General features: G+C 39.1%; 61 protein-coding genes, 1 other RNA gene and 1 riboswitch (1 of these 63 running past the window's edge). Of the genes, 17 read left to right on the top strand and 45 right to left on the bottom strand.

What is annotated here, in order from left to right:
* The 4 genes from ACE1CA_RS11165 to ACE1CA_RS11150 all read right to left on the bottom strand — a co-directional run.
* Window positions 1-636, bottom strand: the 5' portion of a protein-coding gene (locus ACE1CA_RS11165; protein ID WP_413281889.1) for a Cof-type HAD-IIB family hydrolase. It extends 225 nt beyond the left edge of the window; only the first 636 of its 861 coding nucleotides appear in the window; its start codon is at window positions 634-636; its stop codon lies beyond the left edge, outside the window.
* Window positions 637-1,239: 603 nt separating this feature from the next.
* Complete coding sequence (locus ACE1CA_RS11160) at window positions 1,240-1,884, bottom strand: Uma2 family endonuclease (RefSeq protein ID WP_413279052.1); 645 nt, start codon at window positions 1,882-1,884, stop codon at window positions 1,240-1,242.
* 54 nt (window positions 1,885-1,938) lie between these two features.
* On the bottom strand, window positions 1,939-2,595 hold the full coding sequence (locus ACE1CA_RS11155; protein WP_486517761.1) for a Uma2 family endonuclease: 657 nt from the start codon (window positions 2,593-2,595) through the stop codon (window positions 1,939-1,941).
* 71 nt (window positions 2,596-2,666) lie between these two features.
* Entirely contained in the window at window positions 2,667-3,323 is a 657-nt protein-coding gene (locus tag ACE1CA_RS11150; RefSeq protein ID WP_486517760.1) for a Uma2 family endonuclease, read from the bottom strand.
* Between the two features lie 85 nt (window positions 3,324-3,408).
* Between ACE1CA_RS11150 and ACE1CA_RS11145 the strand changes: the two genes are divergently transcribed.
* Window positions 3,409-4,062: a GNAT family N-acetyltransferase gene (locus tag ACE1CA_RS11145; protein ID WP_413278187.1), complete on the top strand. Its 654-nt coding sequence runs from the start codon at window positions 3,409-3,411 to the stop codon at window positions 4,060-4,062.
* A gap of 30 nt (window positions 4,063-4,092) precedes the next feature.
* Window positions 4,093-6,462 carry a single-stranded-DNA-specific exonuclease RecJ gene (recJ, locus tag ACE1CA_RS11140; protein WP_413278188.1) on the top strand — a complete coding sequence of 790 codons (2,370 nt, stop codon included), beginning with the start codon at window positions 4,093-4,095 and terminating at the stop codon, window positions 6,460-6,462.
* A gap of 15 nt (window positions 6,463-6,477) precedes the next feature.
* On the opposite strand, the gene ACE1CA_RS11135 is transcribed toward recJ, so the two are convergent.
* The 5 genes from ACE1CA_RS11135 to psb28 all read right to left on the bottom strand — a co-directional run bounded on the left by ACE1CA_RS11135 (window position 6,478) and on the right by psb28 (window position 10,231).
* Entirely contained in the window at window positions 6,478-7,539 is a 1,062-nt protein-coding gene (locus tag ACE1CA_RS11135) for a hypothetical protein (RefSeq protein ID WP_413278189.1), read from the bottom strand.
* A 30-nt stretch (window positions 7,540-7,569) separates the two neighbouring features.
* A complete protein-coding gene (locus ACE1CA_RS11130; RefSeq protein WP_413278190.1) occupies window positions 7,570-8,517 on the bottom strand; it encodes a glycosyltransferase family A protein in 948 nt (315 codons plus the stop codon).
* An 85-nt stretch (window positions 8,518-8,602) separates the two neighbouring features.
* Window positions 8,603-9,301: a YdcF family protein gene (locus ACE1CA_RS11125; protein WP_413278191.1), complete on the bottom strand. Its 699-nt coding sequence runs from the start codon at window positions 9,299-9,301 to the stop codon at window positions 8,603-8,605.
* Window positions 9,273-9,824 carry a MogA/MoaB family molybdenum cofactor biosynthesis protein gene (locus ACE1CA_RS11120; RefSeq protein WP_413278192.1) on the bottom strand — a complete coding sequence of 184 codons (552 nt, stop codon included), beginning with the start codon at window positions 9,822-9,824 and terminating at the stop codon, window positions 9,273-9,275. The genes ACE1CA_RS11125 and ACE1CA_RS11120 overlap by 29 nt, the downstream gene beginning before the upstream one ends.
* A gap of 65 nt (window positions 9,825-9,889) precedes the next feature.
* Entirely contained in the window at window positions 9,890-10,231 is a 342-nt protein-coding gene (gene psb28, locus ACE1CA_RS11115; RefSeq protein WP_413278193.1) for a photosystem II reaction center protein Psb28, read from the bottom strand.
* 666 nt (window positions 10,232-10,897) lie between these two features.
* Between psb28 and ACE1CA_RS11110 the strand changes: the two genes are divergently transcribed.
* Together ACE1CA_RS11110 and ACE1CA_RS11105 are read left to right on the top strand one after the other, a co-directional pair.
* A complete protein-coding gene (locus ACE1CA_RS11110) occupies window positions 10,898-12,007 on the top strand; it encodes a GmrSD restriction endonuclease domain-containing protein (RefSeq protein WP_413278194.1) in 1,110 nt (369 codons plus the stop codon).
* Between the two features lie 3 nt (window positions 12,008-12,010).
* A complete protein-coding gene (locus ACE1CA_RS11105; RefSeq protein WP_413278195.1) occupies window positions 12,011-12,484 on the top strand; it encodes an MAE_28990/MAE_18760 family HEPN-like nuclease in 474 nt (157 codons plus the stop codon).
* Window positions 12,485-12,721: 237 nt separating this feature from the next.
* Here ACE1CA_RS11105 and ACE1CA_RS11100 read toward each other — a convergent pair whose 3' ends face one another.
* Window positions 12,722-14,413: an NAD(P)H-quinone oxidoreductase subunit 4 gene (locus ACE1CA_RS11100; RefSeq protein WP_413278196.1), complete on the bottom strand. Its 1,692-nt coding sequence runs from the start codon at window positions 14,411-14,413 to the stop codon at window positions 12,722-12,724.
* Between the two features lie 225 nt (window positions 14,414-14,638).
* Between ACE1CA_RS11100 and ACE1CA_RS11095 the strand changes: the two genes are divergently transcribed.
* Both ACE1CA_RS11095 and psb32 read left to right on the top strand, forming a co-directional pair.
* Complete coding sequence (locus ACE1CA_RS11095; protein ID WP_413278197.1) at window positions 14,639-15,217, top strand: Uma2 family endonuclease; 579 nt, start codon at window positions 14,639-14,641, stop codon at window positions 15,215-15,217.
* 68 nt (window positions 15,218-15,285) lie between these two features.
* Entirely contained in the window at window positions 15,286-16,011 is a 726-nt protein-coding gene (psb32, locus tag ACE1CA_RS11090) for a photosystem II repair protein Psb32 (RefSeq protein ID WP_413278198.1), read from the top strand.
* Here the strand turns inward: psb32 and ACE1CA_RS11085 are convergent.
* From ACE1CA_RS11085 to ACE1CA_RS11075, 3 genes are all read right to left on the bottom strand, one after another.
* On the bottom strand, window positions 16,008-16,391 hold the full coding sequence (locus ACE1CA_RS11085) for a DUF4346 domain-containing protein (protein ID WP_413278199.1): 384 nt from the start codon (window positions 16,389-16,391) through the stop codon (window positions 16,008-16,010). The two genes, psb32 and ACE1CA_RS11085, sit on opposite strands and share 4 nt — an antisense overlap.
* Before the next feature lie 180 nt (window positions 16,392-16,571).
* A complete protein-coding gene (locus tag ACE1CA_RS11080) occupies window positions 16,572-17,780 on the bottom strand; it encodes a GNAT family N-acetyltransferase (protein WP_413278200.1) in 1,209 nt (402 codons plus the stop codon).
* Between the two features lie 53 nt (window positions 17,781-17,833).
* Window positions 17,834-18,517 carry a RibD family protein gene (locus ACE1CA_RS11075; protein WP_459563620.1) on the bottom strand — a complete coding sequence of 228 codons (684 nt, stop codon included), beginning with the start codon at window positions 18,515-18,517 and terminating at the stop codon, window positions 17,834-17,836.
* Window positions 18,518-18,766: 249 nt separating this feature from the next.
* Between ACE1CA_RS11075 and ACE1CA_RS11070 the strand changes: the two genes are divergently transcribed.
* Window positions 18,767-20,743 (top strand): sensor histidine kinase, encoded by a 1,977-nt coding sequence (locus tag ACE1CA_RS11070; protein WP_413278201.1) that lies wholly within the window; start codon window positions 18,767-18,769, stop codon window positions 20,741-20,743.
* 7 nt (window positions 20,744-20,750) lie between these two features.
* Here the strand turns inward: ACE1CA_RS11070 and ACE1CA_RS11065 are convergent, their stop codons facing one another.
* The 3 genes from ACE1CA_RS11065 to rnpB form a co-directional block, all read right to left on the bottom strand.
* Window positions 20,751-21,773: a Gfo/Idh/MocA family protein gene (locus ACE1CA_RS11065; protein WP_413278202.1), complete on the bottom strand. Its 1,023-nt coding sequence runs from the start codon at window positions 21,771-21,773 to the stop codon at window positions 20,751-20,753.
* On the bottom strand, window positions 21,770-22,483 hold the full coding sequence (rnc, locus tag ACE1CA_RS11060; protein WP_413278203.1) for a ribonuclease III: 714 nt from the start codon (window positions 22,481-22,483) through the stop codon (window positions 21,770-21,772). The genes ACE1CA_RS11065 and rnc overlap by 4 nt, the downstream gene beginning before the upstream one ends.
* Window positions 22,484-22,518: 35 nt before the next feature.
* Window positions 22,519-22,952: RNase P RNA component class A (gene rnpB, locus ACE1CA_RS11055), an RNA gene on the bottom strand.
* Between the two features lie 46 nt (window positions 22,953-22,998).
* Between rnpB and ACE1CA_RS11050 the strand changes: the two genes are divergently transcribed.
* Complete coding sequence (locus tag ACE1CA_RS11050) at window positions 22,999-23,136, top strand: hypothetical protein (protein WP_486517758.1); 138 nt, start codon at window positions 22,999-23,001, stop codon at window positions 23,134-23,136.
* Window positions 23,137-23,234: 98 nt separating this feature from the next.
* Here ACE1CA_RS11050 and corA read toward each other — a convergent pair whose 3' ends face one another.
* Together corA and groL are read right to left on the bottom strand one after the other, a co-directional pair.
* Entirely contained in the window at window positions 23,235-24,446 is a 1,212-nt protein-coding gene (gene corA, locus ACE1CA_RS11045; protein ID WP_413280316.1) for a magnesium/cobalt transporter CorA, read from the bottom strand.
* A 112-nt stretch (window positions 24,447-24,558) separates the two neighbouring features.
* Window positions 24,559-26,229, bottom strand: coding sequence for a chaperonin GroEL (gene groL, locus ACE1CA_RS11040; RefSeq protein WP_413280315.1), 1,671 nt, complete (start codon window positions 26,227-26,229; stop codon window positions 24,559-24,561).
* A gap of 268 nt (window positions 26,230-26,497) precedes the next feature.
* Between groL and ACE1CA_RS11035 the strand changes: the two genes are divergently transcribed.
* Window positions 26,498-27,205 (top strand): Uma2 family endonuclease, encoded by a 708-nt coding sequence (locus ACE1CA_RS11035; RefSeq protein WP_413280314.1) that lies wholly within the window; start codon window positions 26,498-26,500, stop codon window positions 27,203-27,205.
* Here ACE1CA_RS11035 and ACE1CA_RS11030 read toward each other — a convergent pair.
* The 7 genes from ACE1CA_RS11030 to ACE1CA_RS11000 form a co-directional block, all read right to left on the bottom strand.
* Complete coding sequence (locus tag ACE1CA_RS11030; protein ID WP_413280313.1) at window positions 27,189-27,710, bottom strand: DUF29 family protein; 522 nt, start codon at window positions 27,708-27,710, stop codon at window positions 27,189-27,191. The two genes, ACE1CA_RS11035 and ACE1CA_RS11030, sit on opposite strands and share 17 nt — an antisense overlap.
* A gap of 62 nt (window positions 27,711-27,772) precedes the next feature.
* Window positions 27,773-28,231 carry a type II toxin-antitoxin system VapC family toxin gene (locus ACE1CA_RS11025; RefSeq protein ID WP_413280312.1) on the bottom strand — a complete coding sequence of 153 codons (459 nt, stop codon included), beginning with the start codon at window positions 28,229-28,231 and terminating at the stop codon, window positions 27,773-27,775.
* A complete protein-coding gene (locus ACE1CA_RS11020) occupies window positions 28,221-28,448 on the bottom strand; it encodes a ribbon-helix-helix domain-containing protein (protein WP_413280311.1) in 228 nt (75 codons plus the stop codon). The genes ACE1CA_RS11025 and ACE1CA_RS11020 overlap by 11 nt, the downstream gene beginning before the upstream one ends.
* A 35-nt stretch (window positions 28,449-28,483) precedes the next feature.
* Window positions 28,484-28,639 (bottom strand): helix-turn-helix domain-containing protein, encoded by a 156-nt coding sequence (locus tag ACE1CA_RS11015; RefSeq protein ID WP_413280310.1) that lies wholly within the window; start codon window positions 28,637-28,639, stop codon window positions 28,484-28,486.
* A gap of 159 nt (window positions 28,640-28,798) precedes the next feature.
* On the bottom strand, window positions 28,799-29,026 hold the full coding sequence (locus ACE1CA_RS11010) for a type II toxin-antitoxin system HicA family toxin (protein WP_413280309.1): 228 nt from the start codon (window positions 29,024-29,026) through the stop codon (window positions 28,799-28,801).
* Entirely contained in the window at window positions 29,023-29,226 is a 204-nt protein-coding gene (locus ACE1CA_RS11005) for a type II toxin-antitoxin system HicB family antitoxin (protein WP_413280308.1), read from the bottom strand. The genes ACE1CA_RS11010 and ACE1CA_RS11005 overlap by 4 nt, the downstream gene beginning before the upstream one ends.
* A complete protein-coding gene (locus tag ACE1CA_RS11000; protein WP_486517756.1) occupies window positions 29,223-29,372 on the bottom strand; it encodes a hypothetical protein in 150 nt (49 codons plus the stop codon). Before ACE1CA_RS11000 ends, ACE1CA_RS11005 begins: the two co-directional genes overlap by 4 nt.
* A 29-nt stretch (window positions 29,373-29,401) precedes the next feature.
* Between ACE1CA_RS11000 and ACE1CA_RS10995 the strand changes: the two genes are divergently transcribed.
* Together ACE1CA_RS10995 and ACE1CA_RS10990 are read left to right on the top strand one after the other, a co-directional pair.
* Window positions 29,402-29,692 (top strand): hypothetical protein, encoded by a 291-nt coding sequence (locus ACE1CA_RS10995; protein ID WP_413280306.1) that lies wholly within the window; start codon window positions 29,402-29,404, stop codon window positions 29,690-29,692.
* Entirely contained in the window at window positions 29,692-29,979 is a 288-nt protein-coding gene (locus ACE1CA_RS10990) for a type II toxin-antitoxin system RelE/ParE family toxin (protein WP_413280305.1), read from the top strand. The genes ACE1CA_RS10995 and ACE1CA_RS10990 overlap by 1 nt, the downstream gene beginning before the upstream one ends.
* Before the next feature lie 49 nt (window positions 29,980-30,028).
* Here the strand turns inward: ACE1CA_RS10990 and ACE1CA_RS10985 are convergent, their stop codons facing one another.
* Together ACE1CA_RS10985 and ACE1CA_RS10980 are read right to left on the bottom strand one after the other, a co-directional pair.
* Window positions 30,029-30,379 carry a DUF5615 family PIN-like protein gene (locus tag ACE1CA_RS10985; protein WP_413280304.1) on the bottom strand — a complete coding sequence of 117 codons (351 nt, stop codon included), beginning with the start codon at window positions 30,377-30,379 and terminating at the stop codon, window positions 30,029-30,031.
* A 10-nt stretch (window positions 30,380-30,389) separates the two neighbouring features.
* The gene (locus ACE1CA_RS10980) at window positions 30,390-30,719 is read right to left on the bottom strand and encodes a DUF433 domain-containing protein (protein WP_413280303.1); all 330 of its coding nucleotides are present in this window, start codon (window positions 30,717-30,719) and stop codon (window positions 30,390-30,392) included.
* Window positions 30,720-30,826: 107 nt separating this feature from the next.
* Between ACE1CA_RS10980 and ACE1CA_RS10975 the strand changes: the two genes are divergently transcribed.
* Window positions 30,827-31,189, top strand: a complete 363-nt coding sequence (locus tag ACE1CA_RS10975) for a hypothetical protein (protein ID WP_413280302.1) — start codon at window positions 30,827-30,829, stop codon at window positions 31,187-31,189.
* A gap of 113 nt (window positions 31,190-31,302) precedes the next feature.
* Here ACE1CA_RS10975 and ACE1CA_RS10970 read toward each other — a convergent pair whose 3' ends face one another.
* Window positions 31,303-33,894 carry a bifunctional metallophosphatase/5'-nucleotidase gene (locus ACE1CA_RS10970; protein ID WP_413280301.1) on the bottom strand — a complete coding sequence of 864 codons (2,592 nt, stop codon included), beginning with the start codon at window positions 33,892-33,894 and terminating at the stop codon, window positions 31,303-31,305.
* Window positions 33,895-34,022: 128 nt separating this feature from the next.
* Complete coding sequence (locus ACE1CA_RS10965; RefSeq protein ID WP_413280300.1) at window positions 34,023-36,944, bottom strand: PAS domain-containing sensor histidine kinase; 2,922 nt, start codon at window positions 36,942-36,944, stop codon at window positions 34,023-34,025.
* 533 nt (window positions 36,945-37,477) lie between these two features.
* Here ACE1CA_RS10965 and ACE1CA_RS10960 point away from each other — a divergent pair.
* A complete protein-coding gene (locus ACE1CA_RS10960) occupies window positions 37,478-37,678 on the top strand; it encodes a hypothetical protein (protein WP_413280299.1) in 201 nt (66 codons plus the stop codon).
* Window positions 37,679-38,103: 425 nt separating this feature from the next.
* On the opposite strand, the gene ACE1CA_RS10955 is transcribed toward ACE1CA_RS10960, so the two are convergent.
* The 10 genes from ACE1CA_RS10955 to ACE1CA_RS10910 all read right to left on the bottom strand — a co-directional run bounded on the left by ACE1CA_RS10955 (window position 38,104) and on the right by ACE1CA_RS10910 (window position 48,090).
* Entirely contained in the window at window positions 38,104-39,090 is a 987-nt protein-coding gene (locus ACE1CA_RS10955) for an endonuclease/exonuclease/phosphatase family protein (RefSeq protein ID WP_486517755.1), read from the bottom strand.
* Window positions 39,091-39,252: 162 nt separating this feature from the next.
* Complete coding sequence (locus tag ACE1CA_RS10950) at window positions 39,253-40,161, bottom strand: alpha/beta fold hydrolase (protein ID WP_413280297.1); 909 nt, start codon at window positions 40,159-40,161, stop codon at window positions 39,253-39,255.
* Window positions 40,162-40,314: 153 nt separating this feature from the next.
* Entirely contained in the window at window positions 40,315-41,091 is a 777-nt protein-coding gene (locus tag ACE1CA_RS10945) for an ABC transporter ATP-binding protein (RefSeq protein ID WP_413280296.1), read from the bottom strand.
* A gap of 203 nt (window positions 41,092-41,294) precedes the next feature.
* Window positions 41,295-42,140 (bottom strand): ABC transporter permease, encoded by an 846-nt coding sequence (locus ACE1CA_RS10940; protein ID WP_413280295.1) that lies wholly within the window; start codon window positions 42,138-42,140, stop codon window positions 41,295-41,297.
* Between the two features lie 17 nt (window positions 42,141-42,157).
* Entirely contained in the window at window positions 42,158-43,210 is a 1,053-nt protein-coding gene (locus ACE1CA_RS10935) for an ABC transporter substrate-binding protein (RefSeq protein WP_413280320.1), read from the bottom strand.
* A 161-nt stretch (window positions 43,211-43,371) separates the two neighbouring features.
* Complete coding sequence (gene hypB / locus ACE1CA_RS10930; protein ID WP_413280294.1) at window positions 43,372-44,073, bottom strand: hydrogenase nickel incorporation protein HypB; 702 nt, start codon at window positions 44,071-44,073, stop codon at window positions 43,372-43,374.
* The gene (hypA, locus tag ACE1CA_RS10925) at window positions 44,057-44,440 is read right to left on the bottom strand and encodes a hydrogenase maturation nickel metallochaperone HypA (protein ID WP_413280293.1); all 384 of its coding nucleotides are present in this window, start codon (window positions 44,438-44,440) and stop codon (window positions 44,057-44,059) included. The genes hypB and hypA overlap by 17 nt, the downstream gene beginning before the upstream one ends.
* 166 nt (window positions 44,441-44,606) lie before the next feature.
* Window positions 44,607-45,812 (bottom strand): agmatinase family protein, encoded by a 1,206-nt coding sequence (locus ACE1CA_RS10920; protein WP_413280292.1) that lies wholly within the window; start codon window positions 45,810-45,812, stop codon window positions 44,607-44,609.
* A gap of 107 nt (window positions 45,813-45,919) precedes the next feature.
* Window positions 45,920-46,064, bottom strand: a riboswitch (guanidine-I (ykkC/yxkD leader).
* A 321-nt stretch (window positions 46,065-46,385) separates the two neighbouring features.
* The gene (locus ACE1CA_RS10915; protein WP_413280291.1) at window positions 46,386-47,663 is read right to left on the bottom strand and encodes an esterase-like activity of phytase family protein; all 1,278 of its coding nucleotides are present in this window, start codon (window positions 47,661-47,663) and stop codon (window positions 46,386-46,388) included.
* Window position 47,664: 1 nt separating this feature from the next.
* A complete protein-coding gene (locus ACE1CA_RS10910; RefSeq protein ID WP_459563686.1) occupies window positions 47,665-48,090 on the bottom strand; it encodes a nucleoside deaminase in 426 nt (141 codons plus the stop codon).
* 137 nt (window positions 48,091-48,227) lie between these two features.
* Between ACE1CA_RS10910 and ACE1CA_RS10905 the strand changes: the two genes are divergently transcribed.
* On the top strand, window positions 48,228-48,446 hold the full coding sequence (locus ACE1CA_RS10905) for a hypothetical protein (protein WP_413280289.1): 219 nt from the start codon (window positions 48,228-48,230) through the stop codon (window positions 48,444-48,446).
* 179 nt (window positions 48,447-48,625) lie between these two features.
* The gene (locus ACE1CA_RS10900; RefSeq protein WP_413280288.1) at window positions 48,626-48,820 is read left to right on the top strand and encodes a hypothetical protein; all 195 of its coding nucleotides are present in this window, start codon (window positions 48,626-48,628) and stop codon (window positions 48,818-48,820) included.
* Between the two features lie 180 nt (window positions 48,821-49,000).
* On the opposite strand, the gene ACE1CA_RS10895 is transcribed toward ACE1CA_RS10900, so the two are convergent.
* Both ACE1CA_RS10895 and msrA read right to left on the bottom strand, forming a co-directional pair.
* A complete protein-coding gene (locus tag ACE1CA_RS10895; RefSeq protein WP_486517752.1) occupies window positions 49,001-49,501 on the bottom strand; it encodes a YbaY family lipoprotein in 501 nt (166 codons plus the stop codon).
* A gap of 125 nt (window positions 49,502-49,626) precedes the next feature.
* Window positions 49,627-50,280, bottom strand: coding sequence for a peptide-methionine (S)-S-oxide reductase MsrA (msrA, locus tag ACE1CA_RS10890; protein WP_413280286.1), 654 nt, complete (start codon window positions 50,278-50,280; stop codon window positions 49,627-49,629).
* A gap of 134 nt (window positions 50,281-50,414) precedes the next feature.
* Between msrA and ACE1CA_RS10885 the strand changes: the two genes are divergently transcribed.
* The gene (locus ACE1CA_RS10885; protein ID WP_413280285.1) at window positions 50,415-50,918 is read left to right on the top strand and encodes a hypothetical protein; all 504 of its coding nucleotides are present in this window, start codon (window positions 50,415-50,417) and stop codon (window positions 50,916-50,918) included.
* Window positions 50,919-50,923: 5 nt separating this feature from the next.
* On the opposite strand, the gene ACE1CA_RS10880 is transcribed toward ACE1CA_RS10885, so the two are convergent.
* A complete protein-coding gene (locus ACE1CA_RS10880; RefSeq protein WP_413280284.1) occupies window positions 50,924-52,354 on the bottom strand; it encodes a DUF5009 domain-containing protein in 1,431 nt (476 codons plus the stop codon).
* Between the two features lie 3 nt (window positions 52,355-52,357).
* Window positions 52,358-52,888 carry a hypothetical protein gene (locus ACE1CA_RS10875; RefSeq protein ID WP_413280283.1) on the bottom strand — a complete coding sequence of 177 codons (531 nt, stop codon included), beginning with the start codon at window positions 52,886-52,888 and terminating at the stop codon, window positions 52,358-52,360.
* Between the two features lie 147 nt (window positions 52,889-53,035).
* Here ACE1CA_RS10875 and pgsA point away from each other — a divergent pair, with 147 nt between their 5' ends.
* Window positions 53,036-53,563 (top strand): CDP-diacylglycerol--glycerol-3-phosphate 3-phosphatidyltransferase, encoded by a 528-nt coding sequence (pgsA, locus tag ACE1CA_RS10870; RefSeq protein WP_413280282.1) that lies wholly within the window; start codon window positions 53,036-53,038, stop codon window positions 53,561-53,563.
* A 106-nt stretch (window positions 53,564-53,669) separates the two neighbouring features.
* On the opposite strand, the gene ACE1CA_RS10865 is transcribed toward pgsA, so the two are convergent.
* Together ACE1CA_RS10865 and ACE1CA_RS10860 are read right to left on the bottom strand one after the other, a co-directional pair.
* Window positions 53,670-54,089: a hypothetical protein gene (locus ACE1CA_RS10865; RefSeq protein WP_413280281.1), complete on the bottom strand. Its 420-nt coding sequence runs from the start codon at window positions 54,087-54,089 to the stop codon at window positions 53,670-53,672.
* Window positions 54,090-54,309: 220 nt separating this feature from the next.
* On the bottom strand, window positions 54,310-55,242 hold the full coding sequence (locus tag ACE1CA_RS10860) for an NAD-dependent epimerase/dehydratase family protein (RefSeq protein WP_413280280.1): 933 nt from the start codon (window positions 55,240-55,242) through the stop codon (window positions 54,310-54,312).
* Window positions 55,243-55,718 lie beyond the last annotated feature (476 nt).

The following is a 55,718-nucleotide window of genomic DNA, read 5'->3' as shown; positions in this document are numbered from 1 at the left end:
ATTTACCCAAGGGTTAGTGGCTTCAAAAAAGGTGGCTACAGATGTGGTGAGATAAAGTTCTGCTGGGGTATATTGTTTTCTGAGCGTGCCTAAAAGACGTTCGATTACGTCGGTATCGTCACTTAATGCTAATATTTTTGTCGGTTCATTGTTGCTGTCTAAAACTGTTCGCAAGTCACCAACAGTTATTGGTTGAATGTTGGAACGTACAGCGTAAATTTCGGTTTCTGGGGTGATTTCTCGGACATAAAGTTGATCGTTGATATAAAAGTGAACGGAAAGTAGCGATCGCAGTTCTGGCTGTTCAAAATAATCTAATAACCGCAATGCCATATCTTTAGATACAGGCCAATGACGTAAAATTTTATCTGTGGCAGGATCTTTGATTAGTGCGCCTTGGTAAGCCATGAGTGGCAGATCGGAATTGATATCTTGATGAAAGCGTAAGGCGGAACAGTACATTCTACCTGTGGCGATCGCCACTTTTACACCTTTAGCTTGCACTGCTTTTATTGCTTGTTTGACAGCTTCAGTAACTTGGTTAGATTCTCCAGCGATCGTACCATCAATGTCGAGAACTAAGAGTTTAATTTCCGAGTTTTCTGCTGTTAATGGCTGGTTAATTTCTCTATTCATGATTTAACTGTTGGTTGAGCTTTATTGTGGGGTGCGTTAATAACGCACCATCCGCTAAATTTAACGCAAATTGGATTAGATAGATAGTATAGTTTTTTTCTATTAGTTGATTTTGGGGGGTTAAGTGCGATCGATCTTTCCCCTATCTTCCATTCCTTAAAATCATTAGAGAAGCAGAGCATTTTAAATAAGAATAAAAACCTATGCTCTTGGTTTGGATTTGTCAGATGTGCCATAATCAGAATTACAAGATTTACAAAATATGCAATGAGGCGAACATGGAAAAAACAATTACTATCACCTTAACACCCGAAGGAAACTTAGAACTTCCTCCAGAAATTTGAGAGCAATTTTCTAACGGTGAACAATACTCAGTTGTGACGACAGAAGACACAATTACATTTAAAAAAGTCCCTAAATTTGATTGGGAGGAATGGGAAAAACGCAAATTTTTTGTAAATACGATCGCCCTCTCATCTCCCATCCCAAAAGCGATCGCCCCAAAAAACTCTGATCGATAGTTGCTACAATATCCTTAATAAATAAGTCAATAAGCAGATGAAAATTAGAGCAATCATTGACACTAACCAAAGACTTTCAACGCTACGATCGCAAAACTTCTTCAAATTCTCGCAGTGCTATGCTAGAACCAATTTGCCAACCTCGATCGATGTATTGGGGAATTAGATTTTTGAGATTGTAATTAGGAAACCAGTGGCTAATTTGAGACTCTTGATACTGTTGTGAATCAAAATGATAAATTAATAGTTGATTTTGGCGATAAATCCAAAGTTCCACAGGTGCGATCGTTTGATAATCTTCTGGTTTAGCAGTACAAGTTAAATCAATTTCAATAGCTAAATCTGGAGGAGGATCTGTTTCTAAGTCGATGTATTCTTTGCCTAAAATGCGATCGCGATTGTCTATATAAAAACAGTAATCCGGTTCAATTCCCTGTCGGTTAATTCGCTTTAGGGTAATGGGGGTAAAAGATTGCCAGTATTTCCCAATATGTCGGAGTAAAGCTTTCACTAAATCCGCTAATAAATCGGCTTGATTTCCATGTTTGGGTAATGGTGACATAATTCTAATTTCTTGAGTTTTACTGTTGTAACGAATTCTCAAACCAGCTTTATCTTCTCGACACTTTAACAATGTCTCATAATCTTGCCAAGTTCTAAATCTGAGGATTAGTTCATCCCCTGGTGCTAAAGAAATGTTATCTTCAGTAATTGTGGGTAATACCATAATTTCATTACCTGCAAAGCTTACATTTTTCTAATTATAGCAAAGCTATATTCATTACAAAGCAGCAATTTGTTGAGCAAACCACATCGCCGCCATTCCATTTCCTTGCACTAACATTTTCAATGTTTCTGATAATAGAGAAATTGGTAGTCCTTCAAGAATTCCTGAAAATTCACATTCTTGATATTTGCCATTTTCTTGTAATTGAAAGGCTAATACTCTTTCACCTTTAATATCTACCACCCAGTATTCGGGAATTTTTAAAGCTGCATATAGCCGTTTTTTATCGTCTAAATCATTGGCTAAGGTTGTATCGGCAATTTCGCAAACTAAATCGGGTACTCGCCATTTATCTAGGTTAATTTTTCGCGGTTCTCCTGTTTGCCATTGGGGAAAATCTTTACCAACGTATAAAACGCGATCGGGCGCACCTCCACCTACATTTGGCTTCTCAATTACGCACCCTCCTAAGTCGTCAAAAGCACCCCCTTTGCTACTAAACCAAAAGCCAAACACCAGTGTTAAGAGATTGTTAAATCTAGCGTGATTAATTCCTTCGTTACCCATCTCAATTAAAAGATAACCGTCATAAAAAAATATTCTAGCTGATTCCCAACTGGGATCTTCGCAAGCAGCTAAATAATCTTCCCAAGTGGCTGTTTGCCATTGGTAAATAGGTGAATTATCTAATAAGTAAGTTACGTTATTCATCGTTCAATTCTGACTATTACAATACTATATCAAAATACAGGAATAAAACAAAGCAATTAGTAACAAATTCACTACAAACTAAAAATTTGTTGAGCAAACCACATCGCTGCTATCCCATTTCCTTGCACTAACCTTTTCAAAGTTTCTGATAATAGAGAAATTGGTAGTCCTTCGAGAATTCCTGAAAATTTACATTCTTGATATTTACCATTTTCTTGTAATCGGAATGCTAATACTCTTTCACCTTTAATATCTACCACCCAGTATTCGGGAATTTTTAAAGCTGCATATAACCGTTTTTTATCGTCTAAATCATTGGCTAATGTTGTATCGGCAATTTCGCAAACTAAATCGGGTACTCGCCATTTATCTAGGTTAATTTTTCGCGGTTCTCCTGTTTGCCATTGGGGAAAATCTTTACCAACGTATAAAACGCGATCGGGCGCACCTCCACCTACATTTGGCTTCTCAATTACGCATCCTCCTAAGTCGTCAAAAGCACCCCCTTTGCTACTAAACCACAGGACAAATATCATTGTTAGCAAAGAGTTAAATCTAGCGTGGTTAATTCCTTCGTTACCCATCTCAATTAAAAGATAACCGTCATAAAAAAATATTTTAGCTGATTCCCAATTGGGATCTTCGCAAGCAGCTAAATAATTTTCCCATGTAGCTGTTTGCCATTGGGAAATAGGGGAATTATCTAATAAGTAAGTTACGTTATTCATAATTAAGCGGGAGTATATGATATATTGCATGAATTAAATATATTATAGATTTAAGCCAAGTAATAGAAAAGATAATCATTGATTTATGAGTCAATCGGAAAACTATAACTCAATCTATATCCGCAATATGGAAATAGATGACATTGCACCTGTGTATCATTTGGGTGAAGATATTTTTACCAGCGATTTGTACCCGTATTTATATCGCACTTGGGATGAATGGGAAGTAATCGGACTATACAATACCGATCCAGAATATTGTTTAGTTGCAGAAATAGACGAACAATTAGCAGGTTTCGTTTTGGGTACAATTATTAACAAAGCAACCTGGACTTATGGTTACATTATCTGGTTGGGAGTTAATCCTAATTTTCAACGTCGAGGTGTGGGTGACAAATTAGTTGATAAACTGGTGGAAAGAATGATTGAAGATGGGGTGCGTTTTATGTTGGTAGATACCGATCCAGCTAATACGCCAGCGGTGAAATTTTTTACTCGCAAAGGTTTTGGTAATACCCGTCAGCACGTTTTTTTGTCTATGAACTTGAGTAAACATGAATATTATGGCAGATTAATTGCTTATGAACGGGAAAAAGCGGAGAGGTCTGCATATAAGCGATCGCGCCGTCGTCCATCTACCAAAACATCGGAAGCTGTGAGTGAAGCTGCTACTAAAGTAATGGTAACAGATTCAGAATTGCCAGATGTAAGTAATCCTGATATTTCGCCTATTTCTTAACAAATGAAATGCTAGTTTAAGGAAATAAAAATGCCTCAGCAGCAACCTAAATGGCAAGTACAGCCAATAATTCAACCGCCAGAATGGTTGATTAACGCAATTAAACAACAAGCACCTGAATTATCTGGGAATTATGCTGCTCAATTGCTATGGCAAAGAGGAATTCGTAATGCCGAAGAATTAGCGGAATATTTAAATACTGACCTTTACAAACCTGCTAATCCCTTTGCTTTTGGTCAGGAAATGAATTGGCTAATTGAAAGATTGCTTCAAGCAAGAAATGAGCGAAAAATGATTGCTATTTGGGGAGATTTTGATGCTGATGGCATCACTTCTACTACTGTTTTATGGGAAGGTTTAGGACAGTTTTTTCCCCAAAATACACAATTAATTTATTACATTCCTAATCGCTTTACTGAATCTCATGGCTTGAACTGTCAGGGAATTGAAAAACTCGCTAAACAAGGAGTTAAATTAATTATTACTTGTGATACTGGTAGCACTAATTTAACTGAGATTGAATTTGCTCAAAAATTAGGAATTGATGTAATTATTACCGACCATCATACTCTATTGCCAGCAAGACCCCCAGTAGTAGCAATTATTAATCCCCGTAATTTACCTCCAGATCATCAATTATTTAATCTTTCGGGTGTTGCTGTTGCTTACAAAGTAGTAGAAGCACTTTATCAAACTTTGCCTAACATTCCTGAAGAACCATTAGAAGATTTATTAGATTTAGTGGCGATCGGGTTAATTGCTGATTTGGTACAATTAAGTGGTGATTGTCGATATTTAGCTAAATTAGGTATTGAAAAACTGCAAACAGATTTACAAAAACCACCTAAATTAAGGCGACATCCGGGAATAGGTAGATTGCTGGAATTTTGTAAGAAAAGTGGCGATCGACCAACAGATATTTCCTTTGGTATTGGCCCTCGAATTAACGCCGTTAGTCGCATTCAAGGAGATGCTACTTTTTGTGTAGAATTGCTCACTAGTCGCGACTTAAAACTGGTAGAAAAACTAGCTTCGGAAACCGAATTAGCTAACTCTCGCCGCAAAGCATTACAGAAAGATGTCGAAAAACAAGTATGGCAAAAATTAGCTCAATTAGACTTATCAACTACTAGTATAATTGTTTTAACAGAAGTAGGTTGGCCTGTTGGAGTTTTAGGTTTAGTTGCTGGTCAAGTTGCCCAAGAAACAGGTCGTCCAACAATTTTACTAAGCGTAGAAACACCAGAAGAATCATCAGAAAATATCTATTTTGCTAGAGGTTCGGCGCGTTCTGTTAATCAAATTGACCTTTATCAATTAGTTAAAGATCAAGCGCATTTGTTACATCGATTTGGTGGACATCCTTTCGCCGCAGGTTTGAGTCTTCCAGTGGAAAATATTCCCTTATTTACGGAAGCAATTAATCATCAATTACGGCAACAAATTGGCGCAGATCCTACTAAGTTGAACCAAGTAATAACAGCAGATTTAGTGGTAAAAGTGGCTGAATTAGGTCAAGAGTTATTTCGAGAAATGAAGGTTTTAGAACCTTGTGGTATGGGCAACCCTGTCCCACAATTAATGATTAAAAATTGTTGGTTTGAAAATTTAGAAAATTACAATATAAAAGATGCTATTGGTAATAAAGTTACCTACATTAAAACTAACTTTTTGATTAAAGATACATCAACTAAAGTTGGCTTTCCGGGGATATGGTGGGGACATTACAAAGAGGAAATTCCGCAAGGGCGTTGTGATGCGATCGCAGAACTAGATTTTAATACCTACCAAAAACGCTATGAAGTGCGATTAGTTGCTGTGCGTTCTTGTGAGGAAAATCTTACTTTATACAATAGCTTTAATCAAATAGATTGGATAATAGATTGGCGAGAAAAAATAGAAAAACAATTATCAATTACCAATGACGAACTTTTAGTAGCTTCCGAGTGTCCCACAAATTGGGATGATTTACAATTGTGGTTTCGACGTGCTTGGCAAACAAAACAGAAATTAGCGATCGCCTATCCACCCCCACAGCAAACACCACCAGAAGAAATCTGGCAACGACTGATAGGAATTGCTAAATTTCTTAGTCGTACTGGTAAAACAGCTACAATAATTCAATTCCAGCAAAAATTAGGTATTAGCGATACTTGTTTGCATTTAGGATTACAAACATTAACTAAATTAGGTTTTACGATAAAAAATGGCGATGGCTATGTTAAAATAACTGGAAATACCCAATTTGAATCAGTAATATTAGATGAAAAAGTTCTCTCTAGCATTGAGCAATTTTTAGCAACTGTGAAAGAAGAACAATTCCGCCGTCAGTATTTCTCTGAAGTTCCCATTGCCACTATTCGCTCAGTAGCTTATCAAACCACTTTTTTTCCCAGTTAAATAGGCAATTAACTATTAATCACACACTGCCAAAAAACTCAATATTTTTAGCATTATAATCACCTTATTATTTGCAAATAATAAGGATTGTATACGATTTTTTATTCGGTGACTTTTGAATTTAGAATATCTACGAATCAGAGAGATTTTCTGTGTAAAATTTGAGGTTTTACACCAACTTTCATAAGCAGGAACTATCTTATTTGTTATCAAATCACGCCATTTCAAAACGCTCGCTTCAGGCCGAATTTCTTCAGCACGAAATCGCGCATTTTCCATCATGGCATAACGCAACTCTTTGTCATCCCGGAGTCGCTTAAGAGCCGAAATTAGTTCGGGAAAAGAAGACACTTCCAGATAGTCTAATTCGCTTTTGCGCTCAGCTTGAAATGCGGATTCACAACCTAAAATAGCCGGAACACCAGCATACCAGGAATTATATAGTTTCTGGGGAGGTTTGTTCTCTGGGTGGAATTGAAAACTGCGGACAGCGACGATCGCATCAACCTGACTGAAATCGTGCCAGCGATCGCGAGTCACTCTATCCCAACGCAAACCTAAAGCTTTGAGTTCTTCCTCCCAAGAAGATTCCCGCAATTCTGGTGCCAAATTTCTTTCCAAACCGAAGTAAGCCACGTTTTCAAACTTATCGCCCCGCGTGCGATCGCGAGGAATTAAACCAGGCTGAGGCCAATGGGGTAAATAATAACTATTCCACAACTCTCCCTGACGATTAAACTTTTCCGCTTGCGGAGTTGGTACTACATGAAGTTGTGCGTAAGGGTGCATTTCTTTGTCCGCTTGCAAACATACAATCAGCAATTTTGGCCTCGGTTGCAAGTTGGCTGGCAGAGAACTTTGATGTGCAAAAACGATTCCTTCTGTTGGAACAGTTCCCACTAATTGGCAGGGAAAACCATCATTTTTCAGACGAAGATAAGTTTGTAATGTCCAGGCATATACACCATCAGTTAACTTACGATCTAACAAGTAGGTATCGGCACTTTCTGGAATGTCTTTAGCAGACCATTGATTTTGCGGTATATAAAAATAAATCGGTGGTAATTTATCTGTCATCCTAGTTTCCTCAAATTGAAAAGTTATTTTTTATTTCTTCTTCATCAACTTCCATTTTGCCACCTTGCCTAATACCCTTGGTACACCATATAACTTATTAAAGAAAAGGTTCCAAAAGTATCCATACTGGGGAAAAGATTTAACCAAAAGTACATCGGCAATAACGTGAATCCTGGGTGGTTTCAAAGCCGGAGGTTTATCAATATATCTAATTTGTTCTGGATCTGGCATCCAATGACCGATTATTGCATCCTTCTTGTAGAATTTAGCCTGCACAAATAAGCCTAATAACCGATCGATTCCCCAAAAGGGTATCCAGGTTAAAACACTGCCAATTTTCATCGCTTGTGAAAGGTCTTGCAACGCTTCTTTAACTAACTTGTTTTTCCAAACAATATTATTAAAATTTTCAAAGTGATACCCATTATTATCTGTTCTCTGCATTAAAGGCCATACTGCATATCGAACATCAAAATTTTTGTCTAGAGGCGCAATGGGAACTTCCAACAACCCTTGATATTTTCCCTGTTGATAGGGATAGGGATTCTCTGGTGTCTTTTTGCATATCTCTAGTTGATTAACATCAGGAATACTCTCCCAATTTTGTTTGATCCGCTCTTGGTTTTGAAAATCTATTTCCGCTTTTTTTAACCGCAAAATCCAACTATTGGGAAATCTCTTAAAATATTCGCTGACCAAATTTATTAAATCAGGATGCACAAAATCATCATCATCTAACGACAGGACATATTCTCCTGATGCGTTTAACAATCCAATAATTCTTTGAATTGTTTCACCCTTGTAAGGACTGGTTAAGTTTTTCACCCTATAATCATTTATCCGTTTTATTTCTACACCAGGAGGATAAACTAAAATAAACTGAATATCTCCTTTTATTTTCAATAGTTGTTCTTCCCAATATTCTGAATAATTTCCTTTGGTGGGTGTGACTATAGATAAAATTGGTTTCTCGTTCATGGCATTTCAATGTTAATTAGATAATTTTACAAAGGTTTTAATGATATTTTCCCACTAGTCATGCAATAAATCACTCTTTTTCCATTCAGTAAGGCAGATTGGCTTGTCTTTCACATTTAAACCCTTTCATTTTCCAAACAGTTAAATCAACTTGGGAAAGCGGGATTAAGTCATTACATTTCGGTTCATAAAATTGGCTGACAACAGCCCAAATTAACCCGCGAGTTACATCTGCTGTAGTCACCAGAAGTGATTCGCGATTGGCGGGAACGCCTTTAGTTTCTGCTGCTATTTCTAATTCTACCCAAATTCCGTGCGAACCTAACATAATTTGCGCTAACCAAATTGCTCTTGGTAAATGGGTCGCTGAAGTAACAACTTTAACTTTGTTTACTTGCCATTGTTTAAGGATTGGTAAACTAAAATAAAAGTTTCCAAAGGTTGAGTTAGCGCACTTTTCTAGCCAAACTTTATCAATGGAAGCAGCAACTTTTTGAAATATTAGTAAAATGCAAGGTTCTGAAGAACCGTGAGAAATTAAAATAGGAATTTCGGGTGATTCTTTAGCTAATTCAGCAGCATGAATTTCTCTGGTAATACTTCCTCCTAATACTAAAATAGCGCCTACTGGTTTTTGAGATGCTGTATATAAAATAACGCTGTTATATAGTAAACAAATTCCTACGATTAAGCAGAATCCAGTTAAAACGATGAGTAGCGATCGCCTACCCAAAAAAGGCAACCAAAACCTAAATTCATTTTTCTGCTTTTTCTTGGGTTTCATTGCTACTGTTTTTGGCGAAGTTAGGGTTAAGTTGAGTTATTAAATGTACCAGTTCTGGCACGATCAATTTTTCCATTGCGAGTTTTACAGCATTACTAGAACCAGGAACAGAAAAGATTAGTTTACTTTGGTAAATCCCCGCTACTGCTCTAGATGCGATCGCCCTCGATCCAATTTCCTGATAACTCAAAAAGCGAAACAACTCCCCGAAACCAGGCAAAGTTTTTTCGAGTAACTGTTCGATCGCATCATAAGTTGTATCCCTTGGCGCAATCCCAGTACCACCATTAAAAATCAAAGCTTGCAAATCTGAGCGTTTACTCAAAACCTGCATTTGCTGTTGAATTTGCACTGGTTCATCTTTGACAATAGCGTAAGCTCCTACAGTATGACCAGCATTTTTTAATAAATTTTTAATTAAATTTCCGCTGCGATCGGTTTCCTCAGTTCTTGTATCGCTGACTGTAATTACTGCACAATTTATGATGATTTCTGAACTGTCTGGATGTGGTAAGTTACTCATATATTTTACTGAACTACAAGAAGGATGAAGTAGTAAAATTAACTTCATCCCCAATTTTATTTATTTCATTGTTTTGATTGGTTCAAACCTAAACCATGTTGTTTTGCATAGCGCTCCATAAATCGAATAAATCGATCCCAGTCATCAGCTGATCTCATGACATAAACTGCTTCTATTGCTTCAGGTTGACCGTTAACAAACTTACCTTTTACTTCCCTTGTCACTAATACGCCTTCTTCATCAATTAAATACATTCCCGTAATTTCTTCCTGATTCTGGTTGCTAAGAGCTTTTGGTTTTTCAAAATAAAATGTTGCTGTGCCATTACTACCATCCCGTGATCGGGTAATCCGTACATTGGGAACAACTTCTTCATTGATGTCTCTAGAAAACTGAATTTCAGCCATGATACCTTAATAGACAAATTTTACGATCGGTCATCCTAGTATTTTCTCATTATTTAGAACCTAAAATTCTAGATCTTTTCAAAACAGAGGTTATTTGTATAAAATCAGACATTTATCTTTATGATTTTTCGTAAAATTGCTTACATAACTTTATGTAATTAACACAGTTTTCTTTCCAGTATAAAAAGTTGATAAAGACAGCCTTCTTTTTGTGCTTGGTTTGTTATCAATTCGTATAATTTATACTTGGTACGCATAACTACGCATAACCTTTGCTTGTTGGAGCATCGCTCAGCGAGATTATATAGGTAGCGTTTGAAGTGTCAATTTGCGTTTGTTCTGTTACCAAGTTGCATTTTGCGACTTGGTACAGATTCTTTATTCTATTAAATCATCCGTTGCAGGTTCACCCCGATAAAAGTCATCCTGAACCAAGTACAGGTTACACTGCTAGAAAATGAGACAGATTTAGAGGCAAAGGCACGCGATCGTAAAATGGCTGAAATCTTAGAAAATCTCTCTATGATTCAATCAATGTCCGATCTAGATCCAGTTTTATGGCAGAGAAAAATCCGTCAAGACCGTTCATTACCAGGACGGTGAAAAGTGCTTCTTGATAGCAATATTATCAGATATGAATAGAGAATTACTTACAAATTTTGGATCTTGCAAGCAATCCATAAGCTAGGATCTAAGGATATTGACCATTTAGCGATGAGCTTAAAAGCTACAGCACACAAGAGTACAAAGGCAATGACAAATAACGAGCTTGCAGAAGCTGAAAATACTAGACTCAACGTAGAGTACTACGGCGCAGATTTCCCTGTCGATGTACTAGTCAAAAGAATGGAGGAGGGGGATTTCATCATTCCTGGTTTCCAGAGACAATACGTTTGGAGAGAGGAAGAAGCATCGCGCTTTATTGAATCTTTGTTAATTGGGCTTCCAACTCCTGCACTTTTTATTGCAAAGGACAAATTTTCACATCAATACATTATCATTGATGGGCAACAAAGACTTAAAACATTACAGTACTTTTATAAAGGATCTTTTCCTGATGGAAAAATTTTTAAACTAAAAGGAGTTATACCCGCTTTCGATGGACTCACTTATTCTAGTTTGCCTATTACTCAGCGGCGGATTTTAAATAATACAATTATTCATTGCATAATAATATCTGACAACTACGATCCACGAGGAATCTATTATTTATTTGAGAGATTAAATACAACAGGCACTCCATTGAAGTCACAAGAGATTAGAAATGCAATTTATCATGGTGCATTCAGTGCATTGCTTCAAGAATTATCAAATCATCAAACTTGGAAACTACTCTATTCAAAAGATGACAACCGAGTAATCGAGCAAGAATTAATATTAAGATTTATAGCTTTATACTATGACTTAGATGAGTATAAAGGAAATATGGTTGATTTCCTTAATAGGTTTATGCTGAAAAATCAGAATTTAGAACGAATTTCAGAAATTGAGATAAGAGAGATTTTTATAGATACAGTTCAATTCCTCAAGGATTGTATTGGTGAAAAAGTATTCTTTCATAATAAACTTTTTAATAAAAGCCTTTTTGAGAGTATTATGCTTGTTACTGCTAAAGAACTAAGAAGCGGTAATCTAGAATGTAACCATTTTAAGAAATTCTATGACACTCTCATTAATGACAAAAATTTTTGGTCGCTCTCTCGCTCTTCTACAACTAGTAAAAAGAACCTTATGGACAGACTTGATATAACGAGAAAAATTTACAAAAACACTTAATAGATGAATCGATTGATCTTGTCCCATCGCCAAAAGCTAGATAATCTTTTTGCAAGAATCTCCTCGATTACAACTCCTGCCGATCAAAGTGAATGGTCAAAGTATCTTTGTGTTTTAGTCTCAGGATTTATAGAGGAATCTTTAAGAGTATTGTTGGAGGAATATACGAAAAAACGTGCTTCATCTAATATCCAAAACTTTGTTGAGAAACAGATAAGCAATATTACAAATTGCAAGACTAGTAGAATTATAGAAATACTAGGGAAATTCAGCCAAGATTGGGCAGATGAATTTGTTGATCAAATTCAAACAAAAAGTTCTATGAAAGACGAGATAAAAAATTCAATTGACAGTGTAATCAGTAATCGACATGACATAGCTCATGGTAGAAATGTGGGTATTACTTACGCAAGAATTTCTGCCTACTATAGCAATGTTAAAAAGACTATAGAAATCTTAGAAGACATAATTCAATAAGGAATAATTTTGTCTGAACTAGGACTTACGCACTGAGTACTAAATTCCGCCATTCTGGACACTTATAAAGAAGCTGAAATCCTTGTAAAGAAGCTGAAATCCTTGTGCTTCTGTTACAGTGCGTAAGCCCTATGTATATACAACATAGGTATATCAAAAAAACGATCGCCCTCTCCCCAACTAGAAAGAACGATCGCTAATTTTCAACCCAATTCAACACAAGTAGAAAATGAAAACTTACTTCACCAATCCCGAAACAGTAGCAATTTCTGTTTCAACAATTTTTGGTGCAGCGAACGAAGCTTTAGCATAAACTTGCCGATTACTTTGGGCAATTTGCGTGTAAGATTGACGGACTTCAGCGTTTACTGCCACAGTTTTTACATCATACAATTTGGTAGCCAATTTCGGATAAAAACCAATTCCAATTATTAGCACCAAAAAGCTGGCAGCGATGAAGATTTCGCGGGGATTTGCATCTCTAAAGTGAGCATTTGCAGGGAGAACGCAGCTAGTACCAAAACAGACAGCTTCTTGATCTCCCGAAGCTTTAACAGTTTCATTACCCAAGTTGCAATTAGGTGCTGCACCAGAATTAAAGAAGATTTGACGCAACATCGAGAGCAAGTAAATTGGAGTGAGAATCACACCGACTGCGGCGAGGAAAACTGTCACGGTACGGAAAGTAGAACTGTAGATATCGCCTGTAGTTATACCGACGAAAACTGAGAGTTCGCTGGCAAAACCGCTCATTCCAGGGAGTGCTAAAGATGCCATTGCGCCTGCGGTGAATAGAGCAAAAACTTTCGGCATTGCTCGACCAATTCCGCCCATTTCGTCTAATGCTAGGGTATGGGTGCGATCGTAAGTCACACCAGCCAAAAAGAACAATACCGAAGCAATTAAACCGTGAGAAATCATTTGCAGCATTGCGCCACTCACACCTAAATCAGTGTAAGAAGCAATACCCAACAGCACAAAACCCATGTGAGAAACGGAAGAGTAAGCGAGGCGGCGCTTCATATTAGTTTGACCAAAAGAAGTCAACGCACCGTAAATAATGTTAACTACACCTAAGATTGCTAAAACCGGAGCAAAGTAAACATGAGCATCATTGAGCATTTCCATGTTCAAGCGAATTAACCCATATCCGCCCATTTTCAGCAATACACCTGCCAAAATCATCGACACAGGAGCCGAAGCTTCACCATGAGCGTCAGGTAGCCAGGTGTGCATCGGGAAAATCGCCAGTTTCACACCAAAGGCAATCAGTAAACCCGCATATAGTAACAGTTCTAGTAATAATGGGTAATTCCTTGTAGCGAGTTCTGCCATATCAAAGGTAATGTTGCCACCACCATAAAGCCCCATTGCTAAGGCTGCTACGAGGATAAATATAGAAGCTAGTGCAGTATAAATGATGAATTTTGTAGCTGCGTAACGACGTTTTGGCCCACCCCAGATGGAGACGAGCAAGTAAACGGGAACTAGTTCTACTTCCCACATAATGAAAAGTAGTAGCAAGTCTTGAGCGACGAAAACCCCAATCTGTGCCGAGTAGAGTACCAGCATCAGGAAGTAGAATAGGCGGGGTTTGCGATCGACTTGCCAAGCCGCCAAAATCGCTAAAGTAGTCACCAAACCTGCTAGAAGCACCAGCGGTACAGATAGCCCATCAACTGAAACTGACCAGTTTAGACCTAATTGCGGCACCCAAGCATACTTTTCCGCGAGTTGAAAAGTAGCAGTGGTTGGATCGTAATGCTTCCAGAAGGCGTAGCACATCAACACAAAATCTGCGAAACCTACGCCGAGAGCATACCACCGCACGCGCTTGCCGTCTTTGTCGGGCAATACGGGGATGAGCAGGGATGCTACCAGGGGGAGCAGGACGATCGCACTGAGCCAGGGAAATTGAGCCTCTATCATGGCCTTGAGCAAAAATACTTATTTGTGAATATTTATATTCTATTAAACTTCGTAACAAATTAGTAACAATTTTTGATAAATCTTTTTCTGCCATTGTTATATAGACTTATCTATAGCTAGACAGATGAAGAGAAGGGGGAATAGTGTTTGCCTAAATGGCGATCGATCCCAGAAAGCCGAAAGGATGGTTAGGTAAGCTGGTGGTAAGAGTAGGAAATTTCGGTCATGGCAGTAAAGTTAGACAATACAAAAGACCAACGGCTAGTCCACTCTGGGATGATCTGGCAACAGTTCAAGTTACTTCAGGAAAGCTTTGCTGACTCACCAGGAATCAGGTTGGCTTATTACAAAGGAGAAATTGAAATCTTGACGGTTTCCCCGGAACACGAATCAATCAGTCGCATGATTGCGTTTTTACTCTGCCAATACTTTGCCAAAAACATTGAATTTAACCCATTAGGCAGCTTTACCCAGGAAAAGAACGAGGAAGTTTCCGCGCAAGCTGACGAATCATTTGCCATTGGTAGTGCTACAGCGACGAAACCTGACTTAGTTGTAGAAGTAATATTTACTAGTGGTAGCGATCGCAAATTGACCCGCTACAAAGTTTTAGGTGTCCCGGAAGTTTGGTTTTGGGAAGATGGTTTATTCAAGCTCTACCGTTTGCAAGAATCTGGATATGAGCAGATAGAGCGATCGGGAATTTTACCAGATTTGGATATTGACCTGCTGGCTCGCTGCGTGATGATGGCTTCTAAACTTGAAGCCTTGAAAGCATTTCAACAGACAATTGTTAATAGTTAACGCTTCTGCCCCTCTGCCCGAAAAGATATAAAGTATTTTTGGGGGAAGTTTTTTTAAGGTTTTATCCCATGCAACAGTTCTTATATCACATTTATTCTGGGAGAAAATATCTCCAACGTTTGTTTTTGTCCTTGGCGTTAGTGTTGCTGGCAATGCAGAGTTTTGCTACACCAGCTAATGCCACAGGTGCTTATGATATGCCCAGTTTAGTGGCAGGAGAAAAAACTTGGATTATCGACCAAGCAGAAGTTCTCAGCCGTATTAGTGAAGGGCAGATTAACAATACTTTAGGAAATTTGGCGAAGGAAACTGGGAATGAGGTGAGATTTGTCACCATTCACCGTTTAGATTATGACGAAACCGCCCAAAGTTTTACCGATAAACTATTTGAAAGATGGTTTCCCACACTGGAAACGCAAGCTAATCAAACTTTGTTAGCGATCGATACTGTAACTAACACCACAGGAATTCGCACAGGAGAAAAAGTAAAATCTTTGATGTCGGATGAGATTGCCCAAAGTGTTGCCTCAGAAACGGTATTAGTGCCTTTGCGCGAAGGTGACAAATACAATCAAGCTTTTGTGGATGCAAGCGATCGCATTTGGGCAGTATTATCTGGTAAACCCGATCCTGGTGCTCCCGTAGTTACCGACAATTTAAAAGTAGAAAGTACCTTTACAAAAGCTGAAGAAACTGATACTGGCGGTTCAACTATTTGGGTTATTGGCTTATTAATTGCTGCCACCGTAATTCCAATGGCAACCTATTATTGGTATCAGTCAATGGGTTCTTAATCTTGAATGTACTCTTGACCAGTAATTAAAGCCAACTCAGCCCGGACAAACTCTCGTCCCAAATAGCCAGCATGATCTAAATAAGTAACGGGACAGGGCTGAGTTTCTTCCAAAATTTTCACACAAATTTCTTTAGCAGTTCTGCCAGTATATAAAGTTGTGTGAGTCCGTTCTACCTTACCTTTTGCGGGAATTACTTTTCCGGTTTCTGGATCGACAGCTAAACCACGTTCATCAATTACATTAGTGTAATGTTTGGCGCAGATCAGTCCGGCTTCTCTATCTAAATAGATAATAAAATATCCGGCAGGGTCAAGCTTAATATCGCGTTGGGAAAGTCGATCGTCAATTAAGGCAAGGTCTTCTTTAATTTGAGTCATTTTAGGCAAACTAGATGACATGATTCTAAAAAATTAATGGCTCTCCGAATTGAAAAAGTATTTCCAATCACAATCTTACTTAATCATATCAAATTTACCAGTAATTCCTCCCAAAATTACCGTTTTTTCTGTTTCTTCTTTGCGGTTTCCTAAAAAAATCTTCTCAGAAACCAAAAGATTCTACTCAGTTTCCAACTCCATCTTTAATTCAGGTTGACGCTGACTAAAGGGAATATCCAAATTAATTGCTTCGATTTGTTGCTGTTCAATTTGGTTGACTTCGCTAATGTAAGATTTGAGAATTTTGCTTAAGCGGGGGTGATAAAAGCGGTGCAAACTGTGGTTAGGAGTTGCGGGAAAACCACGCCGTTTTTTATGTTGTCCACCTGCACCCGGATCGAACACTTGTACGCCATGAGAAATTCCCCATTCGATCGGAGTATAGTAGCAAGCATCAAAGTGCAAACAGTCAATTTCTTGAAAGCAACCCCAATAGCGTCCGTAAAGTCGATCGCCCTTATAAACACAAAAAGACATTGCCATTGGTTGATGAGTATTTTGTTCGTTATAAGCAGCAACCAATAGAACTCGATCGCGATAACTAGAATAAAGTTGCTCAAAGAACTTTTTCGTTAAATATTTACTTCCCCACCAGCCAAACTTGTCACAATGATGACTGTAAAAATTGTACATTTGCACCAACAAAGGTTTAGAAATTTCCTCACCTGTTAAAGTGCGAATTTGTAAACCTTCCTTTTCTACAGCTTTGCGTTCTCTTTTAATATTGCGGCGTTGATTAGCATTAAACACCCCTAAATAATCGTCGAAAGTTTTAAAACCTTCGTTTTTCCAGACGTAACTATGGTGTAACCAACTAAAAAAACCGTGACGTTCCATTACCGATCGCCATTGTGGATCGACATAGAGGAAATTACAACCGGAAATTTGATTGCGATCGCAAAAATGATCGATCGCATTTACCATCATCGCCGTTAACTCATCCTCATCTTCCCCCGGCGCAATCAAAAACCGATACCCCTCCGCCGGAGTAAACGGACTCATCCCCAACAATTTCGGATAATATTCAATCCCCAAACGACTTGCCAAATCTGCCCATTGATGGTCAAAAACAAACTCGCCATAACTATGACCTTTCACGTAAAGCGGGGCAGCCGCAATCAACTCTCTATCTCGCCACACCGTCAAATGGTTCGGTAGCCATCCAGTTTGCCCCTTAGCACTACCCGAACTTTCCATATTGTGCAGCCACTCCCACTCCAAAAAGGGAGTTTTCAACGGCATTGCCAAAGCATCCCATTCAGATTGCGGGATTTCAGCAATGTTGTTAATCCAAGAAACCGAATACCAAGGCTTAATTTGTTCTACCATCTGGCCCAAGTGGGAGCAAAAGTTCAAACTTTCTTTAAATTAATCCAATTCTGCTAACGTTGCAGCCGATAATGCAAAAATACTTCTTGGTCTACCCTCTCTACAGACAAAAGTTGTAACTTAGGAGCCAAATTCGCCAAAAAACCAGCACCTGTGACTGGTGTTGGTGCATTTTCTCCCCCTAAGATTAGCGGACAAACCGTCAGCCAAATTTCATCCACAAAATCTGCCGCTAACAAGGAAGCCACTAGTTTCCCTCCACCCAAAACCGCTACCTTTTGCAAACCCATTTCAGTGAGTTTTTCCCCAGCTGCTACCCAGTTAATCCCACCTTCTACAGTTGCAATTGCAAAGACTTTGTGAAACGCTCCTTTTTGCTGCCAAAATTGGGAACCATTAATAGTAGTGAATAACCAACGCGGAACTTGCTGTTTAAAAAAGTGCAACTGGGGGTCTATTTTTCCCGAACTCGAACAGACAATATGAATGGGTTGACTTCTTTTACCTTGCAGTTCTCGTTGTTTAAGTAACTCAGGATCGTTAATCATTAAGGTTGTACCGTATGTCCGCAGTGTCTCGGCACCAAATAAAACTCCATCGACTAAAGCAATCTGTTTTTCTAAGTGCGCTTTATCAACCGCAGAACCAAATCTGGCAGGAGATGCCTGAAAGTCGGCTATTTTACCGTCGGCACTCATCGCTAGAATTACAGTGGTATGAGGGCGATTGGTTAACAAAACTTAGATCCTCTCAGTTTTACAATTTTGCTTGGGGACTTTTCACTCATATTCGGGAGAAGAATAGCAAACAGGTTTCTTATAATGAGGATTATCGATCGCTACGCAGTGAACTATCATTAGCGTATACTAGTTACTTTCAGGAATTTAATTATTCTTCCTCCCTGGCGACATAACCCTTAGTACTTGTTTAGTTGTCTGCTACTAAGTTACTACTTCCTTTTAACTATAATTTTTTAGAGACTCCTTATGGGTAAGCTAAGTCAATCTTCTTTTCGCCGCATTTTACTATCTCGTATCCTGCTGTTAAGTGTACCAGTGTTACTAGTAGGGGAGTATATAACATACAAAAAAGCTCGTTCTGGTTTGTTAGAAACTGCCCGCCAAAACTTAACAGAAAGTGCTGTGAGAAAGGGGGAAAGAATGGAAGAATTAATTGCTGCTTTAAAATCTAATTTAATGGCAGCGAGTCAAACTGCTGTTCTAAAATCTAATTCATCTAGTGCAATCAACCAAGAGTTTATTTCTCAACTAGCTACTCAGTTACCAACTAAAATTCAATGTATACAATTAACTAACTTTCAGACTGGTAAAGTTATTGCTGGTACTTGTGGCGATCGGTCAATTTTTTCTTTGCCTCCTAATTTATGGTCGAAAAAACAAACAGAATTACTGCCAGATTTGTCTAATGTTTACGTAACAACTCTATCTGCCAAAAACTCTGGTAATAATACCAATATTCCCAGTAATACAAACCAGTTGCAACTAATTTTAAGCGTACCAGTTTATAACAATGCTGGTCAACTCCAAAATATATTATCTGTAAGATCTGTAATAAATCAACAACAAAGCGATCTCTCCGGTTCTCTTTATGGTGATACAGTAGTAATTGACCAAGACGGTACAATTTTAGAACATCCGCAAAAAGAGCGCCAAGGAAAAAATATATCTCAAGAAAAAGATGCTTCTAGGCTAGAAGCAATCCTCAGAAATGCGGTTAATGGACAACAAGATTTTCTGCATTTATCTAATTTTGAAGATGAGGGAGTAGAATCAGTAGTTGGTTATTCAGCTATTCCGAGTCCTTTAACTAAAGAGAAAAATAGTAAATGGGTAATCTTAGCAGTTGCTAGTATAGATAGTGCTTTGTATCGACTAGAAGAAATCAGGCAAGTATTGTTAATTCTCACTTTAGGATTAACTGCTGCTATTTTATTAGCAACTTTATATTTATCTCGTGACTTAGCACGTCCTTTAGAAGAGTTGGGTGAATATGCTTTAAATGTTGGCAAAGACCGTTCATTACTGAAAAATCCCCCTAAATTTAAAATTAGTGAATTAAATCAATTAAGTGAATCTCTTGACAGTATGGTGGGGCGATTAACTATTTGGGCGGAAGAGTTGGAAAATGCTTGGAAAGAAGCGCAAACAGCAAACAAATTAAAAAGCGAATTTCTTGCCAATACTTCCCATGAATTAAGAACGCCTTTAAATGCGATTATTGGTTGTATTCGCTTGGTGCGAGATGGTTGTTGTGACGATCGCGAAGAAGAATTAGACTTACTCCAAAAAGCGGATGATGCGGCAATTCACTTATTACATATTATCAACGACATTCTGGATTTATCGAAGATTGAATCTGGTACACTTTCTGTAGTCATGCGACCTGTGGATGTGCGATCGATCCTCAAAGAAGTAATCGATTTGCAAATAGTTCACATTAATCAAAAAAGCTTACAACTATTATTCACCATACCAGAGCAACCAATCATGGTTCAAGCAGATCCAGCAAAATTGAAACAAGTTTTCCTTAATGTAATTGGTAACGCTGTCAAATTTACCGAAAAAGGTAGCATCACAATTACTACTACCTTAGAAGCAATTCCCAATAAACAAAGTAATAATAACAATTATTGGGTATTGGTAAAAGTCAAAGACACAGGAATTGGTGTACCAGTTGAAGAACAAAAAAAATTATTCCGTCCCTTTGTTATGGCTGATGGAACTAGAACTCGCAAGTATGGCGGAACAGGCTTAGGGTTAGCAATTTCCCGCAAAATTATGGCACTAATGGAAGGTACAATTAATTTGCATAGTCCCGGTGTAGACTTAGGTACCACAGTAGAAATTGCTATGCCAGTACTTAGTTCTGGCTTTTTTGCAACTGGAACTACCGAATCACCAACTGATAATAAATCAGAAGTACCTTCTGTAGGCGAAAAGTAGTTTCGGATTAAGATAATTTAATTGGTTGTCCGCCTTGCTGTAATGATTGGCTTAAAGCATAGAGAATTTCTACTAATTTTGTTCCCACCCAACCAGAAGAAATAGCAGAAGGCTGATTTTTTTGAACACAATTGATAAAATGTTGACAAACTTGTTTTAGTGGTTCTACTTTAGGAACATCAACAAGTTCAAAACTGAGATTTTCGGGATTGAATTTGTTGCCAACTAAGGCAAAATTTCCCTTTTGAATTGATAAAGGTGCTGTTGCTGATAACTCGTCAAAAATTAATGTACCTTGACTACCAACGACACCTAAACGACGTTGTTTATCAGTATTCAGCCAACTAACATGGATAAAAGCTTGGAAACCGCTAGGATAAGTCAGAGTTAGCCAAACTAAATCATAAAGTGGATTTTCTGTTGCTGCTTTTGGCTGCAACCAAAGTTTACCAGTAGCTTGAACTTGAGAGGGAGTTTCTGATAACCAATTGTTTAAAATGGCGATATCATGAATGGCTAAATCCCACATGGCATCGACATCGTAACGCACTGGGCCTAAATTAGTTCGGGTAGCATAACCATAGCGCAAGTCTCCTAAAATTCCTTGTTCCATCACTTTTTTGCCTTGTGCTACTGCGGGATGAAACAGGTAAGTTTGATCGACTACAAGTTGACGTTGTTTTTGTTCTGCTAAATGGCAAAGTTCTACAGATTCTTGCGGATTAATAGTTAAAGGTTTTTCGGCTAAAACGTGATAGCCTAGATTGAGAGCGTCTGCTACTAATTGATAATGACTAGAGGCGGGAGTTGCGATTACCACTGCATTTAATTCGGGTAATTGTCGCACTTCTGACCATTGGGTTGCTAACACTACGGTATCATTCAATTGATGGCGCGATCGCACATCCTCCAACCGATCCAAATTTGGATCGACTACAGCCAACAAACGGACTTCAGGAAGTGCCAAAAAATTTCGCACCAAATGCACGCCCCAACGCCCCGCACCTAAAATCACAATGTTAATTGTCATTTGAATTCCTTTAATTGCTCAAAAGCTACTTTAGCAGCAGCTTGTTCTGCCGCTTTTTTAGAATGTCCTTCACCTCTTCCATAAGCTTTGTTATTCACTTTCACCACTGCTTTAAAAGTTTGCGAATTACCCTTAATTCGTTTCATTTCCATAACTTCATATATAGGCAAAACTTTGTAAACACTTTGGGTAAGTTCTTGCAATGCAGCTTTATAATTATGACGAGCCGGATCGGAGAGAATTTCTTCAGCTAAATCTTTGAAATGACTGTCAATCCAAGGACGAACTAACTGTAGATTTTGTGTACTCAAATAAAGAGCACCCATAACTGCTTCTAAAGAATCGGCTAATCTAGTTTCTCTTCCGGCGACATCGCCAGCGGCACTTTTATCTAACAATAAATGCCGTTCTAATCCGTAACTATCAGCGATTTTGGCTAAAATGCGATCGCTCACCAATTCCGCACGAATCCCAGAAAAATCACCCACAGAAGATTCGGGATAATTCTCCCACAAAAACTCTGCCGCTGCCAACCGCACCACCGCATCACCCACAAACTCTAACTGCTCATAATTAGCTTCCGCTGAAAAAGTCGGATGAGTCAATGCCAAGTCCAATAACTGCCATTTCACTGGTGCAGTTTCCGGTATTCCCAATTTTTGCACCAAACTTTCCAATTGACTTTGGCGACGCGGATAGCTGAGATTCATTACTACTGTTTCTTGTTTCCTTTCCAATAAAAAAGGGAGAGAGCAAGTCATAAGCCGGGTTCTGTTCTCTTAACTATACAGGCTAAGAGGGCAGTTATCTATCTGGGACACCTGTTACCAGATGCCTCTAGCGGTACCTAATGACGGAACTGGTAAAAGACCAACCATAGCTCCTTCCACCTTGCTCCCAACCGGGGTTTACCGAGCCAACGCCTCTCGACGTTGCTGGTGCGCTCTTACCGCACCTTTGCACCCTTACCCTCTTAAAGTTTTGAATTTTGAGTTTTAAGTTTTGAATTAACTCATAACTCAAAACTCAGAACTCATAACTTCAAGAAGGCGGTATCTTTCTGTGGCACTATCCTCACGATCGCTCGCACTGGGCGTTACCCAGCAAGTTCGGTCTTTCGGGAGCCCGGACTTTCCTCAGAATAGCTTTCGCTATTCCGCAACCGCCTACCCCTACTCTCTCCTATATCTAGTTTACTGGGGAACTGGGAATAGGGAATAGGGAGATGGGGAGATGGGGAGATGGGGAGATGGGGAGATGGGGAGATGGGGAGATAGGGAGATGGGGAGATGGGGAGATGGGGAGATGGGGAGATGGGGAGATGGGGAGATGGGGAGATGGGGAGATGGGGAGATGGGGATGAGGAGATTCTCGTTCCCAGGGTACACCCTGGGAACGAGGCAACGGAGGTTCTACCTCCATTCCATTGCTGCAAGATCTGAACTAACTCCTCACCTCTTCTTATCTATTCCGAACAACTTGTCGCATTTTGGGTATAGAAACTAAATTGTTAGTTTCTGTTTCTGAATCATCTTTAATAGTGGAAAAGTTCTCGAACCAACCTTTTTTCCAGAAGAAGTAAACTAAACCACCAGCAACGACAATCATCACTGCCCAAACAGAAGGATAACCTAATTTCCATTTCAACTCTGGCATATCTTCAAAGTTCATCCCATAAACTCCAGCAATAAAAGTTAGGGGAATAAAGATTGTCGAAATCACGGTAAGTAACTTCATGATTTCATTCATTTTGTTGCTGATGGAAGAGAGATAAACATCCATTAATCCCGAGCCTAATTCTCGGTATGTTTCTACAATATCGATAACTTGTACGGCGTGATCGTAACAGTCTCGCAGGTAAATTCTCACTTCTGGACTAATCAGGTTGCTCCCATCTCGAATTAAGGTGTTGAGTGCATCTCTTTGGGGCCAAATCGCACGACGTAGTGCTAATAATTCTCGCCTAATTTTGTAGATTTCTTGTAAGGTTTGTCGAGATGGATTGCTAACTACTTCATCTTCTAATTCTTCTATGCGTTCGCCGTAAGCTTCTAAAACGGGGAAATAACCATCAATAATTGCATCTAAAAGTGCATAAGCTAAATAATCGGCTTTTCTTTGACGAATGATGCCTTTGTTGTAACGAATCCGATCGCGCACTTTAGCAAAACAATCTCGTTCTGGTTCTTCCTGTACCGTCAGTAAATAATCTTCTCCTAATACAAAACTTACTTGCTCAATATAAAATCCATTACTGTTATCTCTGAGCATCACCATCCAAGCAATGATCACTATTTGCGAGTCAAAATCATCAACTTTGGGACGTTCGGGAACATTAACTACATCTTCCAAAACTAAGGCGTGCAGATTAAAAACTTTACTCAGTTTCAACCAAGTTTCTTCATTACCTAACCCTAATACATCCACCCAAGAAACCGAATGAGTATCTAAATAAGCAGCACATTCTTCTGGGTTATTAATTTTGATCCTAGTAGCTGAAGCTTCGCTGTAATCTATTAACACTATATCTGGTGGTGGAGCGTCTGAGGGTAGGTCGATCGTCCCCGGAAGACTACCTGGTTCATCATAGTTGTAATCAAAGTAATCTTCTTCTTCCTCTTCTATATCAGGATTTATATTCAGTGTTGCCGATGCAAAATTTCTTTCTAACATATCGGTTCAGATCGAATAAATAGTACTGACCGTAATCTTACAACTAGATCCCCGACTTCTTGAAGAAGTCGGGGATCTCAGGATTAGCAATTTTACTCAAACATTGGTGGCATTACATCATGCCCATGCCGCCCATGCCACCCATGCCGCCCATGCCGCCCATGCCGCCCATGCCGCCCATGTCAGGCGCACCACCAGCAGGTTTTTTCTCAGGTTTTTCCACAACTAATGCTTCAGTTGTTAACACCATGCCTGCGATCGAAGCGGCATTTTGCACGGAAGAACGGACAACTTTTGCTGGATCGATGATTCCCGCAGCAATCATATCTTCAAATTTGTCATCCAGTGCATTATAACCCACATTAAATTCGGTATCGCGCACTTTTTCGACAATTACTGAACCTTCAACCCCAGCATTATCGGCAATTTGACGCAAAGGTGCTTCTAATGCTTTGGCAATAATTTCTGCACCAATTTTTTCTTCGTCTGCCAAGCTATTTTTAAATTCACTGACTTTTTTAGCCAAGTGAATTAATGTGGTTCCGCCTCCGGGAACAATGCCTTCATCTACCGCTGCTTTGGTGGCATTCAAAGCATCTTCAATTCGTAATTTGCGGTTTTTCAATTCAGTTTCGGTAGGAGCACCGACTTTAATTACTGCTACACCACCTGCTAATTTAGCAATCCGTTCTTGCAGTTTTTCTCTATCGTATTCGGAGTCAGTTTCTGCTAGTTGTTTTCTAATTTGCCCAATGCGTTTTTGTACGTCGTCTTTGGTTTCTGTTCCAGCAACGATCGTGGTGCTGTCTTTATCACAGGTGATTTTGCGGGCGGTTCCGAGCATTTCCAAAGTAACAGTATCTAAGCTCAATCCTACTTCTTCGGAAATCAATTGTCCGCCTGTGAGAACGGCGATATCTTCTAACATTGCTTTGCGTCGATCGCCAAATCCCGGTGCTTTAATCGCTACTGCACTCAAAACACCCCTAGCTTTGTTCACCACTAAGGTTGCTAAAGCTTCGCCTTCTACATCTTCAGCTACTACCAATAATGGTTTACCTAACCGGGCAATTTTTTCCAAAACTGGCACTAATTCCTGAATGGAATTAATCTTTTTATCGGTGATTAAGATGCGAACATCTTCATATTCCACCGTCATTCTTTCGCCGTTGGTGACGAAGTAGGGAGACATATAACCGCGATCGAGTTGCATCCCTTCCACTACTTCTAATTCTGTAGTCAAAGATTTGGATTCTTCAACGGTAATCACGCCATCTTTGGTGACTTTTTCCATTGCTTCAGCAATCATTTCACCTACTTCGGTGTCGTTACCTGCGGAAACGGTGGCAACTTGCGCGATCGCACCTCCTTCTACAGGTTTAGCAACAGCAGCAATTTCTTCAACTAATTTCGCAACAGTTTTGTCAATTCCCCGCCGAATCGCCACTGGATTTGCCCCAGCAGCAACGTTTTTCAAGCCTTCTTTAATCATCGCCTGTGCCAACACAGTCGCGGTTGTGGTACCATCTCCAGCAGTATCTTTGGTTTTGGCAGCAACTTCCCGAATCAGTTGGGCACCAGTATTTTCTAAGGGATCTTCTAATTCAATTTCCTTAGCAATGGTAATCCCATCGTTAACGATATCGGGTGCGCCAAACTTCTTCTCTAATACAACGTTACGACCTTTTGGCCCCAAGGTAATTTTTACAGCATCAGCTAGGGCGTTTACACCCCGTTCTAATGCCCGTCTGGATTCTTCATCGAATGCTACGATTTTTGCCATATTTAATTCATTCTCACTTCCATTAGTCAATTTAGCACTCTCAGGGTCAGAGTGCTAACAATACTATTTTGGATTTTAGATCAGAACTTACGCACAGGCGATCCCCCCTAACCCCCCTTACCAAGGGGGGAATTTAAGAGAAGGGGGAATTTAAGATAGGAGGGAATTTAAGAGAGCCCCCTTAGTAAGGGGGTTGGGGGATCGGCTGTGCGTAAGTCCTAACACTGTTTAAAATGAAGCTAGATCTGTGTGGTCGATCGAAAATTCAATGACAAGACTCCGTACAGAATCGCATCGAAATCAGACTCCTCCGTTGGAAAGTGGCGATCGCTTAACCCGCTACGAGTTCGAGCGCCGCTACAATGCCGCAACTCACATCAAAAAAGCCGAATTGATTGAAGGAGTCGTCTACGTGGCATCTGCATTAAGGCATGAGCAACATGGTAAACCGCATAGTCGAGTAGTTACGTGGTTAGGAGTTTACCAAGCACTCACCCCAGGCGTTGACTCCAGCACCGAACCAACTGTGCGCTTAGATTTAGATAACGAACCTCAACCTGATGCCGTTCTGTTTATTCAACCCGCAGCAGGTGGGCAAATTCGCTTGAGCAAAGATGGATATATTGAAGGTGCGCCAGAGTTAATTGTGGAAATTGCTGCAAGTAATGTTGCTATTGACACGGGTAGTAAAAAGCAAGCTTATCGCAGAAACGGCGTGAAAGAGTACGTAATTTGGCAATCTTACGAAAATCAGTTGGAATGGTTTCAACTAATGGAAGGTGATTATGTAAGATTAATGCCAGATGAGTCTGGAATCATTCGCTCTCAAGTGTTTCCGGGGTTGTGGTTAGCGGTTAATGATTTATTGGCGAGTAATATGGTGCGTGTGCTGGAGGTTTTGCAAGCGGGAGTGCGATCGCCTGAACACCAAGCTTTTGTACAGCAACTAACCGCAAACATTAATTTCTCCGGTTAATCCAATCTTCACCGCCTGGTAAATCTACTAAAATTTCTTCAATTAATGCGGGTAATTCTTTAGCTGAATGAGTATAAGTTAGGGTGATTAGTTCGATCGCTCTTTGCAGCAATTGCGGTTGATCTAACATTTCCGAAAGTTGAGAACGGGTAAATTGTCCATTCATTACTTCTTCGCTGGCATCTGCGATCGCATTTTCCCACACTTCCTCCTCAATCAAATTTTCCCATTCATCTTCATTAATATAGTAAGAAGTTTTATTATCTTTAAGATTCAACTTTTTAATTTCGCGGATTGAGTTACGAATTGAATTCGCCCAAGAACCTGTTAAGCGTTGTTCAATTTGGTTTTTAATTAAGTGAATTAACAAAATGACTAAATGAGATTGAATCGTCCGCAGAATTGCTTGTTTGCTCATGCCTTCTAATTCATCTACGATCGCCAAAGCATCGCCATAACGCCCCTCTAAAATGCTGGTTCTTAAATCTATCAGTTCTTGCGTCATATTTTTTCACCTCTTCAACTTAATTTATGATTTATATTCAGCTATAGTCTGCCTCATCTTCTTCAAAAAGATGGAATAACCAATGTTTCTAGCGATTGAATTATGTACGATCTAGATGATAAAGCATTAATCAGCTTTTTATCAGCAGTCACTAGGGGAATATTTAAACGATTTGCCAGTTCTACATAACAAGCATCATAAACAGCAATTCCACAAGATATTGCTATTTCCATAGATTCAGAAATTAAACTGAAAGTATCGATAACTTGTAAATCAAGTTGTTTCAAATTCTCTAAGCTATTTTTCGCTTCTTGCGGAGGATACGCAGCAAGGCGAACGTACTGCCAAAGAACGTTAGCACATTCTGCATAAAAAAATTCTGGAATATAAAACTTAGCTGGTTTATTGGCTTGTAGTAAATCGAGTAATGCGATCGCTTTATCGGAAAAAGGCTGATTAATATAAAGTTTCACTGCAACATTAGCATCAAGAACACATTCAAATGAGTATTCAGTCATCATATCCCCGCAGCTTTCTTAGCAGAGTAACGCTATCTGGAATTTCTTCCAGAGGTTGCCATTGGTGTTGGCGTATCTCTGCTAAAAGTTTTGCTTGTTCATTTCGTCTTTCGAGTAGCTTAAGTGCCTCATCTACGATTTGCTCAGCACTTTCATACTTACCTGTTGCCAACTGAGACTGAATAAAATTTTCTCGTTCTGGTGGGATAGTAATATTCATAGTTTTATTCAAATCTTGATAGCCGATATATAAAATTATATGATAATTTTAATCAAATTTTCAACAGAAGCGCGAAAATTTGACTTATTCAAATCTTCTCGCAAAGCTTCACCAAGAATTTCCAAAATTGCATAAGCTTCATCTTTTGTATGACCTCGCGTACACTGATATTCTTTAATAACCAATATCATGGAAAAACTAGAGAAAACCTACTTCGGATTCGCGATTGCAAACCTAGTATTCTTCTCAATAGCAATAATTCCTATACTAGGGTTGATATATCTAACACATCTTCTTTACTTACAGCGATCGCACTTCCATAACTTCACCAATAAAAAAGGCGATCGCTTCTACAGTAGTTCAAGGAAGCGATCGATCTCTATTCGAGCCTGTTTTAAAATTCGAGCTAGAGTAGATCGCTTAACGGATCGATGAGCCGGAACTGTTAGTTTTAAAACTTCTGATGGTAGTTCTTTTTCTAATCTGATGTGACTACCGCGCTGACGAACAACTACCCACCCATCTCTTTGTAGAGCAGCAATAATTTGTGTGTAAGGAAGGTTAGGAACTTTACTCATAAAACTAGTTCTCTAACGATCGCGCTCTCCCCAAAAGATGTATCCTCTTCCAAAGGTTCAAGGTAAAGTTCAATTGCTTCTTGGATATTCATTAAAGCTTCATCAATATTCTCACCTTCGCTGATACAGCCTGGTAGTGAAGGAACATAAGCGGTGTAACCACCTTCATCACTAGGTTCTAAAACGACTTTAATTTTCATACTTTCCCAAAGAGTGGTGTTAGTTGACGATCGATCGGATTGTAGCAATTTTGAGCATTTTCACATATTCGCACATAATGATAAATTATATGTAATGTATTTGCTTGTCCTGCTTGAATCAAATACCAACAACTTCCTTCTACCACAATAAGAAAACAAGTTAAAAATTCGGATCATGAGCCAAACTACTAACTCAATCAACGTTAAATTGATTAACTCTCTTGCTCAAATTATCCTCTCTCTTACCGACGAGGAGCAGCAACTTTTAGCGCAAAAAATTCAGTATCGATCGCTCTCTAGTGAAGAACTTCAAAAGAAACAGGAAGCTTTACAACGTGACATTGCACTAGGCGCGGAACAACTTCAGAAAGGAGAATACACTGAGTATAATGATTCCACGCTACCTAATTTGCTTGAAACCATCAAAATGCGGGGCAAACAGCGACTTCAGCAGGAGCAATCCTAGTGAATCGTTACCGTTTGTCACGACAAGCAGAACGAGACTTAGAAGATATTTGGGTTTATCTGACACAGCAAGATGAACTCTTAGCTGACAAACAAATTGCCCAAATTTTGGATCGATTTCCTATGTTGTCTCAATTTCCCAATATGGGCAAGCAACGAGACGATTTGATGGCAGGACTCAGGAGTTTTCCTGTTAAGCCATACATTATTTTTTACAATAAAATTGCGGCTGGTATCGAAATTGTTAGAATTTTACACCAAGCTAGAGATATTGACAGTCAGTTTTAGCGATCGCACTTCCATAACTTCACCAATAAAAAAGGCGATCGTTTTCGGATTACAAGGGCAGATACAACACAAATCCTTTCCATTCTGACTGTTCACTACAATTAACTAACAAGAGAAGTTCATCAATTGCTTGTCTAACGGACATTCGATCGTTAATAACAAACAACCCTGACATTTCTTCCTGTTGAAGTAATCTTTGGTAAGCAAAATCAGGCATAGTTGCGCGATCGTGAGTTAGCAAAATGCGATCGTTTTCTGCCGCCCACTTTAAGATAGTTGGATCGTCTACTTCTGCCAAACCAATATCTTGAACTCGTAGCAAATCAAGCTTTGGTTGACGCAGAAACAGCCCTCGAACAATATCACCATTAAAATTTTCATCACTCAACAACCGCAGCATGATTAACTCTCTAAGGTTGTTTTTGGGCTAACAAGCGCGATCGAATTAAACTTAGATCGGGTTGAACGGCTGACAAACGCTGATGAATCGACTCTGCTAGCTGTTCTCTATGATTGAGATAAGCTTCTACTGCTTCTTGATGTCTAAGATAGTAGCCGATTGTTGTATAAACATCAGATAATAGCAAAGTTGAATAACGTTGGACAATTGATTCAGGGGATGCACCATCCTGAAAAGCTCGAATTACTAATTCCAGCAGAACTCTTGAGTTTCCGATTCTTATTGCTCCTGTTGCATCTTCTCGGAACGGAGGTGCTTCAACTTCTAAAACAAGGCTCACCAGTTAATCTCCCACAAAACTACTGCTTTAATCTAGAATAATACCGTTTGTCACGGTAGGCAGGGCGAGACTCAGAAAATATTTGGTTTTATCTAACACAGTAAGATATGAATAAACTACTTTCTTCCGGCATACTTCTAACTATAATTTGTTCAGTTCAAATGTCATCTTTTGCCCAATCATTGCCCAGATTGCGGCGAAATATGAATTATGCTCAAGTCAGAACTATGTTAATTCAGCGAGGCTGGCAACCTGTAGTTAATTCCGAACAAGTGAATAATCGAGTTCCCAACAGTACGATCGACTATTTGATCAAAAAAGGCTATACCGAAGTTGTTGATTGTTCTGGAACAGGATTAGGGCTTTGTTTATTTCAATTTAAGAATGCTAAAAGGCAAAATCTTTTTGTATCTACAAGTAATAATCAGTCTGGGCAAGTAAGTAAGGTCTATAGTTGGAGAATAGAGTAAATAATTATTCATATAGTTAATGTACTTGCAGCAATTGAAACTAGGAAAGCAGAAGAGAGAAAACACTTTTTTCCTGTTTAATTTTTCCTCTCTCTGCCGTATAAATTTCTGCCTTATGCTAAGGTTAGCGGCATCTCTGAAAAGTTAGAATTAAGCACAAGATCCGGTTGGTCACTAATGAGTGATACATTAGAAAAATTAGACGAAACTCCACTTAATGGGTCGGTAAAAGCTTCGGCTAAAACCTTTGGCATGGAATCTGGCGGAGCAATCAAATCAACATTATTAAATAATTGTAGATTTGCCAGGGCTTGTGGTGCTGAAGTTCCCGAAATTACTGTATCGGTTCTGGCACTTAAATTTTGAATTCTGGTGTCTTGCGCCGCACCTACATCAGCAACATTAAAAGGCGTATTAGCAAATCTTTGGGTTAAATAATTTGCTAAGGCTGTTTGTTCGCCAATACCTGTTTCTACTTGGTTTCTTGCCGGGAAATTGGGGAATGGATAACCATCACCGCCACCAGCTAAAAAGTTTAAAGTAACAGTGCGGAAAGTGCGATTTGGATCGCCAACTAATTGCCCATTTTGAACTACCACATCGGTAGTATTACCACTAGCATTTTTGATAGCTATAGACCGGACTCGACTTCCCGCAGGTCGATTAGGATCGAAACTAAATGCGATTCCTCCTGCTTGGGGAAAACGTCCTGGGGTTCTTCCTGGGCCGGAGTCAGCGACTCCATGTTCAATTACTTGTTGTAATTGTTGGGCAGTTAATGTTAACAATGTTAGCTGATTGTTAAACCTCAAACTGTTTTCAATATCCAGGGTAGAAATTTGACCTGCTTCTTTACCAGCGCCGGGATTAGCTACAGGAGGAATCCTTTGTCCGGCATTGGGATCGTTACCGCCTGCGCCTACAATTGCACCGATCGATTCTCGAATACCACCCCCATTTTTGAGGGAAATTACTACTGAAGGATCGATCGCTCTAGCGGCAGCGAGGTTGGCATCAGCAGTTAAATTTCCTAAGTTGGTTTCTTCGGTACGCACTGAGTTTCTTTCACCATTTAAGTAAACACTAGTGCGTCCAAAAGTTTGCGCGTCTTTGGTGTTGATGACGTTTCCTATTGCTTGGGTTACTTCGACTACTTTGGCATTTGGGGCAACGTTTCCTGTGGCGACTACTCCTTGTTGATCTGTGGCATAAGCACCGTTGATTTCAGGATTTAAATTTTGGGTAATTACTCTGCCTTGGGAGTCGAATTCAGTAACTAAACGACCAACATATTTATAGTTACTGGTGGTATTTACGACTACTACTGGTTCGCCTGTAGCGGAGGTTCTTAATATGGGATAAGTGCCGCCTGATGTGTCTCCTGTTCTTAAGCGATCGTTAGAATCAGATAACAAAGTATGGGAACCGCCAGCCACAATTATATCGACATTTCGCAACCTGGGAGCTAAGTTTAATTCCACATCCAATTGTTGCATATGTGCCAAGAGAACAATTTTATTTATTCCTTGACCTGTTAAAGCATCAACTGATGGTTGAATTGTGGCAGCTAAAGCATCCAAATCATTTGGATTGGCGGGGGAAACTCCGACATCTCCAGGGGAAGAAATGCTTCGCAATGTGGGAGTAGTTGCACCAACAATCCCAATTCTTTCGCCATTAACTGTAATCACCGTGCTTTTAGCAATACTGTTAGGAATATTCCTAGCTTCTTGTCCATCTGCTACTACTAAATCTTGCAAGTTAGCATCGGTTGCAAAATTCAAATTGGCGCTTAAATAGGGAAAAGCTGTGCCGGAATATTCCCGATCTCTGGCGATTAAAGTTCTAACTTGTCTGGTTCCTTGGTCAAATTCGTGGTTGCCGAAAACGCTAGCTTGTACTCCCAACGCATTGAGGATGGTAATATCTCCACGACCGATATCTTCTCTGCCTAAAGCTGTTCTTAAAGATGGGTCGCTGCTAGCTGCTAAAAAGGGGCCGGGAATGTAATTATCGCCAGAAGAAAGGAATAGGGTATTTTGGGGAAATTGCGATCGCAAAGCATTAACTACCGATGACATTCTCGGCGCATCATCTATTGCGGGAACTCCTCCTTCAAAGTCGGAAGCGTGCAATAACTGAAGTACGAAACTGCCAGAAACTGTTCCTCCGCCAAAGCGACCTTCCGATCTGCCAAACTGAACGTAATGCTGGAAAGCACTACCAATAGTACCAGCTGTTACCGCTGCTTGTACGTCGGGATTTTGGCGTAAATACAAACTGGGGTTAAATTCTGTGCTGGGTTGACGTTGTTCAAATTGTCCGAAGTCAATAAAGTGTGAGAAAGCACTTCTAATACTTCTGTTACTCACTGCTTGTCGGACATCTGGATTTCTTTGTAAATAAAAACTGCTATTAAAAACAGTACTCGGATCGCGACCTTCAAATTGTCCGGCGTTGACGAAGTGTTGAAAAGCGCTGCGGAAAACACCCGCATTTACCGCTCGTTGGACATCTGAATTTCTCTGTAAGTAAAAGTTGGTGTTGAAAAAGGTACTAGGATCGCGACTTTCAAATTGCCCAAAGTTGAGAAAGTGTTGTAATGGGCTTCCTGGTAAGATGCGTCTACTGACGGCAACTGCAATATCTAGATTTTGCTCTAGGTAAAAACGACTGTCGAATATGCTGGGAATCTGTAATGCCATGAGTTTAGCTTCGCTACACAAAACGTTTATCGTCTCATGGCATGGTTAAGATTTTTTTATACAGAGGTTATGAAATTGCGATCGCTTTTTTCCGCTCGGAACTACTGCTGGTTTCCCATCGTTAACAATCACCCGGAAGGGTGGTTTGCGGATACTTCTGAAGGAATAATTTTTTCTATTAGCTCTAAAATTAAATCTAAACGAAAATCATTGACCAAATCTGTAAGCGCATCAGCCAAAGTTACTTCAGTATCAGGAATTTGTTCAATTAACTTCAAGATAATATCATCGTTAGCGCCAAGTACTGCTTGATGTAGTTTTATTATCCACTCAGCAGGCATTACTTTTAAATCCTCTGCACTCAGTTTTTTAGGTATTACTGAATTTAAGAAAGTCGGTTGATTTTCATCGGCATAGATGTAGCGCACGCCTAAATATTGAGCCATTTTTTCAAATAACTCTGACTCTGGGAAAGGTTTAGATACTAAGTCATCACAACCCGCTAAGAAAATACTCGATTGTTCTTCTTCAAAAGCACTAGCTGTTAAGGCAATAATTACAGTTTTGGGAATATTTTCTTTGGTCAATCTTTGTTGTTGCAAGGCTTTAATTTGTTGGGTTGCTTGATAACCGTCCATGACTGGCATTAGCATATCCATCCAAATTAGGTGAGGTTGCCAAGTTGACCATAAGGCGATCGCTTCTTGTCCATTAACTGCTTCTTGCACTTCAAATCCCAATGGTTTCAATAACTTAAGTAACAATAGACGATTTTCTTCAATATCCTCAACTATTAAAATCCGATAAGTTGGCTGATTAGGTTGTAATCCAATCACTTGTTTAGCAGTTAAGGAACTTTTTTCTTGCATAGCAACAACTTCTTTAACTCTGATATCAAAAGTAAAAATTGTTCCTTTACCCAACTGGCTATTAACTGTAATATCTCCCCCCATTAAGCGGACAAATTGGCGGCTAATTGGTAAACCTAATCCCGTTCCTTGCATGGATTGACGACCTGTTTCAGTTTGCACAAAGGGATCGAACATTGTCGGAATTTCTTCTGGTGCTATTCCCGCACCTGTGTCTTCTACTTCAAAGTTAATTACCGCTTGATTTTGCTCTCTTTTTCCTAATTTGGCTCTTAAATGAATCCTGCCTTCATGAGTAAATTTAACGGCATTACCTAACAAATTTATTAAAACTTGTCTCAACTTACTTTCATCGGTTTCAATATATCGGGGAACATTTGTCGATCGCTCAACAATTAGCTGTAAACCTTTAGAAGCAGCTTTTAACTGCAACATATTTTCTAAGTCTTCGAGTAATTGATACAGATCTAAGCGATTTTTGTTGAGCGTAACTTGACCTGCTTCAATTTTTGACATGGATAAAATGTCATTGATCAAATTTAATAAATGTTCGCCACTGCGATTAATAATTTTTAGCTGTTCTTGTTGTTCATCAGAAAGAGAATTGCTTCTTGCCAATACCTGACTAAAACCGAGAATAGCATTTAGCGGTGTCCGTAGTTCATGACTCATGTGAGAGAGAAAACGACTTTTAGAAATTGATGCTGCTTGCGCCGCTGCTAGTGCTTTTTGTAGAGTTTCTTCTGCTTGTTTGCGTTCTGTAACATCCCGGACAATACAAACAACTTCATCAACACCGCTTTTAATAATTCGAGCTTCATAAGTGTACATCCCATCCGGTTTTTCTAAATTATGCTCAAAGGTTTGTAGTTTTCCGGTAGTAACTGCGGCTAGAAAATTTTCTAGCAATCCTTTTTTAATGTATTCCGGCATCGGTAAGTCTGTTAACTTTTTGCCAATGAGAAGTTCTGGAGGTACGATTAAGTTATTTTCATTTGCTTCTACATCTAAATAAGTGCCATCTATTCGGTGACGAAACATCGTGTCGGGTATGGCTTTTATTAATGCTTGCATTCTTTCTTCGTTCTGTCGTAAGGCTTTTTCGGCTTCTACTCGATCGCTAATATCACGCGAACAAGCAAAGTTATATTCTTTGCCATTAAATTCTAAATAATTCAAACTAACCTCTACAGGAATCATTCTGCCGTCTTTACTACGATGTTCGGAGGTAAAGGATAAAGTTTTGTGCTGTTTTAGTTCTTCCCAGCGTGAGAGCCATGCTTCTTGAGAAAAGTTAGGATCGCAATCCCAAACGTACATTGATAACAACTCTTTACGGGAAAAACCTTGTTGTTCGCAAGCTTTTTTGTTAGCGCGAATAATTTTGCCATTGCGATCGCTCCAGACTGTAGCCAGAGAAGAGTGTTCTACGGAAAAGTCTGCTAATTTTAGTTGTTCTTCAATCTTTTTACGTTCGGTGATATCATTCTCATTTATCAACAGTATAGGAGAACTATCTGTCGGGTCATTAGTCTGCCGAATTTCTATATAATGCCAATGCACTCCTTGTTTAGTTAAAACTTGAATATCACCTTTAAAAATGCCTTTAACAGTCAATTCTTGTTCTACTTGCAACCAAATATCTCGATCGAAAAAACGCTGCTTTAAATGCTGATTTTCTGGATTAGATATACAATTACCATAACAATTAATAGCAGCGGGATTTTGAAATATTAACTCCCCCGATTTATTGCATAAAGAAATTGCTACTGTTGTATGACGTAGCGCTTCTATAGAACGAAGAGCTTCTTGTTCAATGTTAGTAATTCTTTCTGCTTCCACTAACATTGCTAAACAATCCTTCTCAATCAGAATTCCCGAACAGGTGCAACGAACAGATACAGCTTTTCCTTGGGGGTAAAATGTCCACTGTTCAATTATTGTTTCACCCTGCTTAAAAAGCTCTAGGTAACTTTGTAAGCGGGTATAGGTTGCAGTAGAAACTTGACTTAAATCGCGGCTGAGTAATTCTTCTAAACTTGCTGCATTCCACAGCTGTAAAGCGGCACGATTTGCCCACCTCATTTTCAGATTTTGGATATCATAAATCCAAATGGGTGTTTGCAGTCGTTCATATCCCGCTAACTGATAACAAATCATTGGGTTGTCGATCGCGAACATAAGCTGTCACGCCAAATTAGTTACTGAGGCCGCAAACCAGCAAGCAGACAAACTAGCGGGAGAGCGGTACAAAGCTATTTTATTCTGTTTCCAAATAAACAACTTTGCACGATGTATTTTAACTTTAAATAAAACGGTTACTCTCAAAATTTGATTTTCCCAACTTTAACGTTTTGCCACTACTACTTAATATTAATTACCAACCTATTTATTTTGCAAGGTTATCAGTAAAAATATCCCTTATCCCAAAATTTTTACACATACAATAACTACGTAAATGTACCTGTTTTATATGCACAGATAAATGTTCGTGGAAAAAGGCGAGAAAATGAAGCCTTATCTTATTGCACAGTTAGCTTTAACATTTATTAACAACTCTTGTTAAACTTAAAAATTTAGAAAAATTAGTTTATTGAGTAAAACATAAAGAGTTGCTAAGAATTGTATTCATTTAGCGATCGACCCGTTTAATGTTCTTATACTAATTTCTATAAATCTCGATCGTTTACAACTAAAACGAGGAGGCACCCAAAATGAATCATACTTATGAGGTGTTGGTTGATATCAAAGAATATCTTGAGCCAACAACCAATAACTGCCACAAGGAAACAACACGCTACGAGATTGACGCACAATCTAGACAAACAGCCGACTACATGGCAAAATTACAAGCCAGAACCGACCATCCTCAAGGTATTGAATACGACGTGCGAGTAACTAGGTTACTAAAATAACCGCAAGACTAGATGGAATGGTAGAAAATCTTTCCCGTCATGATTTATCCCCTCAAACCTGTTCACATCTGAGCCATATTGAAATATTTGAATGTCTGCAAAAGTAACTGTTTTGGCTACAACTCCGGCAAGTTCCGGGAAGTCATGGTCGGAAAATTTGTTCCCCTGCAAAATCACTAAAGCCAACTCCACAAATCTGAGTTGGCTTTGCGATATTTTATAAAAAACTGGGTTTTATAGTTAGGGTCTTTATATAAGCTGACCCCAATTGATGCACAATAATTAAAATAACTAAATATTGACAGAGTGACATCAATCTCAAGCGCTAAAACTTAAGATACAAAATACTTGCTTTTTAAAGAAGCTGACTAGTCCTTTGTGATTAGTCCACAAAACCAGAGTTTTTTACTAAGAGTACGATCGCCTCAATTTGTTTGCAACACTAAGTCAACGATCAGCGATGCGTGATCGGAATTAGCATTTTTACCTGTATAAATTTGCCTCACCCGAAACTGCTGACTAACTAAACAGTGATCGATGGGAATATTAACTAAAGGAATTAGCCAAGAAGGTAAACGGACGTGAGTTGCTGTTCTAGGCCAACTTGGTAAAATACCAAATCCTAACCGAGTATTATATAACTTAGTTTCGTTGATTAATTCCCGATAGTAAGGCGACCAAGGTGTAGTGTTAAAATCTCCCATTAAAATTAATGGTTGCTTCTGTTTTTGAATGTATTTACTTAAGGCTGCTAGCTGATGATTACGACGGTGAAAATTGCTGCGAGTTAGAGGTACTAAGGGATGAATGCCAATAACTTGAATTAGTTGTTTGTTGACTTCGATATTGGCTATGATGTTATGATTTCCTTGACTATTTAAGCGATCGGCTCTAATATCTGCAAAAGGAAAGCGACTAAAAACAGCTAAACCTCCCCCGGAACTTTTAAAAGTATAAGGCAAAGTGTCTTCTAAACGAGTTTTTAATATTTTAAATGTGCTTTCGTCAACTTCTGCTAATAAAGCTAAATCTGGGCGATTACTTTGAATTAAATTAACTATTTTGTTATCCTGATTATTTTGAACATTTAAGTTAAAAGATAAAACTCTCATTGATTTACCTGGAGCTTCAATTATCTGTTGTGAATGAGGTAAATACCAGGGAATTACATCAACTGCGTTTAGTCCTGCAATTAATAAAGCAGCAATTATTAATGCTTTATTTTTAATCTGACCGACTTGCCAGAGAATAATTAGAGCGATCGCTAATATTACAGATAAAATAAAATATTGAACTCGGAAATGGGTTATTAGTTCTAAAGGCCAAACCCAAGCAAAGTAAACCAATAAAGACAGTAACCCCAAAACTATCAATGTGGCAGTGCTGATAATGAAAGCAATTCGTTGCAGCATGATGTCAATCGAACTAAAATTCACTAGTTGACATCAAGTATACAAGTATAATTGAGTAGTTTTCGGATAGTCTATTCAGAAACCTTTTTTCCCATAGATTAAAACTTGGGGTTACACAAAGCAAGTCTGCCTACACAGACTTAAGAATTTCGCTGTTAGTGGTTATGAAGTTGGTTCTGCATCTAGTAAAGGCAAAAATTTGCGAATTAACCCAATAGTTACAGCAGGAAGTTCTAATTGCGGAGTAAAACCGAAATCATCTGAATGATAAAAGAAACGAATTGCTTTCGGGTTCATTTTTGCGAAACGACGACCGATTTCTGGACTAGTAAATTCTGATTCTTTTCCCCAAATAATGGCTGTAGGAATACTTAATAGATTAATGTATTCTCCTAAATCAAAAGATAAATCACCACTAACAAATGACAAGGCGGCATATTCAGCATTCGGCTGTTCAGCAGATGCTAAATATGCGTCAACGATTTCTGGATAAATTCGTTCTGGATGAGCGAATTGCCGCTGTTCTAAGTAGCTGCGAACTCCTAAAGCTGAAGCTACTCCGGCGCTATAAAGTATTTGGTTTAATACGGGAATTTTAACTACTTTGGCGGCGATACTTTGGCTGTAGTCGGTTCCGAATTCTGCTAAACCTGCGGGAGTAACTAATATTAATGACTTGAATAATTCAGGTCGATTTATGGCTGTACGAATGGTGAAAGCCGCAGTTAATCCAGAGGCAATTACTGTTACAGGACGATCGCAAGTTTTTTCGATAAATTCCAGAATAATTCTAATATATTCGTCTATTCGATATTGTTTGGCTGGATGGTTGGAACGCCCCCAACCAATTAAATCAGGTGCTAAAATTCGATATTCGGTGGCAAAGGCAGGATAAACTTTAGACCATTCATAAGCAGACGAACCACCGCCAAAAGCGTGGAGAAAGACTAGTGTTTTTTCGCTTTCTTTTGCGCCATTTTTATTCCAAGGTTCGTCAATGGCGGTATAGTAAACCATGTCTCCTAAAAACGTATTGATCGATCGCTTTCCGAAACCCAGTGGGATAAACATTGATAAACCTCTTCTTCTGTGCCATATATTATGTTGTAGTTAACACAGAAGAATTGGCATCACTCTAAGGTTCTATTTTTAGAAATTAGGGTGGATCGGAATTTAGTTTTTGTGATTTCAAGCCGTTTTTGTATTCTGACACACTCTACCTTGTTAGGCGGCGACTGCTACAGCTTCTTGTCCATGTTTGCGTAATAATTCCATTAGTTCATCTCGGTAGTCATGGAAAATAGTATGGCGTTTAACATTGTGAGTGCGATCGGGTAATTTAATGGTAATTTCTTTTCTGACTGTACCAGGACGTGCCCCTAAAGCGTAAATTCGATTGGAGAGAAATACAGCTTCTTCCACATCATGAGTAATCATAAAAATGGTGATTTTTGTTCTTTGCCAAAGTTCTAACATAAATTCGTGCATTGACTCTTTGGTGTGAATATCTAATGCGCCGAAAGGTTCATCCATTAATAATACTTTTGGTTCGGAAGCTAGGGCGCGTGCGATCGCCGCACGTTGTTTCATTCCCCCCGATAATTCTTTAGGTAATGACTTAGCAAAATTAGCCAATCCCACTACACTTAAATAATAGCTTGCTTGCTGTTTTCTCACCTTTTTTGGTACGCCTTGAAGTTTAAGTCCAAATTCAGTGTTTTCTTGTACATTCATCCAAGGATAAAGTGTATAGTGTTGGAATACCATGCCGCGATCGGGCCCCGGCCCTGTAATCACTTCACCATCAATTCTTACTTCTCCAGAAGTAGGGTTATCAAGTCCTGCTATTTGCCGCAATAAAGTAGATTTACCTGAACCAGATGCCCCTACTGCACAAATAAATTCTCCTTGTTTAATCGTCATATTAATGTCTTTCAGGACGACTAAATTACCGTTTTTGGTTTGAAAATGTTTGTTCAGATTGTTAATTTGCAAATACATAAATTTAGCCTCACTAATTTGGTTTCTTTGTCATTAATTTGTCTTTTTTTTTGAACCACGTTCGCGTAGCGTGTGCGTAGCACGTAAGGCACGAAGGACACGAAGGAAAGAAAAAGAAGTATTTACAATTTAGTTAGAATTTTTATCTTTAAATTGCAGAATCTATTGGGACAAAAACTTTTAGTTCCTCCTCTGTGTACCTCTCAGCGTTTTTGACTTGCCCATTTACAGGAAACTCTTAAGAGATACTGGAAAAATAGATCGAAAGATAATCCAATTACTCCAATTACTATTAGTCCGACGAAGATTTCATCGGTTCTGAGAAATCTACCTGCTACGCTAATTCGACGACCTAAACCTTCGGTTGCGGCAATTAGTTCGGAAACAATTACTAGTTGCCACGCTGCTGCTAAGTTGATGCGACAAGCGTCAATGATTCCCGGTAAAACGTGGGGGAAAATTACTTGTAATAGGGCTTGTTTGCGATCGCCTCCTAAAATATAACTCGCTTCAATCAAATCTTTTGGTACAAATTTTACAGTATCCATTACCATTAAGGAATTGAAGAAGAAAACTCCGATAAAAATCAGGGTGATTTTCGGTTCTTCTCCGATTCCCAAATATAAAATTAACAGGGGAATAAAGGCAGGTGCGGGCATATAGCGCATTAGTCCAAATAGCGGTTCTAATAATGCACGAACACTGGCAAAACTGCCCATCAATATCCCAATGGGAATAGAAACTGCTGCTGCTAAAATAAACCCAACACCGACACGCCATAGACTTGCAACTGTATCTTTCAACAGTTCGCGAGTGCTCCATAATCTGCCGAACGCTTCCATTACTTTGGCAGGTGAAGGTAAAAATTTCGGGTCAATGTTTCCGAAGGTAGTTACTAACCACCAAAGTAACAAAGGCGCACCAATTGAGGTAATAACTAATGCTGTATTTAAAGGTTTGGGAATGTCTTCACCCAGCCGCCAAAAAACTGTGGGTTTGATTTTTTTTGGTCGGATGTAGTTTCTAATTGAGCTAGGAGTTTCATTCATGGTTAAAGTTCCATAGTTTATGATTTTTTCACTTGTTCGGCGTAGGCTTTGACAAAGCGATCGTCAAATATTTTACTAATATCAGGTTGAGTTTTTGCTAGTCCCACTTCCATCAGAAATTTGCTCATTTCTTGGGCGGCGAATTGCAAAGAATTCAAGTTATTTCCTGGTTGAAAAGCTGTTAAGTTTTCCTCAATAGTAAAGATGCGAGTGCCATCAGCATATTGCTTATATTCAGATATCGGAACCCCCGCTCTTTTTGCCATAATTTCATAAGATTGTTCGGGATTTTTTTGCATATAATCCAAGGTGGCAAACCAGGAATTAACTAATGCTTGAATTTGTTCGGGATTTTCTTGCAAAAACTTACGGGAAACTACTAAATGATCGGAAATTGCTCCCGGAAAGTCTTTTGAACTGAATAATTCTTTACTACCCTGACGCTTTAATGCTTGAGTTGTAAAAGGCGCAAATACTGCCACTGCATCAACTTGTCCGCCGACAAATGCTGCTGCTGCTTGACCTGTTTCTAACGGAACAAATTGAATATCTTTTGGCGATAAACCTGCTTTTTTTAATCCTAAAAGTAACAGAAAATGATCGACTGTTCCTTCTTCAGCAGCAACTTTTTTTCCTTTTAAATCAGCAACGGAATTAATGCCTTCTCGGACAATTACTTTATCATTGCCAGTGGAGTTATCATTTACTAGCACAATTACTTTATCTGCACCACCAGCAACTGAGTTAACTGTATCTCCTAAAGTTTGACTGTTAGCGTCTATTTGTCCGGCTGTTAAAGTGTTGATAGATTCTAAATATCCGTCGAACCATTTCAAGTCTACGGGAACATTATTTGCTTTAAAAATGCCTTGTTCTTGGGCAATTTGCCAAGGAAACCAACCGGGCCAAGCACTAAATCCTAAACGGACGGCATTAGCACTAACTGAGGAAGCAGTAGAGTCAGCTTCGTTAGTTGTTTTGATGTAAACTGCGGGGTTAACGCAACCTACGGCTAGGCTGAAGGTAACAAGAAACAGGATGCAGTAGGAAAGGAGCGATCGCACTTTCATAACATCTACCTTAAGACAGATTTTGTCAAATTTATCATTGATATTTTTTGATAGCGGTAAATCATTTGTAGCAGAAAAAGTAGTCACCGCTTTGTTACTTAAGCTACAAATTACTCCAGATACCCGAATTCTTAAAGAATTGGGGGATCTAAGTTGAGTTTTTAATGAACAACTGATAATTGCTGTTTTGCAGATTTAGTTAACTGAAAACGTACCCAATCAAACCAAATATCTAATCCTTCTCCGGTTTTGGCAGAAACAGGAATAATGGTGACATGAGGATTCATTTGGCGGACATTTGCAATTATTTGATTGACATCAACATCTAAATGGGGTGCTAAGTCCATTTTGGTGATTAACAAACAATTTGCTTCTTGAAACATCACCGGATATTTCAGCGGTTTATCTTCCCCTTCAGTAATACTTAATAAGGCAATTTTTGCGTGTTCGCCTACTTCAAATTCGGCAGGACAAACTAAGTTACCAACGTTTTCGACTAAGACTAAATCGAATTCTGAAGGGTTATATTCATTTGCTAACCGATGAATTCCGCCAGACACCATTTTAGAATCCAAATGACAGGAACGACCTGTATTAATGGCAATTACCGGAACGTTGTATTTGCGGAGACGATCGGCATCTAATTCCGTTGTCATATCGCCTTCAATCACGGCAATTTTATATTCATTTGTTAATACAGCTAGAGTCTTTTCTAGCAAAGCAGTTTTGCCAGCACCGGGACTACTCATGACATTAAAACAAGTAATTCCCCACTCATCAAAATGTTCCCGGTTATGATCGGCCCCTTCTTGATTAGCATGGAGCAAATTAATACCTAAAGCAGCGTCAAATGTTTGGTGCATAATTACTTTCCACAGAATCAGAACTATATTCAACTCGATCGATCTTTAATTCCCGACCCGAACGTATGTCTTCCATTGGCGATCGACAAGTCGGGCAAGCATATTGAATCCCAATTTCCGGGTGATATTCTTGTTGGCAATGATGACAAAAAGCAATTAATGGAGTTTCTTGAATAACTAATTTTGCTCCTTCTAAAAAAGTTCCGCGAGTCTGAACTTCAAAAGCGAATTGTAAACTCACAGGTTCCACACAAGTAAACTTGCCAACTGTGAGATGAACCTGGGAAATTTGGGGTTTTTCCGGTTGTTCTAACCACCATTTCCGCACAGTCACAATTAACGCCTTGGTCATGTCTGTTTCGTGCATAGTTTCGGGGATTGGGGATTGGGGACTGGGGACTAGGGACTGGGGTGGGGTTAGGGGTTAGGGGTTAGGGGTTAGGGGAGAGAGAAAGTTTTTAGTTCTGAAATTTCCCCTTGTCTCCTTGTCCCCTTGTCCCCCCATCTCCCCATCCCCCCATCTCCCCATTCCATTAAGTCCAGGCGACAAGCTGAGGTTGTGCTTCTGGGTGAATGTAGGCGGGTTTTTGTTTGCGGGGTAGTTGACCGGAGACGATTAAGTGTGCCATTGTGTCGCAAATTACGCGAGTTGCCATGAGTGAGGTCATGTCGCTGATGTCGTAGGGAGGGGAAACTTCCACTACTTCTAAACCGCACACTGGGGCTTTTTGGACAATTTTTCCTAGTAAACTTAAGGCTTCACGGGGTAATAAACCGCCTGGTTCGGGCCAACCTGTACCGGGCACAAATCCAGCATCGATGCAATCAATATCGAAGCTGATGTATACGCAGTCGGTGCCGTCGAGTGCTCTTTCTAAGGCAAAGTCAACAGCAGCATCGATTCCTTTTTCCACAATGTCGGTAACGGTGAGGATGTTGGTTGCACGTTCCCGGCAAACTTTCACACCTTGACGGGGAACTTGCCAACCTCCGATTCCCAACTGTACTAAGTTTTTCGCTGGGGCGTTTACCATGTTGGTGGCGTGGAACCAAGGACAGGTGTGCATTCTTTCGTCGAGGTCGGTTTCTTGGGTGTCGGCGTGGCGATCGAAGTGAATAATACCAACTTTTTTGTCTCCCAAGTGGCGACAAATACCTCTAACTGTGGGGAAGCCGATCGAATGGTCGCCGCCTAAAATAATCGGAAATGCCCCAGAACTGAAAATATGGGCAATACCTTTAGAAATTTGGTCAAATGACTTTTCGTTATTTGCGGGAATGGTGAAAATATCGCCAACATCGCACAGGGTAATTTGTTCGCGCAAATCAACCCCTAACTCAAAGTTGTAAGGGGTGTACAATGCAGAAATCCGGCGAATCCCCTGTGGCCCAAACCTTGTACCGGGACGATAGGTGGTTCCAGAGTCGTGAGGTACACCGACTATTGCCACATCGTATTCCCCAACTCTTCGCACATCTTCTAAATAAGGTGCTTTCATGAAGGTGTTAATGCCTGCGTAGTGGGGGAGTTCGCCGCGAGAGAAAGTGGGAATAGTGCGATCGCGAATACTGTCTGCTGCTTCCAACCCATATTCCAGCCCTTGCGATACTTCCTGTTGCCAACCTGTTAACGGCAACCTTGCTTCCATTTCTAAAGCTCGTTGTGCTTCACTTGGTCTATGTCCGTTATTCGAGTTAGGGCTATTAAATAAGGGATTTTCCGAAGGATTCTCAGTCATTGGGACACCTTAAATACTTGCAAAACAACTAGATTTTCTAGCTTGTCTCCTGAAAGCCAAAGAGAAAGCCCAGGAGAACAAAGCCTCAGTCTCTTTAACTGGTGCTTTTCTCCCGGGCTTTTCTCCCTCCGTGTGGCTAGCTAATCCTTATAAATAAAAAATTCTGAGGTTTGCCAGCTGCTTCTCTCGGACCAGCGTTTGACTATACTTTCTCGTTGTTGTATCCAAACCGGAACCCTAGAAGCTACTAATTTTTGTGGGTTTATCTACTTCTGTAATTTACAGCAAACTTTTTAAGCTTCTGTAACACATATTACAAAATGATGTTTTTTTCTGAACTTCTTCGTCTTTCCTTCGCGCTCTTCGTGTCTTCGTGGTTCAATAAAAAAGATTTTTTGAACCGCGAAGACGCGGTAGCGTAGCGATTCGCGATAGCGAATTAGGACACGAAGGAAGAACGCAAAGAAAGAAATTGATTTAGGAGTAATATATATAAGGAAAGGGAAAATTTGAACGATCGCAATGCTAATTAATTCTGATAACTGGTTAGATTGGCTGACTGTTTTTGGTTATTTAAGTTTTACTGTTTTTATTATGTGGCGAGTCTTCACCAGTAAATGAATGTTTCGCTTTGTTGCGCGATCGCCAACGCCACATTTTGAAAATTTGCCAAAGAATAATTGCTACTAAAAAAGTAACTGAAATGAAAAAGTAGTTAACTTCAGTTTTTATTACTCCGGTGTGGATTGCACCAACTCCAACTCGCGGATCGACATTTAAAGGTTGGTCTAATTTTAACAGTAAAAATTCATTTTGATCTGGTTCTGGTGGTCTTCCTGTACCGCTTCGGAAGTTATTGTCATTAGCCACCAAAATCGTGTTTTTGTTAATTACCAAAACGTTCTCGATCGTCACGAAAGGAAACCGAAAACTAGTGCTACCATCACGGTTTAAGTCTTGCGGATCTCGAATATTTAATAAATCAACTACTTCGTTTTTAGCAACATAGCCATCATTATCTTTTTGGGCTAAATTAATTTGAAAAATCTTCTTAAATTCTGCCTCATTTCCTTGTTTAGTATCGCGTTCGATAACTAGGTATTCGTTTTCGTTGATTACTGCTACATCTCCGATCGCATTTCCCGCTGCTTCTAGTCGATAAAGCCCAGCAATTCCAGTAAATTTTTTAGCAGCTAAATCGAATTCATTTATTCGTAAAGTATCGCTGCGATCGCCAGTTACCGCTCCTTCCAAAAAAGCGTATAATTTAGTTTTGCTGGGATTAATTGCTAATCCTTCATAACCTCTAGAACGCTCCAAATTAGATGTTGTTTTGCCAGCTAAAACATCAGGATGATCGGGCGATCGAATAATTTCAGAACTCCCATTTTTAGCAAAACTTGGTGTAGCGATGGGTGCGGATAACAGTTTGCCTGTGCGATCGAAGTGTAACAGATAAGGGCCAAATTCATCACCCACCCAAATTGTTCCGTCAGCAGCAAAAACAAAAGATTCCGGGTCAAAATCTGCTCCCGTTAATAGTCTTTCTTTTGTGCCTTCATTAACAATAGCAAAAGGTATTTTTTTATCGGGATCGGACAAAGAAATAAACTCTTGCACTTTTACACTACCATCACCATTAGCACCTCTAAATTCTGGCTGCAAACGGTACAAACGCAGCAAATAATTAGAACTATTGGTTTTACTACCAAACCCATTGTCTGACAAAAACCAAAAAGAATTTTTTTCAGCAAATTGTACGCCACTAAACCCCTGTACTGGTTGTTTTGGTAAAGGTTTATCAGTAAAAGTATCTGTTGGTAATAAAGCGAATCCTTGCAGTTCTGCCATACTATTTAAATAATGAGAGGCATTCAGATTTTAATAGACCTTTTGTAACTTTGATATTGCGAAAACTTTTAGCGATAATTTCTTCGCAACTTAAGTCAATTTGCGGCACACCTAACTGAATTAAATCTTTAATGGAAGCGCCAATTATAATTTCGGAAATGCCAGCCCAAATGCAAGCGGTAGCGCACATTGGGCAAGGTTCGCAGGTGGTATATAAGGTGTAATCACTTAAAGAGGTAGTGTTTAGCTTGTTGGTTAAAAGTCGAATGGCGTTAATTTCCGCATGGGCGGAGGGATCGCGATCGCGTTTGACGGTGTTATGCGCTGCGATCGCAATTTGCCCATCCTTGACGATCGCCGCACCAAAAGGCGCATCCCCTTGCTTCGCCTCTGCTAAAGCTATTCTCATCAACTCTTCTGGACTCATGTTTTGACCTCTATTAACTCTTTGTGATCTCGATCGCTTTTCCGAATAAATGACTATCACAAGTCTGTCATCAGTGTAATCACCGAGGTTAGCTTTATTTCTTCCCATAATAAAAGCATAGAGTTCAGCCAGCATCAATGTCCGAACAACTCAACCTCCTTCCCACCGCCCTTTCCGATCTATTCGCCCAAGTTACCAGTTCTGGATATATTACTCTTGCCGATCGCTACGGACTAAAAGCAGCTATTCTAGAAGATTGCTTGAGTGAAGAAGAACAAAGCACTTTAGATCGATTACTTTATGGTGTGCGTCGGGGACGTTTGCAAATTGTTAATGAAATCTCTGCGCTAATGTAATTTTGGTTGCATAGGGAACAGAAGTCAAATTAAGCTGGAAAATTTACTGAACTTTCAAGAAAAAACTGGGCTTATTTAGCTCAGTTTTTACTTTTAGCACTAAAGCGATCGCAACAGACCTTGTGTTTACAAAATTATTCGCTTTAATTTAAGAGTAGTTTTCCCCAAAAAATTCAAAAATGGAAGATTCAACATTTGTAATTTTTCTGGCGTTTGGTATTATTTGGGCAATTATGGGTACGGCTGCTTGGATTGCACTTCTCAAGTCTGAAGGTGAAGAAATTCGTTTTGGCAAATGGGGATTGATTGTAATCATCCCCATTCTCATTCCCTTTATTGCTGCTATAGTTATTGCCGCAATTTATCGCACTTAATTTCGTTCATGGTCAAATTCAAAAATTAAGATTACTATTCAGGTTTTGGGTTCGCAGGTTGAGATTTTGCATCAAGAGGCAGAGCCTCCGTTTCTCGTTCCCAGGTTCAACCTGGGAACGAGAGCAAGGGAGGTTCTACCTCCCCTGGATTGGTTTTTCCACCACAAGTACAAGAGAATTTTATTTGTTTAATGGTGCAAATTTGGAAAAAACACTTTTTGGTTGGGGAGAAGTTCCCACTGAATTTACTACAATTTCAACTTTGTTAGGATTACCTCTAGTAATCACAGGATAGGAAGTTGTATTGATAAAACGTATTTGATTCTCGATAATAATTTTGGCTTGCACTGTATAAGTGTTACTTGGGTTAATTGTGTCTCGGTTATAGACAATTTCAAAGGGAAAGGGAACTTGGCGATTTTGAGTAGGAATAATTTGTTGACCGATCGCAACTGCGGGAGCATCTTTTTTCGATACATCTTGTAGTTGTATAATCAATAAGGCATCTGGTGGTAAAGCAATTCTTTCTCGATAGGTGACTGTACCGCTAACGCTAGAAAATTGACCTGTTGTGGTGGGAGTTTGCCCGATCGCAGCTGTGCTACCTATTAAGCTGGTGGTACTTAGGGCGATCGCCAAAACCGAACCAATAGTTTTCATCTTCACTCCTTCAATTAACATTACTGACAAATTTAAACTTATTTTCCCATTAATCAGTGCCAATTTCTCCAAAATTAGAAAATTTAATCATAACTGAGTTGGAAAAAGGGAAAAGGAATTATTTCATCCTTTTCTCCTCTTAGGTTTTAAGCTGTTGTTGTTTCGGGGAAACAAATTTTTGTCCCGCCTAAACCACAGTAACCACCAGGATTTTTAGCAAGATACTGTTGGTGATAAGCTTCTGCATAATAAAATTCTGGTGCATCAAGAATTTCAGTGGTAATTTCTCCATAACCGGAAGCGTTTAGCGCTTTTTGATAAGCTGCTTTTGAAGCTTCTGCTAATTGCTTTTGAGTTTGGGAATAAACATAAATTCCTGAACGGTACTGAGTTCCAACATCGTTACCTTGACGCATTCCCTGTGTTGGATCGTGACTTTCCCAAAACACTTTCAGAAGTGATTCGTAACTAATTACTTTGGGGTCAAAAACAACTAAAACAACTTCATTATGACCCGTCATTCCGGTGCAAACTTCTTGATAAGTTGGATTAGGAGTTACCCCAGCGGCATAACCAACTGCTGTGGTAAATACGCCTTCTTGTTGCCAAAATTTGCGTTCTGCACCCCAAAAACATCCCATCCCAAATATTACCTTTTCCATTCCTTCTGGAAAGGGTTCTTTTAGAGGATTACCATTAACAAAATGATTCGCAGGTATAGGCATAGTTTCCTTACGTCCTGGTAATGCTTGATCTGGAGTAGGTAAACTTAGTTTTTTGCCAAATCCGAATAATCCCATAAATTCCTAATTTGCTTTTCGATCGCAGTATTTACATTTCTTAATTTAACGCAATTAGCAAAAATTTGTGTGTAGTTGCGAAATTTATAGTTGCTATCCGGCTTTTTCTAGGCACAAAATTATAGAATAAGACAATGCCCAGACTAAGAGGCGAAAAGTTTCCCGTGAATCAGCAAGTTGAATACACAGAAGAAGAGTTACAAACTCTTAGAGAAGCAGTGTTAACTAGTGGTATTGCTGTGGTCATGTGTGAGTTTACCTTAATTTCCACTCCGATTGAGGTTGCTACTCTGGCTAAAGAATTAATGAAAGCGGCAAAAAAGCATCCCCATAATCAATTAATTCAAACTTTGTTTGGCGAAGCTGCGGGGAAAAAGCAATCTAAACAAACGAATCAGGAAATTAAGGTGACTGCGGAGAATGCGCTGGAGATTGCGATCGCCCAAATTAACCAAGCAATAGCAATTTTACAACAAAAAGTTACCCCAGAAGAGATTCAAGCTTACAAAGAATTTATCTATGCTTGCGCCGAAAGAGTTGCTAATGCTGCGGGTGAAGGTTTGTTAGGTACGGGAGAAAAAGTTAGTCAAAAAGAAGCTGCTACTTTAAACCAGTTAAAAACCGCCCTAAATCTGTAATTTCCCTACGTTCGCCAAAACAATTTGAACCGAGTAAATAAACAGACAATATAACCAACAGTTAAAGTGTAAAAAACTCCTTTCAGAAATCCATGTAGGGGAGTTTGGACATTAGCAGTCACAAATTTTTCAATACCCAAAGCAATAAAAACAGGCCAAACTAAATTGGCAAATCCTACATAACCAATCATCGGGTTTTGTCCGTTGTCAATTAACAAATGTAGCGGTTTTTGTAATTGAAAAACGTCGATTAATATGGTAAAGATAATCAAGGTGAAAAATGCGATACCTGTAGTTAAAAAAAAGTAACTGTAAGTTGCCGAATCTTTCTTAATTCCACCTTGGTAAGGTTCAAAAAGTAAACCTAACACCAACCAGTAAACTCCCCAGTAATACAACTTTTGAATTAAAATCTCAGTTTCATTTTTGGGTTTAATGAATAGAAAACCTGTTAAACAACAAATAACTGCACTAACTAACGTTGTTTGCCATACCCATCTTGCTTGTAACCCGATGAGTAAAACTAAAATATTGGTTAATAATAGAAAGATAATTGCTACTAATTTATAATTAGACTTTCTATTCCAATCATTATCTAATTTGGGCTTTTCTAACCAATCTAAAATTAAATCTCCGGCAATAGTCCCAGGAATTACGATAAACAAATAAGATAAATAATGAAACTTGAATATCCAAGGTGCGGGAGAAAATGACCACAAAGCAGCAGTCCAACTTTTAGCAACTGTAGAAGATAAGCGGAGGGCGAATAATAAGCCGAGTATTCCCGATCGCAATTTTAAATTAAATCTCGTAAATAACCAAATTATTGAACCGAAAACAGCGGTATTTGTCAGAACAATTAAAATAATATCGCTACGGGCGAGTGAAAACCCAGTTCCATTGGTGTAGTTAATTCCCGAAATAACAATAACTGCTAATATCCAAGCGCCAATTGTAGTTGCAGGTTGAGGAATTCTTCTCCAGTTACTTGGCAACCGCACAAACATAAAAAATAAAATAACAAACCCAATTAAAGCAATCAGCCATTTGTTTGGGACTGAATTATCAGCAATTTTAGTAGGACGAAAATGTTCGAGGAATATAGCAAACGCACCTAAAAAGAAGCCTCTTTTGAGAATATATAAAATTAGCTTAAATTTGTTAGCAATTCCTGATTTAATCCGGCGAGAAAGGGCTAGAGGAATAGATGCACCCATAGCAAATAAAAACAAAGGAAAAACTAAATCAACCCAGGTTAAACCGGACAAATTTGGATTATAAGTGTGGGTTGGTGGGGGTTCTTGGGCGTGGTACATCCAAGCGGGTAAAATTCGGTAAGAAATTGTTCCCGATAGCACCATTGTTAAAACTGCGAATCCGCGTAAGGCATCTAAAGAATATGCGCGTTTTTGTTCAGAAATAGAATTTGAATTCAAGTTTTAACCCCAAGTAAACAAATCAGCTGTGGTTTTTCGACAGCAATAAAGCCTGGTTTGAATTTCATGCTTGACTACTGCATAACGCCAACCTAAAATTACTCCTTTTTGATAGGGTGTGGGAGAACAATTAATTTTTGGTGATTGTTCGCAAGGAGTACGACAAAGTACTTTGCCTTCGGCGTATCCTTGCCAAAATTCTGTGGCTTTTTTGCCGGAATTATGTAATTGTAATCGGTAATCAGCCATGAGTAATTCGATTTGCATTAAGTGTTGTTGAATTGTTTCTCCTTGGTGCAACCATTTCCATAATTGGTATGATTTGTGTCCCCAGGATTTGTTATCGCGAATTGCTTGCCAAACTTTTTCCCAATTTAAAGGATAGGTTTGTTCTAGTGTAGCGATCGGCATTCCTTCTGCTATGGCTTCTTTAATACCTTTGGTAGCTTGTTCATATTGTTTCCAAGCTGCTTCTAAACAGAGGAATGATGTTTCGCAAGTTTTCAGTTTTTGATCTGCCCAACGGTTTTGCATAGTTATTTTGCTTTAAGATTTTTGGATGTTTACAGTTATTGCGGTCAAATGTTTTCTATAATTATTCTGGTTCATGTTTAACATTCCTCCACTGTTTGATCTCCTCACTGTTCTATTCAGAGCAAAAAATCTGCTATTAACTAATATATGACTATTCCGACCTGGATCACTATATCTCGTCTTTTGGGTTTGCCATTTTTGCTCTATGGTTTACATTATCCAAGTACTTTAAGTCGTTGGATATGTTTGGTAATCTTTCTTATAGCTGCTGGTACGGATTGGCTGGATGGCTATTTAGCAAGAAAACTGAACCAAGTGACCGATTTGGGTAAGTTTCTCGACCCTTTGGTGGATAAGTTGCTGGTTTTGGGGCCATTACTGGCGCTGATAGAATTAGGTCAAATACCTGCTTGGGGTGTGTTTTTGATTTTGGCACGAGAATTGACGATCGCAGGTTGGCGCGTTAACCAAACGAAAATTTCCGGCGCGAATATTTGGGGTAAACTAAAAACTGTGAGTCAAATTTTAGCGATCGCCCTTCTAATCGCACCTTTACCGACAAATTGGCAAATATATTCTGTAATTGCTTTTTGGATTTCTGTTGTTTTCACTTTGATTTCTGGCGTTATCTACGTTTTGCCGCAAAATTCAACTAGCAATGAATCTTCTCAGTAGGATTTTCCATACAGGATTTAATTTTTGACTTAAAACTCAGTTTCTTAGACTTACCAGTTTTCTGGTTCAAAATATCCGCAGAAACCGAGTTTTTTAATGATTATTTTTAACGTCTAAACTCAATGGTAAAAGGTTGACCGTCTAGTTTTCCTCCACCAAAAATCGCCTGAAGTTGACCGTTGCGATAAGTGACTACAATGAGTCCCGAAGCATCTGCATTACCAGAGTTAGTTAAGGTAATTAACAGCTGATTTTGCGGGCCATTTTCCCATTTTCCCCCAAAGTTAATTTGATTGCCGTTACTAGTCCTCAGTTGTACTTTTGCAGTATTATCAGCTAGTGTATCAACTGTGGCGCGATTGATTAGCTGTGAGGGACGACCAGCTATTGCTAATATTCCGCGTCCTGTGGCGGTCGCTGCTTCTACAATTTGGGGAGTTGTGAGTACAACGGTAGGAGGTGCGATCGCTGTTATTCCCAGCAATAAAGACGCTGCTACAGTACCAAGTTTGATATTTAATCCCATGATTTTTCTGTTAATTTAGAAACTCTTTCTTTAAAGAATACCATTCACTGCTTTTTGTTCCTGCAATCCGAGATCCCCCTAAATCCCCCTTACTAAGGGGGACTTAAATTCAATCTTGTCCCCCCCTTAGTAAGGGGGGTTAGGGGGGATCGAACATCTGTCGTCAACTTTTTATATACTGTAAAAATGTAGAGACGTTGTATAGAACGTCTCTACATTTTTAAGCTTTCAGTATTTCATCATCTACAGAGAAATCAACTTCAGATTTATCCCTTCCAGAGGCGAGAAAGTCATTTTCAAATGAATCTTTTAACCCAGAAATCAAATCATATTCTGGTTTCCAATTCAGTTCAGTCATTGCTTTATTAATTGAGGCGAAAAAGTGCTGTACTCGTAATGGGAAACCTTTACGTTTGCCAAAGTCAAAATTTTTCGGGTCGTAATGAACAATTTTTAAGTCATCGGGTGATTTTCCAGCAGCAATTGCACAAGCGCGGGCTAATCCATCAAAGGTAACGTAACGTTCGCCAGAGATATTATATACTTGCCCGATCGCTTTTTCATTGCCTAAAACTGCTGCCATTGCATTTGCTAAATCGTAACAATGTCCGAGTTGGGTAATATGTAATCCGTTACCGGGAATGGGGATGGGTCGATCGCGCACTATGCGATCGAAAAACCATGCTTCCACATCATTATAATTCTGGGGGCCGTAAATATAAGTAGGACGAATGGAGGTAAAAGGTAATCCTTTTTCTTGTAGATAAGCTTCCGTTTCAAACTTTCCTTTGTGGCGACTTTTGGGATCGATCGCATCACCTTCAATGTGAGGTAGTTGATCGGTTTTGAGGTAAACTCCCGCCGAACTCATATAGACAAAATGTTTAACTTTGCCGTGAAAAATATCAGCTAAAACTTGAGTGTCGCTAAGTTCGCGCCCGTTATTGTCAAAGATAGCATCAAACCTTTCATCAGCTAACTTTTCTTTGATGATGTCGGCATTTGTGCGATCGCCATGAATCTCTGTTATACCTTCTACTGGTGCGGGTTTATTGCCTCGATTAAATAATATAACTTCGTGACCTTGTTCGACCAAAATTTTCGTTAAATAAACTCCAATAAACCGAGTCCCGCCCATGATTAAGATTCGCATTTTTACCTGTCCTAATTGTTAGTAGATTTAGCTGGAAATTTCCTCTACTTTAGAAGAACTAAAACTTATAGCTGTTTCATTCAAAAAGCATTTCATTATAGCACAAAATATTGGTTCAATAAGTCTTTTCTTGATTTTGGCAATTTTGGGATACTCCCCAGGAAATTGTATGATAATTGTGCCAATTTCCTACTAGAGTGAAGAGTGAGATTGGATCTTAGAATGAAGAGGGGTGGGGGAAGTACAATTTAAAGTAAAGCTCAAATTCCATGCACTTAATTAGCTTTTACTATAAAATTGCCAAAGTCAATGTACATGATGAATAAAGAGGGAACCTACCGAAGAACAGTACTTGGTAATTAATGCACTGGATATGTTAGGTCTATTAATTGAAAATCGCTATGGATCGCACATATTTTGGGTAGGGTGCGTTGGCGTAGCCTGCTGTAAGCATATCGCTAACCACCAAAGTTTAA

This window comes from Floridaenema evergladense BLCC-F167, assembly GCF_041929205.2.
GTDB classification, from domain to species: Bacteria; Cyanobacteriota; Cyanobacteriia; order Cyanobacteriales; family Aerosakkonemataceae; genus Floridanema; species Floridanema evergladense.
Note: the sequence above shows the minus strand (reverse complement) of the source record. Positions and strands in the feature narration are given on the sequence as shown.

Excerpts from the sequence above, each read along its gene's own strand:
- ACE1CA_RS11160 (WP_413279052.1), bottom strand. The coding sequence starts at position 1,884 with ATGGTATTACCCACAATTACTGAAGATAACATTTCTTTAGCACCAGGG.
- ACE1CA_RS11155 (WP_486517761.1), bottom strand. The coding sequence starts at position 2,595 with ATGAATAACGTAACTTACTTATTAGATAATTCACCTATTTACCAATGG.
- ACE1CA_RS11150 (WP_486517760.1), bottom strand. The coding sequence starts at position 3,323 with ATGAATAACGTAACTTACTTATTAGATAATTCCCCTATTTCCCAATGG.
- ACE1CA_RS11145 (WP_413278187.1), top strand. The coding sequence starts at position 3,409 with ATGAGTCAATCGGAAAACTATAACTCAATCTATATCCGCAATATGGAA.
- recJ (WP_413278188.1), top strand. The coding sequence starts at position 4,093 with ATGCCTCAGCAGCAACCTAAATGGCAAGTACAGCCAATAATTCAACCG.
- ACE1CA_RS11135 (WP_413278189.1), bottom strand. The coding sequence starts at position 7,539 with ATGACAGATAAATTACCACCGATTTATTTTTATATACCGCAAAATCAA.
- ACE1CA_RS11130 (WP_413278190.1), bottom strand. The coding sequence starts at position 8,517 with ATGAACGAGAAACCAATTTTATCTATAGTCACACCCACCAAAGGAAAT.
- ACE1CA_RS11125 (WP_413278191.1), bottom strand. The coding sequence starts at position 9,301 with ATGAAACCCAAGAAAAAGCAGAAAAATGAATTTAGGTTTTGGTTGCCT.
- ACE1CA_RS11120 (WP_413278192.1), bottom strand. The coding sequence starts at position 9,824 with ATGAGTAACTTACCACATCCAGACAGTTCAGAAATCATCATAAATTGT.
- psb28 (WP_413278193.1), bottom strand. The coding sequence starts at position 10,231 with ATGGCTGAAATTCAGTTTTCTAGAGACATCAATGAAGAAGTTGTTCCC.
- ACE1CA_RS11105 (WP_413278195.1), top strand. The coding sequence starts at position 12,011 with ATGAATCGATTGATCTTGTCCCATCGCCAAAAGCTAGATAATCTTTTT.
- ACE1CA_RS11100 (WP_413278196.1), bottom strand. The coding sequence starts at position 14,413 with ATGATAGAGGCTCAATTTCCCTGGCTCAGTGCGATCGTCCTGCTCCCC.
- ACE1CA_RS11095 (WP_413278197.1), top strand. The coding sequence starts at position 14,639 with ATGGCAGTAAAGTTAGACAATACAAAAGACCAACGGCTAGTCCACTCT.
- psb32 (WP_413278198.1), top strand. The coding sequence starts at position 15,286 with ATGCAACAGTTCTTATATCACATTTATTCTGGGAGAAAATATCTCCAA.
- ACE1CA_RS11085 (WP_413278199.1), bottom strand. The coding sequence starts at position 16,391 with ATGACTCAAATTAAAGAAGACCTTGCCTTAATTGACGATCGACTTTCC.
- ACE1CA_RS11080 (WP_413278200.1), bottom strand. The coding sequence starts at position 17,780 with ATGGTAGAACAAATTAAGCCTTGGTATTCGGTTTCTTGGATTAACAAC.
- ACE1CA_RS11070 (WP_413278201.1), top strand. The coding sequence starts at position 18,767 with ATGGGTAAGCTAAGTCAATCTTCTTTTCGCCGCATTTTACTATCTCGT.
- ACE1CA_RS11065 (WP_413278202.1), bottom strand. The coding sequence starts at position 21,773 with ATGACAATTAACATTGTGATTTTAGGTGCGGGGCGTTGGGGCGTGCAT.
- rnc (WP_413278203.1), bottom strand. The coding sequence starts at position 22,483 with ATGAATCTCAGCTATCCGCGTCGCCAAAGTCAATTGGAAAGTTTGGTG.
- ACE1CA_RS11050 (WP_486517758.1), top strand. The coding sequence starts at position 22,999 with ATGGGGAGATGGGGAGATGGGGAGATGGGGAGATGGGGAGATGGGGAG.
- corA (WP_413280316.1), bottom strand. The coding sequence starts at position 24,446 with ATGTTAGAAAGAAATTTTGCATCGGCAACACTGAATATAAATCCTGAT.
- groL (WP_413280315.1), bottom strand. The coding sequence starts at position 26,229 with ATGGCAAAAATCGTAGCATTCGATGAAGAATCCAGACGGGCATTAGAA.
- ACE1CA_RS11035 (WP_413280314.1), top strand. The coding sequence starts at position 26,498 with ATGACAAGACTCCGTACAGAATCGCATCGAAATCAGACTCCTCCGTTG.
- ACE1CA_RS11030 (WP_413280313.1), bottom strand. The coding sequence starts at position 27,710 with ATGACGCAAGAACTGATAGATTTAAGAACCAGCATTTTAGAGGGGCGT.
- ACE1CA_RS11025 (WP_413280312.1), bottom strand. The coding sequence starts at position 28,231 with ATGATGACTGAATACTCATTTGAATGTGTTCTTGATGCTAATGTTGCA.
- ACE1CA_RS11020 (WP_413280311.1), bottom strand. The coding sequence starts at position 28,448 with ATGAATATTACTATCCCACCAGAACGAGAAAATTTTATTCAGTCTCAG.
- ACE1CA_RS11015 (WP_413280310.1), bottom strand. The coding sequence starts at position 28,639 with ATGATATTGGTTATTAAAGAATATCAGTGTACGCGAGGTCATACAAAA.
- ACE1CA_RS11010 (WP_413280309.1), bottom strand. The coding sequence starts at position 29,026 with ATGAGTAAAGTTCCTAACCTTCCTTACACACAAATTATTGCTGCTCTA.
- ACE1CA_RS11005 (WP_413280308.1), bottom strand. The coding sequence starts at position 29,226 with ATGAAAATTAAAGTCGTTTTAGAACCTAGTGATGAAGGTGGTTACACC.
- ACE1CA_RS10995 (WP_413280306.1), top strand. The coding sequence starts at position 29,402 with ATGAGCCAAACTACTAACTCAATCAACGTTAAATTGATTAACTCTCTT.
- ACE1CA_RS10985 (WP_413280304.1), bottom strand. The coding sequence starts at position 30,379 with ATGCTGCGGTTGTTGAGTGATGAAAATTTTAATGGTGATATTGTTCGA.
- ACE1CA_RS10975 (WP_413280302.1), top strand. The coding sequence starts at position 30,827 with ATGAATAAACTACTTTCTTCCGGCATACTTCTAACTATAATTTGTTCA.
- ACE1CA_RS10970 (WP_413280301.1), bottom strand. The coding sequence starts at position 33,894 with ATGGCATTACAGATTCCCAGCATATTCGACAGTCGTTTTTACCTAGAG.
- ACE1CA_RS10965 (WP_413280300.1), bottom strand. The coding sequence starts at position 36,944 with ATGTTCGCGATCGACAACCCAATGATTTGTTATCAGTTAGCGGGATAT.
- ACE1CA_RS10960 (WP_413280299.1), top strand. The coding sequence starts at position 37,478 with ATGAATCATACTTATGAGGTGTTGGTTGATATCAAAGAATATCTTGAG.
- ACE1CA_RS10955 (WP_486517755.1), bottom strand. The coding sequence starts at position 39,090 with ATGCTGCAACGAATTGCTTTCATTATCAGCACTGCCACATTGATAGTT.
- ACE1CA_RS10950 (WP_413280297.1), bottom strand. The coding sequence starts at position 40,161 with ATGTTTATCCCACTGGGTTTCGGAAAGCGATCGATCAATACGTTTTTA.
- ACE1CA_RS10945 (WP_413280296.1), bottom strand. The coding sequence starts at position 41,091 with ATGTATTTGCAAATTAACAATCTGAACAAACATTTTCAAACCAAAAAC.
- ACE1CA_RS10940 (WP_413280295.1), bottom strand. The coding sequence starts at position 42,140 with ATGAATGAAACTCCTAGCTCAATTAGAAACTACATCCGACCAAAAAAA.
- ACE1CA_RS10935 (WP_413280320.1), bottom strand. The coding sequence starts at position 43,210 with ATGAAAGTGCGATCGCTCCTTTCCTACTGCATCCTGTTTCTTGTTACC.
- hypB (WP_413280294.1), bottom strand. The coding sequence starts at position 44,073 with ATGCACCAAACATTTGACGCTGCTTTAGGTATTAATTTGCTCCATGCT.
- hypA (WP_413280293.1), bottom strand. The coding sequence starts at position 44,440 with ATGCACGAAACAGACATGACCAAGGCGTTAATTGTGACTGTGCGGAAA.
- ACE1CA_RS10920 (WP_413280292.1), bottom strand. The coding sequence starts at position 45,812 with ATGACTGAGAATCCTTCGGAAAATCCCTTATTTAATAGCCCTAACTCG.
- ACE1CA_RS10915 (WP_413280291.1), bottom strand. The coding sequence starts at position 47,663 with ATGGCAGAACTGCAAGGATTCGCTTTATTACCAACAGATACTTTTACT.
- ACE1CA_RS10910 (WP_459563686.1), bottom strand. The coding sequence starts at position 48,090 with ATGAGTCCAGAAGAGTTGATGAGAATAGCTTTAGCAGAGGCGAAGCAA.
- ACE1CA_RS10905 (WP_413280289.1), top strand. The coding sequence starts at position 48,228 with ATGTCCGAACAACTCAACCTCCTTCCCACCGCCCTTTCCGATCTATTC.
- ACE1CA_RS10900 (WP_413280288.1), top strand. The coding sequence starts at position 48,626 with ATGGAAGATTCAACATTTGTAATTTTTCTGGCGTTTGGTATTATTTGG.
- ACE1CA_RS10895 (WP_486517752.1), bottom strand. The coding sequence starts at position 49,501 with ATGTTAATTGAAGGAGTGAAGATGAAAACTATTGGTTCGGTTTTGGCG.
- msrA (WP_413280286.1), bottom strand. The coding sequence starts at position 50,280 with ATGGGATTATTCGGATTTGGCAAAAAACTAAGTTTACCTACTCCAGAT.
- ACE1CA_RS10885 (WP_413280285.1), top strand. The coding sequence starts at position 50,415 with ATGCCCAGACTAAGAGGCGAAAAGTTTCCCGTGAATCAGCAAGTTGAA.
- ACE1CA_RS10875 (WP_413280283.1), bottom strand. The coding sequence starts at position 52,888 with ATGCAAAACCGTTGGGCAGATCAAAAACTGAAAACTTGCGAAACATCA.
- pgsA (WP_413280282.1), top strand. The coding sequence starts at position 53,036 with ATGACTATTCCGACCTGGATCACTATATCTCGTCTTTTGGGTTTGCCA.
- ACE1CA_RS10865 (WP_413280281.1), bottom strand. The coding sequence starts at position 54,089 with ATGGGATTAAATATCAAACTTGGTACTGTAGCAGCGTCTTTATTGCTG.
- ACE1CA_RS10860 (WP_413280280.1), bottom strand. The coding sequence starts at position 55,242 with ATGCGAATCTTAATCATGGGCGGGACTCGGTTTATTGGAGTTTATTTA.